37 protein-coding genes and 1 other annotated feature are annotated in these 43,807 nt (G+C 57.3%); of the genes, 11 read left to right on the top strand and 26 right to left on the bottom strand.

Annotated elements, in window-relative coordinates; all coding sequences use genetic code 11:
* From B2W96_RS09105 to ileS, 5 genes are all read left to right on the top strand, one after another.
* Positions 1-919: hypothetical protein (locus tag B2W96_RS09105; RefSeq protein ID WP_293009974.1), on the top strand; the 919-nt coding region annotated here is incomplete at its 5' end.
* A 47-nt stretch (positions 920-966) separates the two neighbouring features.
* The gene (locus B2W96_RS09100) at positions 967-1,614 is read left to right on the top strand and encodes a peptidoglycan recognition family protein (protein ID WP_312159385.1); all 648 of its coding nucleotides are present in this window, start codon (positions 967-969) and stop codon (positions 1,612-1,614) included.
* A 117-nt stretch (positions 1,615-1,731) separates the two neighbouring features.
* Positions 1,732-1,899, top strand: coding sequence for a hypothetical protein (locus B2W96_RS09095; RefSeq protein ID WP_293009972.1), 168 nt, complete (start codon positions 1,732-1,734; stop codon positions 1,897-1,899).
* A 160-nt stretch (positions 1,900-2,059) separates the two neighbouring features.
* Positions 2,060-2,314, top strand: a binding site (T-box leader).
* 46 nt (positions 2,315-2,360) lie between these two features.
* Positions 2,361-2,594 carry a PF20097 family protein gene (locus tag B2W96_RS09090; protein WP_293009971.1) on the top strand — a complete coding sequence of 78 codons (234 nt, stop codon included), beginning with the start codon at positions 2,361-2,363 and terminating at the stop codon, positions 2,592-2,594.
* Between the two features lie 42 nt (positions 2,595-2,636).
* Positions 2,637-5,450, top strand: coding sequence for an isoleucine--tRNA ligase (gene ileS / locus B2W96_RS09085; protein WP_293009970.1), 2,814 nt, complete (start codon positions 2,637-2,639; stop codon positions 5,448-5,450).
* Positions 5,451-5,563: 113 nt separating this feature from the next.
* On the opposite strand, the gene rsmI is transcribed toward ileS, so the two are convergent.
* From rsmI to B2W96_RS09070, 3 genes are all read right to left on the bottom strand, one after another.
* Entirely contained in the window at positions 5,564-6,409 is an 846-nt protein-coding gene (gene rsmI, locus B2W96_RS09080; protein WP_293009969.1) for a 16S rRNA (cytidine(1402)-2'-O)-methyltransferase, read from the bottom strand.
* Positions 6,406-7,149, bottom strand: a complete 744-nt coding sequence (locus B2W96_RS09075; protein WP_293009968.1) for a tRNA1(Val) (adenine(37)-N6)-methyltransferase — start codon at positions 7,147-7,149, stop codon at positions 6,406-6,408. Before B2W96_RS09075 ends, rsmI begins: the two co-directional genes overlap by 4 nt.
* A gap of 129 nt (positions 7,150-7,278) precedes the next feature.
* A complete protein-coding gene (locus B2W96_RS09070) occupies positions 7,279-7,452 on the bottom strand; it encodes a DUF362 domain-containing protein (RefSeq protein WP_293009967.1) in 174 nt (57 codons plus the stop codon).
* A gap of 311 nt (positions 7,453-7,763) precedes the next feature.
* On the opposite strand from B2W96_RS09070, the gene B2W96_RS09065 reads away from it, so the two are divergent.
* The 4 genes from B2W96_RS09065 to B2W96_RS09050 all read left to right on the top strand — a co-directional run bounded on the left by B2W96_RS09065 (position 7,764) and on the right by B2W96_RS09050 (position 12,906).
* Positions 7,764-8,219, top strand: coding sequence for a CtsR family transcriptional regulator (locus B2W96_RS09065; protein ID WP_293009966.1), 456 nt, complete (start codon positions 7,764-7,766; stop codon positions 8,217-8,219).
* A gap of 93 nt (positions 8,220-8,312) precedes the next feature.
* Positions 8,313-8,822 (top strand): UvrB/UvrC motif-containing protein, encoded by a 510-nt coding sequence (locus tag B2W96_RS09060; protein ID WP_293009965.1) that lies wholly within the window; start codon positions 8,313-8,315, stop codon positions 8,820-8,822.
* A 32-nt stretch (positions 8,823-8,854) separates the two neighbouring features.
* The gene (locus B2W96_RS09055; RefSeq protein ID WP_293009964.1) at positions 8,855-11,305 is read left to right on the top strand and encodes an ATP-dependent Clp protease ATP-binding subunit; all 2,451 of its coding nucleotides are present in this window, start codon (positions 8,855-8,857) and stop codon (positions 11,303-11,305) included.
* 125 nt (positions 11,306-11,430) lie between these two features.
* A complete protein-coding gene (locus B2W96_RS09050; protein WP_422661833.1) occupies positions 11,431-12,906 on the top strand; it encodes an IS1182 family transposase in 1,476 nt (491 codons plus the stop codon).
* A gap of 156 nt (positions 12,907-13,062) precedes the next feature.
* Here the strand turns inward: B2W96_RS09050 and B2W96_RS09045 are convergent, their stop codons facing one another.
* Complete coding sequence (locus B2W96_RS09045; RefSeq protein WP_293009962.1) at positions 13,063-14,955, bottom strand: CvpA family protein; 1,893 nt, start codon at positions 14,953-14,955, stop codon at positions 13,063-13,065.
* 285 nt (positions 14,956-15,240) lie between these two features.
* On the opposite strand from B2W96_RS09045, the gene ppdK reads away from it, so the two are divergent.
* Entirely contained in the window at positions 15,241-17,874 is a 2,634-nt protein-coding gene (ppdK, locus tag B2W96_RS09040) for a pyruvate, phosphate dikinase (RefSeq protein ID WP_293009961.1), read from the top strand.
* Positions 17,875-18,107: 233 nt separating this feature from the next.
* On the opposite strand, the gene B2W96_RS09035 is transcribed toward ppdK, so the two are convergent.
* From B2W96_RS09035 to argC, 7 genes are all read right to left on the bottom strand, one after another.
* Positions 18,108-19,895: a methyl-accepting chemotaxis protein gene (locus B2W96_RS09035; RefSeq protein WP_293009960.1), complete on the bottom strand. Its 1,788-nt coding sequence runs from the start codon at positions 19,893-19,895 to the stop codon at positions 18,108-18,110.
* Between the two features lie 524 nt (positions 19,896-20,419).
* On the bottom strand, positions 20,420-21,520 hold the full coding sequence (locus B2W96_RS09030; protein ID WP_293009959.1) for an alanine racemase: 1,101 nt from the start codon (positions 21,518-21,520) through the stop codon (positions 20,420-20,422).
* Between the two features lie 22 nt (positions 21,521-21,542).
* Positions 21,543-22,958, bottom strand: coding sequence for a Na+/H+ antiporter NhaC (gene nhaC / locus B2W96_RS09025; protein ID WP_293009958.1), 1,416 nt, complete (start codon positions 22,956-22,958; stop codon positions 21,543-21,545).
* A gap of 287 nt (positions 22,959-23,245) precedes the next feature.
* Positions 23,246-24,469: an aspartate aminotransferase family protein gene (locus tag B2W96_RS09020; RefSeq protein WP_293009957.1), complete on the bottom strand. Its 1,224-nt coding sequence runs from the start codon at positions 24,467-24,469 to the stop codon at positions 23,246-23,248.
* 40 nt (positions 24,470-24,509) lie between these two features.
* Entirely contained in the window at positions 24,510-25,382 is an 873-nt protein-coding gene (gene argB / locus B2W96_RS09015) for an acetylglutamate kinase (protein ID WP_293009956.1), read from the bottom strand.
* Positions 25,383-25,393: 11 nt separating this feature from the next.
* A complete protein-coding gene (argJ, locus tag B2W96_RS09010; RefSeq protein WP_293009955.1) occupies positions 25,394-26,614 on the bottom strand; it encodes a bifunctional glutamate N-acetyltransferase/amino-acid acetyltransferase ArgJ in 1,221 nt (406 codons plus the stop codon).
* 45 nt (positions 26,615-26,659) lie between these two features.
* Positions 26,660-27,733: an N-acetyl-gamma-glutamyl-phosphate reductase gene (argC, locus tag B2W96_RS09005; RefSeq protein ID WP_293009954.1), complete on the bottom strand. Its 1,074-nt coding sequence runs from the start codon at positions 27,731-27,733 to the stop codon at positions 26,660-26,662.
* A gap of 180 nt (positions 27,734-27,913) precedes the next feature.
* Here argC and B2W96_RS09000 point away from each other — a divergent pair, with 180 nt between their 5' ends.
* Complete coding sequence (locus B2W96_RS09000) at positions 27,914-28,807, top strand: LysR family transcriptional regulator (RefSeq protein ID WP_293009953.1); 894 nt, start codon at positions 27,914-27,916, stop codon at positions 28,805-28,807.
* A gap of 142 nt (positions 28,808-28,949) precedes the next feature.
* Here the strand turns inward: B2W96_RS09000 and B2W96_RS08995 are convergent, their stop codons facing one another.
* The 15 genes from B2W96_RS08995 to B2W96_RS08925 form a co-directional block, all read right to left on the bottom strand.
* Entirely contained in the window at positions 28,950-29,621 is a 672-nt protein-coding gene (locus B2W96_RS08995) for a YoaK family protein (RefSeq protein WP_293009952.1), read from the bottom strand.
* 367 nt (positions 29,622-29,988) lie between these two features.
* Entirely contained in the window at positions 29,989-31,800 is a 1,812-nt protein-coding gene (gene lepA / locus B2W96_RS08990; protein WP_293009951.1) for a translation elongation factor 4, read from the bottom strand.
* 48 nt (positions 31,801-31,848) lie between these two features.
* The gene (locus tag B2W96_RS08985) at positions 31,849-32,889 is read right to left on the bottom strand and encodes a hypothetical protein (RefSeq protein ID WP_293009950.1); all 1,041 of its coding nucleotides are present in this window, start codon (positions 32,887-32,889) and stop codon (positions 31,849-31,851) included.
* A 10-nt stretch (positions 32,890-32,899) separates the two neighbouring features.
* Positions 32,900-34,339 (bottom strand): MBOAT family O-acyltransferase, encoded by a 1,440-nt coding sequence (locus B2W96_RS08980; RefSeq protein WP_293009949.1) that lies wholly within the window; start codon positions 34,337-34,339, stop codon positions 32,900-32,902.
* Positions 34,340-34,343: 4 nt separating this feature from the next.
* Positions 34,344-35,021, bottom strand: a complete 678-nt coding sequence (locus tag B2W96_RS08975; RefSeq protein ID WP_293009948.1) for a helix-turn-helix domain-containing protein — start codon at positions 35,019-35,021, stop codon at positions 34,344-34,346.
* Positions 35,022-35,232: 211 nt separating this feature from the next.
* Positions 35,233-36,117 carry an HAD family hydrolase gene (locus tag B2W96_RS08970; protein WP_293009947.1) on the bottom strand — a complete coding sequence of 295 codons (885 nt, stop codon included), beginning with the start codon at positions 36,115-36,117 and terminating at the stop codon, positions 35,233-35,235.
* Positions 36,118-36,295: 178 nt separating this feature from the next.
* Positions 36,296-37,111 (bottom strand): DivIVA domain-containing protein, encoded by an 816-nt coding sequence (locus B2W96_RS08965; protein WP_293009946.1) that lies wholly within the window; start codon positions 37,109-37,111, stop codon positions 36,296-36,298.
* 75 nt (positions 37,112-37,186) lie between these two features.
* Positions 37,187-37,627, bottom strand: coding sequence for a cell division protein SepF (locus B2W96_RS08960; protein ID WP_293009945.1), 441 nt, complete (start codon positions 37,625-37,627; stop codon positions 37,187-37,189).
* Positions 37,624-38,340, bottom strand: a complete 717-nt coding sequence (locus B2W96_RS08955; RefSeq protein ID WP_293009944.1) for a YggS family pyridoxal phosphate-dependent enzyme — start codon at positions 38,338-38,340, stop codon at positions 37,624-37,626. Before B2W96_RS08955 ends, B2W96_RS08960 begins: the two co-directional genes overlap by 4 nt.
* A gap of 16 nt (positions 38,341-38,356) precedes the next feature.
* Positions 38,357-39,658 (bottom strand): HlyD family efflux transporter periplasmic adaptor subunit, encoded by a 1,302-nt coding sequence (locus tag B2W96_RS08950; protein ID WP_293009943.1) that lies wholly within the window; start codon positions 39,656-39,658, stop codon positions 38,357-38,359.
* A 51-nt stretch (positions 39,659-39,709) separates the two neighbouring features.
* Positions 39,710-39,934 carry an RNA chaperone Hfq gene (hfq, locus tag B2W96_RS08945; RefSeq protein WP_293009942.1) on the bottom strand — a complete coding sequence of 75 codons (225 nt, stop codon included), beginning with the start codon at positions 39,932-39,934 and terminating at the stop codon, positions 39,710-39,712.
* Positions 39,935-39,993: 59 nt separating this feature from the next.
* Positions 39,994-40,938 (bottom strand): tRNA (adenosine(37)-N6)-dimethylallyltransferase MiaA, encoded by a 945-nt coding sequence (gene miaA / locus B2W96_RS08940; RefSeq protein ID WP_293009941.1) that lies wholly within the window; start codon positions 40,936-40,938, stop codon positions 39,994-39,996.
* Between the two features lies 1 nt (position 40,939).
* The gene (locus B2W96_RS08935; RefSeq protein WP_293009940.1) at positions 40,940-41,119 is read right to left on the bottom strand and encodes a DUF6440 family protein; all 180 of its coding nucleotides are present in this window, start codon (positions 41,117-41,119) and stop codon (positions 40,940-40,942) included.
* Positions 41,120-41,137: 18 nt separating this feature from the next.
* Positions 41,138-43,219: a DNA mismatch repair endonuclease MutL gene (gene mutL, locus B2W96_RS08930; RefSeq protein WP_293009939.1), complete on the bottom strand. Its 2,082-nt coding sequence runs from the start codon at positions 43,217-43,219 to the stop codon at positions 41,138-41,140.
* Positions 43,220-43,244: 25 nt separating this feature from the next.
* On the bottom strand, positions 43,245-43,807 hold a 563-nt coding region (locus tag B2W96_RS08925), incomplete at its 5' end, for a CPBP family intramembrane glutamic endopeptidase (RefSeq protein ID WP_293009938.1).

The following is a 43,807-nucleotide window of genomic DNA, read 5'->3' as shown; positions in this document are numbered from 1 at the left end:
CGCGCTGCCGATCTACATGGAGCAGCTGTTCGATGCGTTCGGCATCGACAGTGAAGACCACTCGGAAAACGCCCTGGTGCTGCGCCCCAGCGAAAAGATGCTGGACGCCAGCTTCCCGCTGGGCGACGACGAGGCCGTGACCATCACCTACGACCGCGAACAGGCGCTAGCCCGCGAAGACATGCAATTCCTCACCTGGGAACATCCCATGGTGCAGGGCGGCATGGACCTGGTGCTGTCCGGATCCATGGGCAACACCGCGGTGGCGCTGATCAAGAACAAGGCGCTCAAGCCGGGCACCGTGCTCCTCGAACTGTTGTTCGTCAGCGAGGTGGTGGCGCCGCGCGCCCTGCAGCTGAGCCGCTTCCTGCCGCCGCTGGCGCTGCGCTGCCTGCTCGACGGCAACGGCAACGACCTGGCGGCCAAGGTGGCCTTCGACACGCTCAACGATCAGCTGGAAAGCGTGCCACGCGCCAGCGCCAACAAGTTCGTCCAGGCCCAGCGCGACGTGCTGGCCACGCAGATCGCCGCCGCCGAGGCCAAGATCAAGCCGCGCCATGTCGAACGCGTCGCCGAAGCCCAGCGCAAGCTCAAGGCCGGGCTGGACGAAGAGCTTGCCCGACTGGTGGCCCTGCAGGCCGTCAACCCGAGCGTGCGTGACAGCGAAATCGAAGCGCTGCGCCAGCAACGCGAGGACGGTCTGGCGGCACTGGAAAAGGCCGGCGTGGATATAGACGACCTGACTACGTATCAGAAATACTATGACGAGGACTACGAGAAGGACGTGTACTACGAAAACCAGTACCCCGAGGAAATTCAGGCAAATCCGGTGCCGGATGAATTAGTGCCGGAGATTGCATCCGGAGATGCGGCCATCATCGGCGGAGCCGACGGACCCACCGCGGTTTACGTTGGCTAAGGCGCGGAGGCGGAAAGCGCATGGCTTACAGAGAAAAAAGAAGGCGCATGAATCCACGGTTTTTTGCGCTGTGCCTGGCGGCGGTCCTTGTGATCGCCGCCGCTGGCGTTTGGATTTGGGGAAAGATTCATGCCGGTGTTTTGGCGGAGACGGTGGTGCTGCCGGACTATGTGACGCAGGAATTTTTGACGGTGAATCCATGGTCCCGCTCCGGCACGGAGCTGGAGCAGGTGAAGGGAATTGTCATCCATTACGTGGGCAATCCCGGCACCTCGGCGGAAGCCAACCGCAGCTATTTTGAGGGCCTTGAGGACGGCCATCTGGAGATTTACGCCAGCGCCCACTTTATCGTGGGTCTGGAGGGAGAGGTGCTCCAGTGCATTCCCATGACGGAGTGGGCCTACGCCTCCAATACCCGCAATGAGGACACCCTCTCCATCGAGGTCTGCCATCCCGACGAGACAGGGGAATTTCTCCCCGTGACCTATGACCGGGTGGCGGAGCTGACGGCGTTTTTGTGCGACGCGTTTGGCCTGACCTCCAAGGACGTTTTACGCCATTACGACGTATCGGGAAAGAACTGCCCCAAGTATTACGTGGAAAACGAGGATGCGTGGCAGACCTTTTTGACACAGGTGGACCGGGGCATTGGGTTGCTGGAAAAAGAAAGAGCACAAAAAGAGGCGCAAAGCTGAAACTTTTTGCCTCTGGGAACCGTCATATCAATCAAGAAGACGGCGGATAGGGAACTCCGCCTTGAAATTGTGTGCGGGGCGGCGGAAGCCGCAGATAAGAAGAAGGGAGCTTTCCGAATGGAAGCCACAAGAAATGCCGGACTCTGGCGCGTATGGGTAGACACCGTGAACCGTATTGTCTCCTTCCACGAGGCGGAGGGCTTTCGGCCCATTGAGTTTCGCAGCCGGGAAATGTTTTTGTCCTGCGTGGACGAGTACACGGGGAAGCATTACCGATACCAGTGATAAAGGAACACTTTGCGTTCCTGTTTGCCGGGGGCTTGCTGTCTGTGAATTGCAGGCGGCAGGCCCTTTGGCTTTGCATTCGGGAAAGCCGGACCGCCTTCCGGGGAATTTCCGACTTGACAAATCGGCGGCGGCGGGTATAATAGTCTTGAAAATCGAATAGTTGGCGTGGATAAGGACGAGTAAGACCCAGCCTTTGCACAGAGAGCGGCCCATTTTGGTGGAAGGGCTGCCGACAGGCGGGACCTGAAAATCACCTTGGAGCCTCCTGCTGAAAGACGACGCGAGTAAGTTAGGACGTGTGACGGCGTTACCCGTCGGCCTGTGAATGCAGGCTGTGAGCGGCTTTTTCCCGCAAGAGGAGAAGCAACGAGAGTGGTACCGCAGAAGTATTTTAAACGCTTCTGTCTCTTTAGGAGACAGGGCGTTTTTTATTTTGTCTGAAAGGGGATCCTAAAGTAATGAACTGTCCAAAGTGCGGCCGAGAGATGGAATCCGGAATCATGTATACCCAGAAATACGGTTACTGGACACAGCAGGAGAAGCTGCCGGTTTTTCGCGCGCCCGAAGACAGGGTGCTGCTCAGAGCGCCGGGGGATGATTCCGCGGGTGGATTCGATATTATTCCGTTTCATGATTTCCCCGGAACGATGCTGTGCCGCGCCTGTAAGATTGCCGTTTTTGAATACAACTGATTGTTGAATATTTTTGATTAATTATAATTAGGAGGAATTTCCATGGACTATAACAAGACCATCAATCTGCCCAAGACCGACTTCCCCATGCGGGCGGGGCTGCCCAAGCGAGAGCCGGAGATGCTCAAGCGCTGGGAGGATATGGACCTCTACAACGCGCTTTTGAAAAAGAACGAGGGAAAGCCTTTGTTCAACCTTCACGACGGCCCTCCGTTTTCCAATGGCGACCTGCATATGGGCCACGCCCTGAACAAGTCCATCAAGGACTTTATCACCCGGTCTTATGCCATGCGGGGCTATTATACTCCCTATATCCCTGGCTGGGATAACCATGGCATGCCCATCGAATCTGCCATTATTAAGAAGAATAAGCTGGACCGCAAATCTATGAGCGTGCCGGAGTTCCGCTCCGCTTGCCACGATTTTGCCCAGCACTATATCGACGTGCAGATGGACGGCTTCAAACGCATGGGCGTTATCGGCGATTGGGAGCATCCCTATAAGACCATGGACCCCGGCTTTGAAGCCGAAGAAGTCAAGGTTTTTGGTGAGATGTACAAAAATGGCCACATTTACAAGGGCCTCAAGCCCGTGTACTGGTGCCCTCACGACGAGACGGCTTTGGCCGAGGCGGAGATTGAGTATCAGGACGACCCCTGCACCACCGTGTATGTGAAGTTCCCCATGCTTGATGACGGCGGGAAGCTTGGCAAGTTCGACCACAGCAAGCTCTTTTTCGTCATCTGGACCACCACCATCTGGACCCTGCCGGGGAACCTTGCCATCGCCCTGCACCCCGAGGAGAGCTATGCTCTGGCGAAGGCCCCCAACGGCGAGGTGTATATCATGGCCGAGGCGCTGGCGGAAAAGGTTATGAAGCTTGGCGGCTTTGAAGAGTACGAAATCGTGGAGACGCACCCCGGCGCGTTTTTTGAGAATATGCTGGCGAAGCATCCCTTCCTTGACAAAACCAGCCGCCTGTTGCTGGCGGACTATGTTACTATGGATTCCGGCACCGGCTGCGTCCACACCGCCCCCGGCTTTGGCGCGGACGACTATGATACCTGTCGCCGGTACGGCATGGACATGGTGGTGCCCGTGGACGATCAGGGCCGCCACACCGACTATGCCGGAAAGTACGCCGGGATGAAGACCGAGGAATCCAACTCCGTGATTCTGGCGGATATGAAGGAGAGCGGCGCGCTGTTTGCCCGGGAGGATATCGTGCACAGCTATCCCCACTGCTGGCGCTGCAAGGGAGCCATTATTTTCCGCGCCACGCCCCAGTGGTTCTGCTCGGTGGACTCTTTCAAAGAGGAGGCCTGCGACGCCTGCGACGATGTACGCTGGGTACCCGCGTGGGGCAAGGAGCGCATGAAGTCCATGATCCGGGAGCGCAACGACTGGTGCATTTCCCGCCAGCGCAAGTGGGGCCTGCCCATTCCCGTGGTATACTGCAAGGACTGCGGAAAGCCTGTCGTCACCGACGCGTCCATTGACGCCATCTCCAAGCTCTTTGCGGCAGAGGGATCCAACGTCTGGTTTGCCAAGGAGGCGGAGGACATTCTGCCTCATGACTTTGCCTGTCCGCACTGCGGCGCCAAATCCGGATTCACCAAGGAAGAGGACACACTGGACGGCTGGTTTGATTCCGGTTCCACCCACTATGCCTCCATGAAAAAAGATCAGGGCTTCTGGCCTGCCACCGTCTATATGGAGGGATTGGATCAATACCGCGGCTGGTTCCAGTCCTCCGTGCTGACCGCCGTGGGCGCTTTTGGCAAGGGCGCGCCGTTTAAAGAGTGTGTCACCCATGGCTGGACCGTGGATGAGCAGGGAAAGGCCATGCACAAGTCGGCTGGCAACGGCATGGACCCCGCAGAGATTTTCGAGCAGTACGGCGCGGACCTGCTGCGCCTGTGGGCGGCTTCCGCGGACTATCACTCCGATGTGAGCGGCTCGGACAGAATCTTCAAGCAGCTCAGCCAAAACTATCTGAAATTTCGCAACACTGCCCGGTATTGCCTTGGTAATCTGGATGGGTTTAATCCCGATGATCTGGTCCCTGCTGATCAGATGGAGGAACTGGATCGCTGGGCCGTTACCCGGCTCAACGCGCTGACCGAAAAATGCCTCAAAGCCTATGACGACTATGAATTTTTTGTTGTAACCCACGCCGTCAATGACTTCTGCGTGCTGGAGCTGTCCAACTTCTATCTGGATATCATCAAAGACCGGTTGTACTGCGAGGAAGAGGAAGGCAAGCGCCGCCGCAGCGCCCAGACCGCTCTGTTCCTGATTCTGGACACCATGACGAAACTGATGGCTCCGGTTTTGGTCTTTACCTGCGATGAAATTTGGCAGGCCATGACCCACAGGTCTGGAGATGACGGGCGCAACGTGCTGCTCAACGAAATGAACGGGTCTTTTGCGGACTATGCGCTGGGCGAAAAGGCCATGGAGCGCTGGGAGACGATTGTCCGCCTGCGGGACGACGTGAACGCGGTTTTGGAAACCGCCCGTGCCGACAAAAAAATTGGCAAGGCACTGGAGGCCCGCGTCTCTCTCCACGCGGACGACGACGCGGCGGCGCAGGCGCTGATGGCAACTGTGGGCGTGAGTCTTGCAGAGGTGTTCATCGTCTCGGATTGCAATATCACCACAGCGGAGCCTTCCGCCGAAGCCACCGTGGGCAAGGGGACCAACTTCCCGGGTCTCACCGTGGAGGTGGGCAGGGCTGCCGGCGCCAAGTGCGAGCGGTGCTGGATGCAGTCTGCTAAGGTGGGGGAGAACCCCGACCATCCCACGCTCTGCCCCCGCTGCGCGGACGTGGTTTCCAAGCTACCCCGGTTTTAAGACGAATAAGAGCTTATAAAATGCCGCGCCGGAGGAAATTCCTCCGGCGCGGCATTTTGTATTCTACTTATGTGAAATGCTGAAGCAGAAATTTTGGAAGCGGGTCTGCTTCTTTAAAGCTCCTCTGCTTCGGCGGCCACGGCGGCACTGTACAGCTCATTCCGGGAAAGGCCCGTAGCCTCAGCCACCTGCCGCACCGCATCCTTCATCCGCAGGCCCCGGCTTTTCAGCTCCAGCACCTGGCGGACGCCCTCCTCGGGCGTAATTTCCGCCTCCGCCGGAGGGGCCGCCCCCTCCAGCACGAGAACATATTCTCCACGGGGGCTGTTTTCCTGATAGTAAGCCACGGCTTCTCCCAGCGTGCAGCGCATCGTCTCCTCATGGAGCTTGGTCAGCTCCCGGCAGAGGGCAATTTTTCGCTCCGGGCCAAAAAAGGCACACAGGTCGTCCAGCGTGGTGCGCAGCTTGTGGGGCGCTTCGTGAAACAGCATGGTGCGGCGTTCATTTTGCAGGGAAGAAAGGTGCTCGCGCCGCTCCTTTTTGTTGGTGGAGAGAAAGCCCTCGAAGGTAAATCGCCCGGTGGGCAGACCGCTCACCGCCAGCGCGTTCACCGCCGCGCAGCAGCCGGGAATGGCCAAAATCTCCACGCCCTGCTCCGCGCAAAGGCGCACCAGTTCCTCGCCCGGGTCGGAGACGGCGGGCGTGCCCGCGTCCGTCACCAAAGCGCAGCTTTCTCCCGCCAGCAGGCGGTTTAAAATAGACTGCCCGGCGGAAACGTGGCTGTGGGCGTGATAGCTCACCATCGGGCGCTTGATTTTAAAGTGGTTCAGCAGCTTCACGGAGACGCGGGTGTCCTCGGCGGCAATAAAGTCCACCGTTCTCAGTGTCTCCACCGCCCGGGGGGAAAAGTCGCCCAGATTCCCGATGGGCGTGGCGACCAGATACAGCGTTCCGCTCATGGCATGTTCTCCTTTTGTTCAGGTGTTCGGAAATAGGCGGCGGCATATGCCGCCGAGGGTCCGCCGGATGCATCCGTCAGGCACAAAGGCGGCTCGATGGAAAGCCCGGGCTTTCCGCCCCGGCGGGCCTCCACCAACAAAAGAGACGGTGCGGCTTCCGGACGGGGTTCTACCATCCGCAGTCGCTTTGGCTCCAGTCCGTTTTCCCGCAGGGCGCAGAAAATATCACACAGCCGCTCCGGGCGGTGGACCAGACAAAAAGCACCGCCCCAGCGCAGCAGATACGCTGCCGCGCGGCATAAATCCGAAAGGGAGCAGTCCGTCTCGCTGCGGGCCGTCCGCCTTGAAGGGACCGGAGCGGCTGCGCCGCTTCCGTCCAAAAAATAGGGGGGATTAGAGACGCACAGATCGAAGCCCCCGGCGGGCAAAAGCTCCCGAATTTGACGCAAATCGCCTCGCAGGGCCCGCAGACGGTCCCCAAGGTCGTTTTCTGCCGCCGCCATGTCGGAGAGCGCAGCGGCGTGGGGCTGAATTTCAACGCCGGTAATTTGCAGCTCCCGCTGTCGCTGAAGGAGGAGCAGACCCAAAAGCCCCGTTCCGCTACCAAGATCGCAGACCCGCAGACCGGGACGCAGCGGGGGAAAACTCCCCAGCAAAAAACTGTCGGTGCCGGGCTTGTGGGCGCGCTCGTCCCAGCAAAAGCGCAGGCCCCCGGGGCACAGGCTGTCCCATTGCTCCATGGTGTGCGCCCCCTTTCCGACTGATGTGCTTCTATTATACGGCAAAGTACCGCCCCGCGCAAGAGATGCCCTTCCGGGCATAATAAAAGCACCGCAGAAAACCTGCGGCGCTTTTATGTACGAATCTGGTTATTCGCCGGGAACGATGGCGCTGCTAGGGCAGGTATCGCTGCAAGCACCGCAGTCCAGGCAAGCGCCGGCATCGATCACATAGGAATCATCACCCTGGCTGATAGCACCGGCGGGGCAAACATCCGCGCAGGAGCCGCAGCTTACGCAGGCAGAAGTAATCTTGTAAGCCATGGAAAAGCACCTCCATAAAATTAGTAAATTTATTGTAGCACACGTTAAAAAAAAAGCAAGCGTTTCTGTGAAAAATATATTGGAAATTTAGGCAGTTTGTCGTGTATAACCGCGTTTTTTGTAACTTTTGAGAGAGATTGGGTGGTGTTCACAATTTCTTTTCAATTTGGTCAAAGAAAGTCAAAAAATACCCCTTGACATTTCTGATGACGGTGCTATACTACGTATCAAACAAAGGTTAAAGAAAGTCAAAGTCAAACCTGATACAAGGCGTTATGAGTGAATTAACATAAGAGAAAGAGGCGGTCTAAGTGGGCATCTCCGATTTGATTGCCAGCTTCCTGCAAGAAAGCCTGAACGAGGCCGACGGCGGAGTGCTGGAGGTGCAGAGAAGCGATTTGGCTCAGCGGTTTAACTGCGTGCCAAGCCAGATTAACTACGTAATGAGCACCCGTTTTTCCCCTGAGCACGGTTATATCGTGGAAAGCCGCCGGGGGGGCAACGGATATATCCGGATTACCCGGGTGCGCATGGACCGGCAGATGCTGCTGATGCATGTGATTAACTCCGTGGGCGATCGGCTGGATTTCCCCTCGGCAAGAGCGATTTTGAGCAACTTGGTGTCTTCCGGTGCGCTGGAGGACAGCGTGGGGGAAACGCTGCTGACCTGTATGGACGACCGGGCGCTGGGGGCTGTGCCCCGAGAGCTGCGTGATTCCGTCCGGGCGGAAATGATGAAGCAGGTTTTGATTCATCAGGTGGAGTGATTTTCCCTGTCCACGTGCCGGGAAGACAAGACCGCGCGCGGTACAAACTGTTTTGGATAATGATTTTTATATAGACTTGAGGAGGAAACAATTATGAAATGCGAACATTGTGGAAAGAATGAAATCAACTTCGTTTATGAGAGCAACGTGAACGGACATGTGGAGAAAGCCCATCTTTGCAGCGAGTGCGCCGAAAAGCTGGGCTATACTCAGGCCGTGGCCGCGCATAACCGCAGAATGATGCAGGACTTTTTCGGCGGTGGCCTGCTGAACAGCTTTTTCAGCCCCCAGACCTCTCTGCTGGGACCGTCCCTTTTCGGAGAGGATATTTTTGACGATTTCTTTCGCCAGATGCCCGCGCTGGGCGCGGCTCCCGCACAGCAGCAGGAGGTCCGGGAAAAACCCTTGGTGGAGGAGAAGGAGCAGGCATATTTTGCGAAAATGCGTCAGTTAAATGCCCTGCGTCTGGAGCAGAGAGCTGCCGTGCTGCGGGAGGACTTTGAAAAAGCCGCGCAAATACGGGATCAGATTCACGAGCTGGATCAGGAAAAGCCGCAGCAGCAGGCACCTGCCAAGGATCAGGCGCCGCCCAAGGCGGAATAACAAGGACGTTCCTTTGAAAGGGGAGAAAAACAATGAATGAGACAAGATTCAGCCCCAGAGCCGAAGAGGCCCTGCGGCTGGGACAGGAGGCGGCAGGAGAGCTGGGCCACGGCTACGTAGGGACCGAGCATCTTCTGCTGGGCCTTTTAAGAGAACCCAACGGCACAGCTCACGGCGTGCTGGAAACCGCCGGACTGACCGACGGCATGATTGTGGAAATTATTAAAAAGAGCGTCGGGGCGGGGCTGCCTGGCGGCAACCCCGCGCAGGGATTGACTCCCCGCGCCAAGCGGGTGGTGGAGCTGGCCGTGGAGGATGCAGCCAGAGGCGGCTATAACTTCGTGGGTACTGCCCATTTGTTGGCGGGCCTTCTGCGGGAAGGAAACAACATGGCGGTGCGCATCCTGCGAACCGCCGGGTTAGACGCAAAGCAACTTTATACCGCCCTGATGCAGAAAATGAACGAGGCTCCACGGGCGCAGGGCCGGGAAGGGACCCGGCCTACCGGAGGCGTTCGGGATGACAGTCAGGACAAAACCCTGCGAGAGTTTACCCGGGACCTGACCGCAAACGCCCGGGCCGGCAAGCTGGACCCGGTGATCGGCCGGGACGCGGAGATTCAAAGAGTCATTCAAATCCTGTCCCGCCGGACCAAGAACAACCCCGTCCTGATCGGCGAGCCGGGCGTTGGCAAAACTGCCATCGCCGAGGGGCTGGCCCGGAAAATCGCGCTGGGTGACGTACCCGACGAACTGCTGGATAAGCGGGTCCTTTCGCTGGACCTCTCCGGCATGGTGGCTGGGACCAAGTACCGGGGCGAGTTTGAAGAGCGCATCAAAAAGGCGCTGGATGAGGTGAAGCGAGACGGAGACGTGATTCTCTTTATCGACGAGCTGCACACCATCGTGGGCGCGGGCAGCGCCGAGGGTGCGGTGGACGCGGCCAACATTATCAAGCCTGCGCTGGGCCGTGGCGAAATCCGCTGCCTTGGTGCCACCACGCTGAACGAGTACCGTCAGTATATTGAAAAGGACGCGGCTTTGGAGCGGCGGTTCCAGCCCGTTCAGGTGGGCGAGCCGACGCAGGAGGCCAGCCTTGAAATTCTCAAGGGTCTGCGCAAGCGGTATGAGCAGCACCACAAGCTGAAAATCACCGACGAGGCCCTCTCCGCCGCGGTGGAGCTGTCCTCCCGGTATATCAACGACCGATTCCTGCCCGACAAAGCCATCGACCTGATGGACGAGGCATCCTCTAGGGTACGGATGGAGGAGGAAGAGCCTTCCGAAGAGTTGAAGAGTCTGGAGGAGAAAATCGCGGCCCTGCAAAAGGACAAAACCGCCGCCGTGGCGGCGCAGGACTATGAAAAGGCCGCCCAGCTCCGAGATATCGAAAAAGATTATCAGGAGCAGGCAGAGCTGGAGCGGGACAAACGCCGCCGGAACAATTCCTCTCACCGTCCCGTGCGGGCGGAAGACGTAGCCGCCGTGGTGGCGGAGTGGACGGGAATCCCCGTCACCCGCCTGACAGAGGACGAGGGCGCCCGACTGCTGCGGATGGAGGACGAACTTCATCAGCGGGTGGTGGGTCAAAGCGAGGCCGTGGCGGCTGTGGCAAGAGCCATCCGCCGGAGCCGGGTGGGGTTAAAGGATCCCAAGCGGCCCATCGGGTCCTTCCTGTTCCTCGGCCCCACGGGCGTGGGTAAAACCGAGCTGAGCAAGGCTCTGGCAGAGTCCATGTTCGGCGACGAGAAGGCCATGATCCGCATTGATATGTCCGAGTATATGGAGCGGCACACCGTCTCCCGCCTGATTGGCTCTCCCCCCGGCTATGTGGGCCACGAGGAGGGCGGACAACTGACGGAAAAGGTTCGCAGAAAGCCCTATTCCGTGGTGCTGTTCGACGAGATTGAAAAGGCCCACGAGGACGTGTGGAACATCTTGCTGCAAATCCTTGAAGACGGTCGCATCACTGATTCTCAGGGCCGCACCGTGGACTTCAAAAACACCGTCATCGTCATGACCAGCAATGTGGGCGCGTCCAGCATTACCTCCGCCGGAAACCGGCTGGGCTTTGACAGCGGCGCGGCTGTGAAAGATGAAGCAGGAGCCTATGAAAAAGGCCGCGAGCTGGTGCTGGATGAGCTGCGGCGCACCTTCCGTCCCGAGTTTTTGAACCGGATTGACGACATCATTGTCTTCCGCCGTCTGACGCAGGAAGACATCACCGAAATTGCCCGTCGGATGCTGAAGGCCACCGAAAAGCGCATGTCCGCCATGGGTGTGAAGCTGGAGGCCGACGATGCGGCGGTGGAGGCCCTTGCCAAGGAAGGGTTTGACCCCAAATATGGCGCGCGGCCTCTTCGCCGGGCCATTCAAAGCAAGGTGGAGGACGCCGTGGCGGAGCAATTGCTCAGCGGGGGACTGAAATCCGGCGACACGGCTCACCTCAGCTATACGGATGAAAAGCTCTGCGTGCACAAGTAATATCTCGACCTGCAAAAAGCGGTGGACAGTCATATGACCGTCCACCGCCCAGTCTGTCGAAAAAGCCTAGCAAGAGCTGGGCTTTTTCATTTATATCTGATAAAATAGTACTTGGGTGATGTGGAATGTTGCAACGAGGAAAATTAGATCGCGGCGTGCTAGAAATGGTAGATACGGAAAGTCTGGTACCGCAGAATCATCTGCTGCGGAAAATTGACGCGGCAGTAAACTGGGAACGGGTGTACGAGATGGTGGAGCCGCTCTACAGCGAGGATAACGGTCGACCCAGTGTAGACCCGGTTGTTCTGGTGAAGACCGTGCTCATCCAGCACCTGTATGGGCTGCCCTCTCTGCGCAGAACAGCGGAGGAGGTTTATTTAAACACGGCCTACCGCTGGTTTCTGGGCTACACGCTTCAGGAGGGGACGCCCCACTTTTCCACAGTGAGCTACAATTTCCGTCACCGCTTTACAGAGGAAACAGTCAATCAAATCTTTGCGTGGATTTTGGAGGAAGTCGCGGACGCGGGCTATCTCTCGCCTCAAGCGGTATTCATCGACGGAACCCACATTAAAGCCAGCGCCAACACGAAAAAGCAGGTCAAGGCAGTCATTCCGGTAGCATCCAAACGCTATGCGCAGGAACTGATGGAAGAGGTGAACGCTGACCGGGAAGCCCACGGCAAGGCGCCGTTTGAGGATGATGAAGAACCACCCGTGCCGCCGAAAAAGCGCCGGGACAACACCTCCAAAAAGAAGCTGGCTCGCCGGAAAAAGGAAAAGAAAACCCGCACAGTGACAAAGAGTGTAACAGACCCGGACTGCGGGCTGTTTGTGAAGGGAGAGCACGAGCGTAAGTTTGCCTATGAAGCCCACACCGCCTGCGACAAGAACGGTTTCATTCTGGAAACCGTGGTCACGGCGGGAAACGTCCATGACAGCGTGGCTTTTGATGATGTATATGACAAAGTGACAGCGTCCTTTCCCGATATTGAGACTGTCGTCGCTGACTCCGCCTATAAGACGCCCCACATCTGCAAGAAGGTTTTTAAGGATTCCCGCGTACTATCCACAGCCTACAAGCGCCCCATGACCATGAAAGGCGGCCATGCGTGGTGGAAGTATGTTTATGATGAATACTATGACTGCATCATCTGCCCGGAATACCATCCCCTACGCTACGCCACGACAAACCGGGAAGGCTATCGGGAATACAAAAGCGACCCCAAAATCTGCGCCACTTGCCCCACCCGACAGATGTGTACCCACTCCAAAGATTGCGTCAAGACGGTGCAGCGGCACATTTGGAAGGATTACGAAGAGCTGGCGGACGATGCCCGTTACACACCGGAATATCGGGAGCTGTACGCGCGGCGCAAAGAAACCATAGAACGGGTCTTTGCTGACGCCAAGGAAAAACACGCTATGCGTTATGCGCAGTGCCGAGGCCTCACTCAGGTAACCAACTGGGTGAAGCTTAAATTTGCTTCCATGAATCTCAAAAAGCTGGCCAAATGGAAGTGGAGGACTTCTTTGTTCCGCTTCCCATACGCCCTTTTCTGGCTTGAATATAGCCAGAACCCGGTTTATGCTGCCGCGTAAACCGGGTTCTTCGACAGACTGAGCGGTGGACAGTCATATGACCGTCCACCGCCTTTTTCCGCACAGCACAATTATAATTGATGCGCTTGATTGTCTGAAATTTCAGATAGAAACCTTTGCGCCCACGTTTGATCGTCCCGCGAAGGGTTAAAGAACTCAAGCAACCTCAGCGGGGGCCTGCGCGTCGTCGGCGGGCGTCTGCTCCGTCTGCGTTCCGTCGGGTTCCGAAACGTCCGTCTGGGCGGGCGGCAAAACCGACTCCGCCGTTTTGCCCTCTGCCGTCACGCTGCCCGCGGTGAGGATGCTGCCCTCGCTGCCTGCGGTATAGGTGACACGCACCCGGTCGCCCACGTTGAGAATCACCGCCAGAGGATTTTTTGCCGCGCTGACGGCGTAGAACGTGTCCGCTCCCTCCAGACGCAGGAAGTAATAGCTGTTTCCGTCCATCACCGCCGAGCGGATTTCTGCCAAAACGCCCGAAATTTCCTGCTGATCGGAGGGGACCACCTCCGCCTGATCGTTGTCAATCAGCTTGTTGTCCGCCAAAGCGGTGCGGTAGTTGATTTCGCACTCCGCCAACGTGGACCCGGTGGCCACAATCTGATACTGCTGGACGTTGACCATGGCATACATCTTCACCAGACCATCCGCGCCCTTCAGCGCCATGAAATAGGTGGGCTGTTCGGCAATGTTCAACAGCAGGGGGAAGGTGGCCTGATAGTTCATCTGCTGGACCTTACTCTGGGCGGAGCCTTGGGCGGAATACTCCGTTGCCCCCGCGATGGAGTAAAAATGCGTCTCCTTGGTCCGTTGATTGCACAGCAAAAAGCCGATAATAGACTCGTCAGAAGTGACGGAGGTGACGCCTGTGTACATATACACGTCGTCTCCGATGGCAATATAGTTATAGCCTTCGGTGGTCTGGGTCACGTTGCGCTGGCCGAAAATGGAGTTGAAAAAGCCGCTGTGATAGCTGCCGTAATAGTCATACTGCTGCATCACCAGATTGCTGTTGTATACCCGGTCCACCCAAGTGGGGACATCCTCGTAATACGTGCTTTCGCCGGTGATGGCGTTGGTGAGCACCGCGCCATGAATATCCATGCCGCCAAACAGGCCGATGGTTTTCACGATGCGGGCGCTGACCCAATAGGGAACGCCTTCCTCATCAATCTCAAACACCGGCGTGTCAAACATCATGGTGGGGAACTGAAACCGCAGATGCCGGTTAAGATTGCGGCCAAAGTGCTCTGCCACGGTGTATTTCATACCCTCGGGAAGCCGGATTACATCCGCGTCCTGCGTCACCATGTCAATGATGATATAGGCCGGAAGACCCTGCGCCCGGTTGGTAAACCACTTGATAACATCGCCGTAAGCCAGAGAGGTGACCCGGACAGGGCGGCCCCGGTAGTTAATCTGGGTATAGGTGCTGAGAATCTCGAACTGGGAAACCATGTCCGCCAGTTCGCCCAGCTTCCGGTTGCCCAGCAGGGCGGCGGAGTCCGCGTCCAGCATGGGAATCTGATCATAGGAGATCTCATCCACATCCTGGGCAAAGTCCCCCGTCTCAATCGGAAGCAGCTCGCTGTAACTCTTGGCGCGAATGACCACCCAGCCCGCAAGCGAGCCCACCGCCGTCACAATAATCATTGCCAATGCCAGAGAAAAGGGAATTGTGCACTGCTTTTTTACAAAATGGAAGTAACCCTTCGCTCCGTCGCCCTGAAAGCCGGAGGTGAGCACCGCGCAGCCGCAGTATACCGCGCACAGCAGGAATAGAAACACATAAAACTCCTGGCTTTGGAAATTCAGCGCAGGCAGATTTACATAAAAATAAGCCAAGCCCACCGCCAGCGTCACCAGCAGATTGAGCAGCACACGGGTAAACCGGTTGCCAACGGACTTGCGGGGCTTGCGCTCCTTTTTGGGCCGCCGGGTAAATGGCGGGGGAGTGGCTCCGTTTCCGCCGCTTTGAGGTCCCCCAAAGCCCCCGGAGCCGCTGGGATCAAAGCCGTTTCCGGGTGTAAAATTGATGTGAAAAGGCATATTTAGTTAGCCCTCCTCGTAATTTTTACCTATTTTACAGTTGCTTGTATTATATGTCAAATATGTGAATAAATCAACTCGCTCCGTTTTTAGGCCTGAAATTCATGCGCGTTGTAGAAATTGTACAAAATTTCTCTTACAATTTTTGCTCTCCGTAGTTCGTCTGATTGAATTGTGACTTGTCTTTTCCTTCATATCCCTATATAATGATTCTATTCAATTCTTGAGGCAATCGTTTACTGGCTTTCCCTGCCGCAGGGCAATTCTAAGACGGAGGAAAAACACATGGCAAAAAAATATGTCTACAAATTTTCCGAGGGAAATAAGGAAATGCGCGAGCTGCTGGGCGGCAAGGGCGCAAACCTGGCCGAGATGACTCTGGCCGGGATGCCCGTCCCTCAGGGCTTCACCATCACAACCGAGGCCTGCACCCAGTATTATACCGACGGTCGCCAGATCAGCGCCGGCATTCAGGCGGAGATTGAGGAGAATATGACCTGGCTGGAGGGGGAAAACGGCAAGAAGTTCGGTGACCCCAGCGACCCGCTGCTGGTTTCCGTCCGCTCCGGCGCACGGGCCTCCATGCCCGGCATGATGGACACCATCCTGAATCTGGGCCTGAACGATGTGGCCGTGGAGGGCTTTGCCAAGAAGACCGGCAATCCCCGCTTTGCCTATGACTCCTATCGCCGGTTCATTCAGATGTTCTCTGACGTGGTGATGGAGCTGAGCAAGAAGCGCTTTGAGGAAATCATCGACGAGATGAAGGCCAAAAAGGGCGTGGAAAACGATCTCGATCTGGACGCCGAGGATATGAAGGCGCTGACCGTCAAATTCAAGGAGTTTTACAAGAAGGAAAAGGGCGAGGACTTTCCGCAGGATCCCAAGGTTCAGTTGATGGAGTCCGTGAAGGCCGTGTTCCGGTCCTGGGACAATCCCCGGGCCAACTTCTATCGCCGGATGAACGAGATTCCCTACGACTGGGGCACCGCCGTCAACGTGCAGTCCATGGTCTTCGGCAACACCGGAAATAATTCCGGCACCGGCGTGGCCTTCACCCGTAACCCCGCCACCGGCGAAAAGGCCCTATTTGGCGAGTATCTCATCAACGCCCAGGGCGAGGATGTGGTGGCCGGCGTGCGTACGCCCTCTCCCATCAGCAAGCTGAAGGACGAGATGCCCGAGGTTTACGAGGAGTTTGCCCAGATTGCCAACAAGCTGGAGGCGCATTACCGCGATATGCAGGATATGGAGTTTACCATTCAGGACCGCAAGCTCTATATGCTTCAGACCCGCAACGGCAAGCGCACCGCCGCCGCCGCCCTGAAGGTGGCTGTGGATCTGGTGGACGAGGGCATGATTACCGAGAAGGAAGCCGTTTTGCGCGTGGACCCCAAGCAGTTGGACGCGCTGCTGCACCCCCAGTTCGACCCTGAGGCCCTGAAAAAGGCTGCCGTCATCGGCAAGGGTTTGGCCGCGTCTCCGGGCGCTGCCTGTGGCCGCGTGGTCTTCACCGCGGAGGACGCCAAGGAGTGGTCCGACCGGGGCGAAAAGGTGATTCTGGTCCGGCTGGAGACTTCTCCCGAGGATATCGAGGGCATGCAGGTTGCGCAGGGCATCCTCACCGTCCGGGGCGGCATGACCTCTCACGCCGCCGTGGTGGCCCGTGGCATGGGCACCTGCTGCGTGTCCGGCTGCGGCGAAATCGTGGTGAGCTATGAGAAAAAGCAGTTTGAGCTGGGCGGAAAGACCTATTCCGAGGGGACCTGGATTTCCCTGGACGGCTCTACCGGCAATATCTACGGCGAGGCCGTGGGCACCATCCCCGCCGACCCCAACTCCGGCTATTTTGGCCGCCTGATGGGCTGGGCCGACGAGTACCGCCAGATGGGCGTCTACACCAACGCCGATACGCCCAGAGACGCCGCCCAGGGCCGCGGCTTCGGCGCTGAGGGCATTGGCCTTTGCCGCACCGAGCACATGTTCTTCGAGGGTGCGCGCATCAAGGCCATGCGAGAAATGATCGTGGCTGAGACGGAAGAGGAGCGCCGCAAGGCTCTCGACAAGCTCCTGCCCTATCAGCAGAGCGACTTTGAGGGCATTTATGAAGCCATGGAGGGCTGCCCCGTTATCATCCGCTTCCTGGACCCCCCTCTGCACGAGTTTCTGCCCACGAAGGAGTCCGACATTCAGGAAATTGCAGGCGAGCTGGGCATCACTGTGGAGAAGCTGAAAAACGTCATTGAGAGTCTCCATGAGTTTAACCCCATGATGGGTCATCGCGGCTGCCGTCTGGCCGTTTCCTATCCGGAAATTGCCGAGATGCAGACCACCGCGGTGATCAACGCCGCCATCGCCGTCACCAAGAAGGGCGTGTACAGCATTACCCCCAACATCATGATTCCCCTGATCGGCGAGGTGAAGGAGCTGAAGTACGTCCGCGAAATCGTGGTGGCTGTGGCCGACAGGCTCATCAAGGAGTCCGGCGTCGACATGAAGTATGAGGTGGGCACCATGATTGAGATTCCCCGTGCTGCCCTCACCGCCGACGAGGTTGCCAAGGAGGCTGACTTCTTCTCCTTCGGCACCAACGACCTGACTCAGATGACCTTTGGCTTCAGCCGTGACGACGCGGGCAAGTTCCTGAATGCCTATTACGAGAAGAAGATTTACGAGTCCGACCCCTTCGCCCATCTGGATCAGACGGGCGTGGGCAAGCTGGTGGAGATGGCTGTGAAGCTGGGCCGCCAGACCCGCTCCGATCTGCACCTTGGCATCTGCGGCGAGCACGGTGGTGACCCCACCTCCGTGGAGTTCTGCCACAAGGTGGGTCTGGACTATGTGTCCTGCTCTCCCTTCCGTGTGCCCATCGCCCGTCTTGCCGCCGCGCAGGCCGCCATTAAGAATCCGCGGAAATAAGGATTTCCCTGATTTGAAGGCGTTATAATAAGACAAAAGCGCCCCCTGATTTCAATAGAAATCAAGGGGCGCTTTTATAGCTTCGCAATGCCGGAAAGAGCTGTGCTTGAATGGAACCAACGCTGCGGTGCGCCGCAACAGACGCGTCCATCCGCCTCCGAGCAGCGCTGTGGAAAGCTATGAATATTCATGGGAATGCGCCACTATCGGTGGCGCATTCCCATGGACTGTGTTTAATATTTTTCCCGGCCTGCGGTAAGCGCCGCCCGGGATTCCGGAATAGCCTCGACCAACTCCGCGCCTGTCTCCGGGTCTTTGGAGGGGAGCCGCACGGTGCTGTCATAATCCTCCAGCTTGAATTTTGCGATTTCATGCTGCAAAGCCTGTGCCTGCGCGGCCAGTTCCTCGCTGGAGGCGGAGCTTTCCTCGGCAGTTGCGGCATTTGTCTGAACGACGGTGGAAACTTGCGTCAGGCCCTCGCTGACCTGCTCGATAGAAGCAGCCTGCTCAGAAGAAGCGGCTTCGATTTCCTGCATTGCCTGCACGACCATACCGGCTTTTCCAGAAACGTCGGCCAGACGCGCAAGGGTATCCGCCGCCAGCTTTTCACCCTCCGCAACTGTGGAAACGGACTTTTCAATCAGCTCGGCGGTTTGCTGCGCGGCCTCGGCGGACTTGGCTGCGAGGTTTCGAACCTCATCGGCGACAACGGCAAAGCCCTTGCCGGCGCTTCCGGCACGGGCGGCCTCGACAGCGGCGTTCAGGGAAAGAATATTTGTCTGGAACGCGATGTCCTCCACCAGCTTTGTAATCTTTGAAATTTGCTGAGAAGAGTCGCCGATCTCTTTCATGACGATGTTAAGACGCTGCATATACTCGTTGCTGACTGCCGTGCTCTCACCGACCTGATTTACATACTCAGAGGCCTTTTTCACGCTGAGCGCATTGCTTTCGGCCAACTGAGAGACGCTGGTGATGGAGGAGTTCAGCTCTTCCACGGTTGCAGCCTGCTCGGTTGTTCCCGCTGCCAGAGCCTGCGCCCCGCTGGAAACCTGTCCCGCGCCTGTGTCAACCTGGTTTGAAGCCTCGTTAATAGCGGAGAGCACGTTGTTGAGCGCTGAAGCGGTTGCTACAAGGCCATGCTTAATGGGCTTGAAATCACCTTCGTAGTCCAAGTCAACCCGTATTCTCATATCTCCGCCTGCGAGAAGCTCCAGCTTGGCCCCGATGTCCTGTATGTAAGACAGTATCTTTTCATTTGCGGTTCGGATGCTGTCAGCCATACGGCCCAGCTCGTCCTTGCTCTTATAAGTAATCTGAGCGCGCATATTGCCTTTTTCGATTTCTTTGTATACGCCCTCGATCTCCCTAATGGGCCTTGCAATCGAGCGGGTAATCATAATGGTGATGATGATACAGAAAAATAATGAGAAAAGTGCGGATCCCGCAAGAACAGCCAGCGAGATTGCTCTTGTCCGCGCGGCTTGCACGTTAAGTTCGCTCATGCGGGTGTTGATGGTTTCCGCAACCTCGTTCACAACATCCCCAACTTGTGAGGCATTGGGAATATACTCGTCAATCAATAGCTGTTTGCCCTGTTCCAGCGAATCGGCAGTACCGCGCTTTGCATAAGAAAGCAGGACTTGCTGATAGGTCGCATTTTGTTCCATAATTTCATCAAGACTCTTTAGGGTTTCCTCACTTGCACCGGAAGCCGCCCTAAAATCCACCAGCACTTCGTCAAGCCCGACCTGCTCGGAAGTAATCTTATCTATATATTTCTGCTGCTGCGATGCGTCGTCAGTCAGAAACACCAGAGCCATGTACCGTTGCAGGGAGATGTTATACCTGCGCAAAGTCCAGACATTTACGGTGTTTGGAAGAGCGTCGTCTTGATATCGAGTAATCTGCGAATACAGTGTATTCAGACTAAATAAGGAAATAACGGTTGAAATAATCAGCAGAGCAAAAACGGTCCCAAACCCAATGGTTAGCTTTCTGGAAATTTTTAAATTTCTCATAATATATCCTCCCACACTCAATGTTGCTATGTTTTTTGTGCCTGAAATGTCAATTTCTCTTTGTGTTTTGCGCCAAAACGGTCTTTTGTCAGCGTGTCTCCGAAAAAGCAAAAACGCGCATTTCAACAAACTAAGAACAGCAGAAATGTACGTAATTTGTCTTTATTAAAAAAGCCAGAGTGTCTGGCAATGCATTTCGAGACAAGGCCGCAGGCGATTATATTGCCTTAATTTAAAAGGTTACAAAAATGCTATAATATTCAAAAAATCAAACAAAATGTATCATATTCCTTTGGAGACGAATTGTCAATACACCTATATCAGTGGGTTTCACCAAAAGGAGATCAAATTCAATGATAAATATTGCGGTTTTAGTGAATAACGCATTAAACAAATAGCGGAAAAATTTTGACCTGCATAAATTGCAATTTTATCTCGGCAGATAACCCGATTCTGCAAAAAACGAGCAGGGCCTCCGCTTGCGGAGGCCCTGCCGGTACGTTTAAGGGAGATGGCTGCGGAGTTTAACGCGGTTCTCCGCCCCGATAGGTAATTTCCACGCTGTTCGTGTTGGTCAGATACACCAGGGAGGGGTAGGCCACGTCAAATTCCAACACGTCGCCCACCTGAATTTGATCCTTTACAGCCTCCACATCCAAAATGGTGTGGTCGGAGGAAGCCCCCAGAATTTCCACACCGGGAAGCCGGGGCCTAATGTCGGCAAAATCGCCGTAATCCACTCGGCCAAGAGCCACCAGCGCTCGCCGCCGGATGCCCCGGTCTTCGTAGCTTGCAATTTTGCCGAAGGCGTCCACCGTCAGCTCTCCCACAGGGAAGCTGGGCTTGTCCCGGCATTCTACAACCTCCGCCTTGAGGGTAAATACGTCCTTGTGGGTAAAGTCCGGGCTGCATCCGTAAATTTGCCCGGTGAGGACAATTTCGCCCAGACGGAGCAGGTTCATGCGGCAGGGCATGGTCCCGTTCAGAACCATGTACATGGAGGTGGACGCGCCGCCGCTGATATACTCCAGAGGGCGGCCAATGGCCTTTTCCACGTCTGCCGCCAGAGAAACCAGCCCCTGCATGTTCCTTGTGTTGGGCTTCACAGAGCCATAGCAGCTCAGGTTGACGCCCACGCCAATCAGGCGGAGATTTTTGAGGCTGCTTTCGATTTCCAAAGCCGCGTCCACCACTTCCTCCGCGTCCCAAAAGCCCTCCCGCAAATCACCAAGGTCAATCATCAAAAGAACCTGATGAATTTTACCTTGCCGTTTTGCAGCGGCGTTCATGGCGCGGATGACGGTAAGATCACTTTGCAGGCTTGCGTCGCTCAATGCCACCGCGTCCTCCGCCTCGGAGAGCATAGGAACGCGAATCAGCATTAGCTGCGCCTCAATCCCGGCGGCGCGCATGGAGCGGAGCTGATCGATGCGGGAGGTGGCCACGAATCGCACGCCGCTGCGGGCGAACACCCGCGCCACCTCCGGAAGCGCCGTTGCGCCCTTGACAACGCCGGCAACCTCCACACAGGAATCCTGGCAGCGCTCAATGAGCGCTGCCAGATTCTCCTGCAATTTATCCAAATCAATCTCCAATTTGGGATAACGAGTTTGGTTTGCAGACATACATTTGCTTCCTGTCTTTTAATTATTTGGCTACCGGCGCCGCACCCTTCTTCTTACTTGCCAGGCGCACACCGTCCGCATCAGCCACGGTCAGGCCCATAAAGGCCATCACAATCACGACGATGGGCATCAGCCAGTTAAACACGGCGTAAGGTGCATACTGGGCGGTGGTAATGCCCAGCGTGCTGACGATAAACACGCCGCAGGTGTTCCAGGGGATCAGGGCGGAGGTAACGGTGCCTGCGCCCTCCAAGGCGTTGGACAGAGTCTTGGGATGCAGGCCCATCTTGCGGTATTCCTCGGCGTACATCCGGCCGGGAACCACGATGGAGATGTACTGCTCGGGCATGGTGGCGTTGGAAATTACGCAGGTGGCCTCGGTAAGCGTGACCAGCGTGGCGGGTGTTCTGGCAAGTGCCTTCAGCTTGTTCACGATGACCTCAAGCTGATGCGTATACTCCATAATTCCGCCAAACATCATGGCGATGATGGTCATGGAGACGGAGAACATCATGTTCATAAGGCCGCCGCTGGAAAGCAGGCTGTCAATAGACTCCACGCCGGTGTTGCATTCATAGCCGCCCATGCCGCAGGAGAAAAGGGTGCCCAGCGTGCAGTCCGGCTGGAAGATCAGGCCGCACAGAGCGCCGGAGAGAATGCCGAGAGTGATGCCGGGAATAGCCGGAATCTTGCAGGCCACCGCCACAATAACGATAACGGGAGGCAGCAGCAGAATCGGATTGACGTTAAACAGGCCGCTCAGCGCGTCAGAGAGGACCTGCACCTGACTCAGGTCGGCCTCGCCGCCGTGATACTGAGTGAAGCCCAAAACGCCGTATACCACCAGACACACAGCGTAGACCACGGCGGTGGGAAGAATCATAAATCTGACGTGGGTCATCACGTCGGTTCCGGCCATAGCGGGGGCCAGGTTCGTGGTGTCGGACAGGGGGGACATCTTGTCGCCAAAGTATGCGCCGGAAATAACCGCGCCGGCAGTCATGCCGGGGTTCATGCCAAGGCCCATGCCAATGCCCATCAGAGCCACGCCCATGGTGCCCATGGTGCCCCAGGAGGTGCCGGTGGCCAGAGAGGTGACAGAGCAAATCAGCAGCGCTGCGATAAAGAAGATGCTGGGCTTGAGAACCTTCAGGCCGTAGTAAATCATGGAGGGAACAACGCCCGAGTCAATCCACACGCCGATCAGAATGCCGATAATTGTGAGAATAATGATAGACTGCAATGCTTTGTAAATGCCGTCCATCATGGACTTTTCAATGTCCTCCCACTTGTAACCGAGATACAGCGCCATTAGTGCGGCGCCGATCACGCCGATAAACATGGGAACGTGGGGGTCTACTCCGTAGACAACGATGCCGATTGCCAGCATGACCACCAGGAACAGCATGGTCAGCAGGGCCTCCCACAGTTTTGGCATTCTGGGTTCCTTTACCTTGTTTTCTCCACTCATCGTTTTACCAACCTTTCTTCACTTTTCATTCCGATTTCCGTTGATCGCCAATGTATTCGTTCAGAGGTGTGCTTTTACGGTAATTTGGTGAGTCCTTCTCTTCGATAAAATAACCGACATTTCGCAGTTATGCCGCCCTTTTCTCTCCGAAAACCACTCATGCAGGGGTTCGGGCGCTAACGGGCCGGACTTGCCCTCTTCCCCGCGCCGTGAATGCGGCCCGCGGAGAAAAGGGGCTGCCGGGAAGGGCTTTATTACCAGCCCAGCTTGGTCATGGCGTCGTCCACGGCCTTAATCACAATGTCAATCTCCGCCTCGGTGACAATCAGGGGAGGCACGAAACGCAGCACGTTACCGTTGGTGTTGTTGATCAGCACCTTGCTGTCCTTGAAACATAGGTCCACCACCGGCTGTCCGGAGGGCTGATTCAGCTCGATGCCGTCAATCAGGCCGAGGCCCCGGATTTCCTTCACGGCGGAGGGGTGCTTTGCGGCGATCACGTCCCGCATCTGCTGGCGGAAGTATTCGCCCACCTTGGCGCAGTGGTCGATCACGCCCTCGTTGAGCATCACGTCCAGCGTGGTGGCAGCCAGCGCGCAGGCCAAGGGGCCTCCGGCGAACGTGGAGCCGTGGGTGCCGGGGGTGAGAGTCTGGGTGGCCTCGCCACGGGCGCACACCGCGCCGATGGGAACGCCGGAGCCCAGCGCCTTTGCCATGGAGCAGGTATCAGGCTCCACGCCGTAGTTCTGATGGGCAAACAGCTTGCCGGTGCGACCGGAGCCAACCTGCACCTCGTCAAACATCAACAAGATGCCCTTCTCGTCGCACAGGTCCCGCAGGCCCTGCAAAAACTCCTGAGAAGCGGGACGAACGCCGCCCTCGCCCTGCACAGGCTCGGTGAGGATGCCGCAGACATACTCGTCCATCAAATCCTTTACGGAGTTCAGATTGTTGAACTCGGCATAGCGGAAGCCGGTGGGCAGGGGCTCGAAGAAGCGATGGACGGCATACTGGCCGGTGGCGGTGGCGGTGGCCAGTGTGCGGCCGTGGAAGGAGTTCTTCATGGTGATAACCACGAAGCGCTCGGGATGGCCGTGGTCCTTGGCGAACTTGCGGGCCAGCTTGATCTGGCCCTCATTGGCCTCTGCGCCGGAGTTGGCGAACAGAACCTTATCAAAGCAACTGTTTTCAACAATCAGCTTGGCGGTCTGCACGGCAGGCTCGTTGTAAAAATAGTTGGAGCAGTGCAGAATCGTCTCCGCCCGCTCCCGCAGGCACTTGGCAATGGCAGGATGGCAGTGGCCCAGACCGTTGACGGCGATGCCACCCACAAAGTCCAGATACTTGTTGCCGTCCTTGTCGAAGACATAGGCGCCCTCGCCCCGCTCCATGGAGATGGGCATACGGACATGGTTTCCGTACAGATACTTGTCACCGGCCTCGATGACCTCCGCGTTGGTTTTGTAGAGCTCAATCATGGTGGTTCCCTCCTTGTAGTTATCTGAAATATTGTTTTGGTTATTTAATGCCGAGGCTGGGCCGCTCCGTCCCCACGGTGGTGCCGATGCCCTCGTCGGTAAAAGCTTCGTACAGGATACTGTGGGGTTTGCGCCCGTCAATGATGTGCACGCTGCCAACGCCCTCTTCGATGGCCTGCACACAGCAGTCCACCTTGGGAATCATGCCGCCCGCGATGGTCCCCCGGTCCTTGAGCATCTGAATGTCCCCGGTGTTGAGATAGCTGATGACATCCCGCAGCTTGATGTCGTTGCAAAGGCCCTCAATGTCCGTCAGCAGCACCAGCTTTTCCGCACCCAGCGCGCTGGCAAGCTTGCCTGCGGCGGTATCGCCGTTGATGTTGTAGGTGTGGCCCTGTCCGTCGGTCCCCACAGGGGCAACCACGGGGATAAAGCCTGCGTCCAGCATGGCGAGAATGGAGGTGGGGTCCACGTAATCAATGTCGCCCACGAAGCCCAGCTCCTCGCTGCGCTTGTGGCAGTGATAGATGTCCCCGCTGACGCCGGACAGGCCCACGGCCTTGCCGCCAAGCTTGTTAATAAAGCCCACCAGTTCGGTGTTTACCTGCCCCACCAGCACCATTTCCACCACCCGCATAATGTCCTCGGAGGTGTAGCGCAGGCCGCCGATAAACTCCACGGGAATATTCAGCGTTTCCAGCATCTTGTTGATGCCGGGACCGCCGCCATGACTCAGCACAGGCTTTAGGCCCAAGAGCTTTAGCATCACCACGTCATGCAGCACGGCGTCCTTCAGCTCTTCGTTGATCATGGCGTTGCCGCCGTATTTGATAACGACGATTTTACCGGCATACTTTTGCAGGTAGGACATCGCCTCCATCAAAGTTTCCACCTTGCTTGCGATGTTGGTCATATGTACCCTCCTTAAGAGCGATAGTCGCCGTTGATCTTCACATAGTCATAGGTCAGATCGCAGCCCCAGGCCTTGGCCTGCCCGTCGCCCTGATAGAAACGGACGATGATGGTGATATCATGCTCGGTGAGGATTTCCGTGGCCTTTTCCTCGCTAAAATCGGTGCCGAAGCCGTCCTTCATCACCTGTACTTCGCCGGCGGCGCTCTTAATGATGCAGTCCGCCCGGGTGGGGTCCACATCCGCGCCGGAATAGCCCGCGGCGGCCATAATGCGGCCCCAGTTGGCGTCCCGCCCAAAGACAGCGGCCTTGAACAGCATGGAACCCGCGATGGACTTAGCTACCAGCCGCGCGTCATGCTCGGTGGGCAGGCCATAGGACTCCACCTCGATGAGGTGGGTGGCGCCCTCTCCGTCAGAGGCGATGCGCCGGGCGATGTCGATGCAGATGTACTCAATCAGGCCCGCCAGAGCCGCCTTGTCCTCTTCCGTTTTGATTTCCACGCCCGAGGCTCCGTTGGCCAGCAGGAAGATGGAGTCGTTGGTGGAGGTGTCTCCGTCCACCGTGCACATATTGAAGCTCTTGTCCACCGCGGCGGAAAGCATTTTCTGCAAATCCGCGGAGTCGGCCTTGGCATCGGTGGTGACATAGGCCAGCATGGTGGCCATATTGGGATGGATCATGCCGGAGCCCTTTGCCATGGCGCCAATGCGGATGGTTCCGCCGGAAAGAGTGAGCTCATAGGCGGATTCCTTACGCATGGTGTCGGTTGTCATGATGGCCCAGGCGGCCTCTGTCCCCTTGTCGGCGGACATGTTAGGCACCACGCGGCGCACGCCGTCCAGCACCTTATCCACCGGCAGACGCTGCCCGATAACGCCGGTGGAGCAGACAAACACCTCGTCCTCGCCAAGACCCAGAAGCTTTTCCGTCTCTGTCTCCACCAGCTTTGCGTCCAGGATGCCCTGCTCGCCGGTGGCGGCGTTGGCATTGCCGCTGTTGATGACGATGGCGCGGGCCTTTCCCTTTTTAAGAATCTCCCGGCCCAAAATCACCGGGGCGGCGCAGAACTTGTTGGTGGTGAAGCAGGCGGCGCAGGCGCAGGGCTGCTCGGAATACAAAACCGCTACGTCGGGCTTTTCCTTTTTGCGGCTTTTAATCCCCGCGTAAACAGCTCCGGCTGTAAAGCCCTTGGGAGCGGTAACTCCACCCTGAATCACTTGATATGCCATATGCATGACTCCTCTCTGAATATGAATGGGAAGCAAACCTGAAAATTATGGATACATGGGCGGGACCAGAAGGCCGGTGGTTTCCGGCAGGCCCATAATGAGGTTCATGTTCTGAATGGCCTGGCCCGCCGCGCCCTTACCGATGTTGTCGATTACGGAGCTGACGATCAGACGATGGGTCCGCGCGTCATACACGGGAGTCATGGCGCACAGGTTTGTGCCGTAAACCCACTTGGTCTGCACGGGCTGGCTGGCAGGGAAGACCATGACAAAAGGCTCGTCCTTGTAAAACTCGGAATACATCTGATAGAGCTCGTCGTTGGTATAGTCCCGGTCCAGCGTGGCATAAATGGTGACCTCGATGCCGCGGACCTGAGGCAGGAGGTGGGGCTGGAAGTTAATGTACTGCCAGGTTTCCGGTTTCATGGTATCCCGGCCGGTAATGTAGGCGATGTTCTGCTCAATTTCGGGGGTGTGGCGGTGGGATGCGGCCAGACTGTACGCGCAGAAGTTATTCTCCGCCTCGGTGAGCAGCTTGTTCAGCCCCGGTCGGCGGCCCGCGCCGGTGTAGCCGCTCTTGGCGTCGATTACAATGGTGTTTTCCACGATGTGGCCTGCCTTCAGCATGGGCTGGAGACCCAAAGTGGAGGCGGTGGGATAGCAGCCGGGGTTCGCAATCAGGTTTTTGCCCTTTGCCAGATCGCGCATCACTTCGGGAATGCAGTAAACAGCCTCCCGGGTCATTTCGGGGTCGGGATGCTCGGCGCTGTACCACTTGTTCCAGACCTCGGCGTCCCGGAAGCGGATATCCGCGCCGATGTCGATGAGTTTCTTGCCCTCACCCAGAACAATTCTGGCGAACTGAACCACCTCGCCGGAGGGGACGACAATGAACACAACGTCGCTCGCCCGGGCAGTAAGACGTACATTTTCCTCCGTCAGCTCCATGATGTCCTTGTCGTAAAAGCCGCGCAGAGCGGGATGAGACTCCTGAATTTTGCTGCCCACCCCAAAGGTATCCAGCACGTTGATAAGCTCCGCCTCGGGATGATTGACCATCATCCTAAGCAGCTCCCCACAGACATATCCCGTGGCGCCGATGAACGAATAGCGAACCATGACACTTCCTCCTTTTTATCTTGCCAAAGCCGAAAAACGGCTTTTGTTTGGGAATTGACACAGCTAACTGTTGAAATCCCCTAGCATCTATTGTATAGTTTAATGAAGAAATAAGAAAGCGAATTATTTTTTTACATAACATTCTAATTTGGAATGCAAAAGGGAGTTGAAAATTTTTCCATGAGCATTCGGAAATACATTGCCTATCTGCGGACGATTGAAACCGGCAGCATCACGCAGGCGGCAAACGATCTGGGCTACACCCAGTCCGCCGTGAGCAAAATGATTGCGGATTTAGAGGATTTGTGGCAGGTGACGCTGCTGACCCGCAATCGCTCCGGCATAGAGATTACCTCGGAGGGGCGGAATCTTTTGCCGAAGCTTCAGGAAATCGTCAGAAATTACAGGGATTTGAATTTTGCGGTTTCTGAACTCCATGGGGTTCACTCCGGGCTTTTGCGGGTGGGCTGCTTTACAAGCCTGTCCACCAGTGTGCTGCCATCGGTTTTGCGTCTGTTTCATGAAAAATATCCCAATATTCAGATACAGCTTTTCACGGGAGAATACTGCAATATTACCGACTGGCTGCGCCGTGGCATGATCGACTGCGGCTTTCTGGCCATGCCCGCCGCCGGTGAATTTGAAACCACCTATCTCTTTCAGGATTCGCTGGTGGCCATTTTACCGCCGGAGCATCCCATGGTCAACGAGCCCTGCTTTCCCGTCAGCCGCCTGCCGGAGGAGAGCTTTGTAAACCTCAAGGAGGTGCAGGACTATGAAATCACCCGCTTTTTGGACCATCTCAGGGCCTCTCCCAAAACCATCTATGAGGTGACCAGCGACTTTGCCCTGCTGTCCATGGTGGAGTGCGGTCTGGGCATGAGCATTGTGCATGATTTGATTTTGCGGCCCAACCGTTACAACATTGTTCGCCTGCCCATGGATATCACTCAGTTTCGGGAGGTGGGCATCGCCCTCAAGCGGGATGTCACGCCCTCGGCCGTCACATCTCTGTTTTTAGAGCACGTAGTATATTGCATGAAAAAATCGGCCTTTCTCGAGGGAATGAATTAAAGAGAAAAAGTGGCGGAATGCGGGAAGACCCGCTTCCCGCCATTTTTTAAGAAATTCTTTCTCCCGAAGGCGCAGAGGTTCGCCCACACTGCCGTGTTTGGAAAGCCCGATTTCTCCCGCACAGGGCGGACAAGGTTTGAACCTACTCTTTTTCCCGCAGAATCATTGCCACAAAAGCCGCTGCCTGAAAACCCACGGCTCCGAGCACCGTCTGCTGGGGAAACAGGGCGGACAGCGCGGTCCCTATCGCTGCTCCAACAATAAAAAAGCTGATGACGGCATAGTAATACGCCCCTTTTTTCAGCAGCACCTTGTCACGATGCAGAGCGCCCGCATACAGCGCCTCTGTCCCGCTGCGCAGGTTGCCGGTGCACATAGTGGTGGCAAAGGCGTGGCCCTGCACCTTGCGGAACGCCTCCACCTGCATGGCACATACAAACGCAACCAGCGCGTTTACCGCCCCGTCGGCATCTCCCAGAGGAATAAAGGAAACCAGAATCAGCACCGCCATCTCCGCTCCCAGAGTAAAATGCCGCCAGTGGAAGCGACCAACTTTGTAAAAGCGACGGCTTTTTATCATCTCCGCGGCCAGCACGCCCAGTGCAAAGGCAAAGATCGGAACCAGATACGACAGCGCCGCCCCCCACTCCCGCCGAGCCAGACGAATACCAAGCAAAACGATGTTTCCCGTTTCGGCATTGGCGAAGACACCGCCTCGGCAGAGATAGGTATATGCGTCCAGCACGCCGCCGGACACTGCCAGCAGCGCCGCCACGAGAAAGCTCTCTGAGGGCTGACGCCTTTCTTTTTTCAAATGCAGATCTCCCCTCAAGTCCAAATCGACGACTCGCCAAAACACCAGATATATTTAATCCTGTAGTGTTTGGCTGCTCTTTGTGAGTTTACTTTTATTTACAATTTATATTATCCGCCATTTTGCAGCTTCCGTCAATATCCCATATAGAAATATTCAAATACATATGCATAATTTTTTTGTGAAAAAATGCAATAAAATTTAAGTATTTCTAAAAATTCCTCTAATTACAAACAATTTGCTTATTATTTGTTTTTGAAAAAAATTAAATAATTATAATTCATGATATATTATTTAGGATTTGTGAATTTTATTTCATGTAAGCAATGCCCGAGCCCCAACAGGGCCCGGGCATTGCTCATAAAAATTATTCGTCCCCGTCCAGCTTGAGAACAGCCAGAAATGCCTCCGTGGGGACCTGAACGGTACCCAGAGAGCGCATTTTCTTTTTGCCCTCCTTCTGCTTTTCAAGCAGCTTTTTCTTTCGGGTGATGTCGCCGCCGTAGCACTTGGCAAGTACGTCCTTGCGCATGGCCTTCACCGTCTCCCGGGCGATGACCCGGCCGCCGATGGCCGCCTGAATGGGAATTTCAAAAAGCTGGCGGGGAATGTTGTCCTTCAGCTTTTCACACAGCCGCCGTGCCCGGGGATAGGCCTTGTCCCGGTGGGCGATGAAGGACAAAGCGTCCACATGATCGCCGTTGAGCAGCAGATCCACCTTCACAAGGTCGCTGGGCCGATAACCCGAAAGCTCGTAGTCCAGCGAGGCATAGCCCTTGGTGTTGGCTTTCAGGGTGTCAAAAAAGTCGTAGATAATCTCGTTGAGGGGCATCTGATAATGCAGCTCCACCAGATTCGTGTCCAGATACTGCATGTCCTTGAACTCTCCCCGCCGGTTCTGGCACATAGGCATGATGTTGCCCACATACTCGTTGGGGCTGATAATGGACACCTTCACATAAGGCTCCTGCGCGTCCAAAATGGCGGCGGGGTCGGGGTAGTTATGAGGATTGTCCACGGTAAGCTCCGTCCCGTCGGTTTTCGTCACGTGGTAGATAACGGAGGGAAGGGTAGTCACCAAATTCAGGTCAAATTCCCGTTCCAGCCGCTCCTGAATCACCTCCATATGCAGCATTCCCAAAAAGCCGCACCGGAAGCCAAAGCCCAGCGCCGCAGAAGACTCCGGCTCAAAGGAAAGAGACGCATCGTTCAGTTTGAGCTTGTCAAGGGCGTCCCGCAGGTCGGGGTACTCAGACCCGTCCTCAGTGTAGATGCCGCAGTAAACCATGGCCTGCGCGGGGCGATAGCCGGGAAGCGGCTCTGACGCCGGGCGCTCTGCGCCTGTCACCGTGTCGCCCACCCGGGTGTCCTTCACATTTTTGATGCTGGCGGTGAAATAACCCACCTCGCCGGCCTCCAGCACGTCGCAGGGCTCCAGCCCCAGCGGCAGAAGATGGCCGCACTCCACGATGCCGTACACCGCGCCGGAGGCCATCATTTTTACCTGCATCCCCGGGCGGAGGGTTCCGTCCATTACCCGCAGATAGACCACCACGCCCCGGTACGCGTCATACTGGCTGTCAAAAATCAAAGCCTTCAGAGGCGCAGCCCGGTCCCCCTTGGGAGCAGGGACGTGCTTCACCACGTCCTCCAGTACCGCATCGATGTTGATGCCCATTTTCGCCGAAATCTCCGGCGCGTCCATGGCGGGCAGGCCGATGATGTCCTCCACCTCCTGCTTCGCCTTCTTTGGGTCGGCGGCGGGCAGGTCAATTTTGTTGAACACCGGCAGAATTTCCAGATTGTGCTCCATGGCAAGATAGGTATTGGCAAGGGTCTGCGCCTCCACGCCCTGCGTGGAGTCCACCACCAGAACGGCTCCCTCGCAGGCGGCAAGAGAACGGGAAACCTCGTAGTTGAAGTCCACATGGCCCGGGGTATCGATGAGGTTCAGCTCGTAAACCTCGCCGTCCTGTGCCTTGTAGTTCAGCTTTACGGCCCGGGCCTTAATGGTGATGCCCCGCTCCCGCTCCAAATCCATGTTGTCCAGAAGCTGGCTGGACATTTCACGGGCGGAGACGGCCTCGCATTTTTCAAGCAGCCGGTCGGCCAGCGTGGATTTGCCGTGGTCGATGTGGGCGATGATGGAAAAGTTGCGGATATGAGACTGATCGGTCATATATGGAAAGCCTCCTTGGCGCCTGCCCCACAGGGGGTGCGGCGCGATTTACGCGAAAATTTTTTCGTAGTCGTAGTTTACCACAAAGGCGTGGAGCGCGTCCAGCCTATCACGGTAATTCTCCTCTGTCAGACGGTATTCGTCCCCGGGCATGGCCTGAGACATGGCATAGGTCACCCGGCCCGCCACATGGATGTGGTCGGCGTAGTTTTCCAGATCGCAGATGGTGTCCGTGTCGGTCAAAAAGCACTGAAGGTCTGCGTTTTTATAAGGCAGCAGCGTCTCCGCCGTGCGGCGCAGCAGGGAAAACACCGCGTCGGTTTCACCCAGACGCTGCATTTTGTCCCAATAGAGGATGCTGTACGGTGAGAGAAAAAAGACAAACTCCGTGTCGGGATGGGCCTCCAGCCAGCTTGTCACCACCGTCAGATTTTCGTCGCAGTCTTTTAAAAATGCGTCAGCCGAGAGGGGCTTGTCCGCAATTTCCGGTCGCTCATAACTGCCAAGGGCCAGCTCCCGGCTGAAATACATGGTTCCGTCCCACAGGAACGCGTCCTGCAAGGGAAGGGTGTGCCCCTGCGCCTTTTCTCCCGCGGCGTAAACGGCGCGAAGCAGTACATCCTTGCTGAAAAGGTACTCCGTGTCATTCCACGGCTTGTCGTCATAGAGATAATCTGGAAGCTGGTCCGGCGCGTCAGACGCGGGGCGGGCCAGAATGTTTGGGTCCAAACCAAAAATCACCCGTTTCACGTCCTGACGTGTATAGGCGTAGTCCAGAGCCTGGGTAAACTCGTGAAACCCTCCGTTGGGAAAAGTCACCTTCACGGTGGAGGTGTCGTAAAACACGTCGAACCAGAAGGGGCGGTAATTGGCGGCAAGGGAAGTGCCCATCAGCACCGTTTCATAGCTTTGGCTTCGCAAAAGGCCCGCCGCCTGATACCGCTCGTCAAACCAAACCTCCCCCTCCGGGTCCGGGGCGTGGTAGTGGAAAAAGGGGTCCACCGCCCGTACCGTTCCGGCGCAGAGAAACAAAATGAACATAAAGCCTGCCAAAAGCCCCACAGCCCAGCGCTTTTTTCTGTTTTTCACAGCGCCCTCCTCAAAAATTCGCATAGATAAACGTGGACACCCCCGAAAACGACAGCACGGCCCACGCCAAAAGGATGCAGCAAACCGCACCCCGCAGGAAGGTTGGTCGGAAGGTTTCCATTCGACGGATGGTGTTTCCCGGCTTCAGCGCAGCAAGCAGTGCGATGAAAAATACTGCTGCCAGCAGTAGCTTGCCCGCGTTTGAGCCAAGCCCCAGCGCGGAAAGGGCGGTTGTCTCCGAGGGGAGCAGGTTTTCCGTCAGGAAGGGAGGGATGCCCCCATGGATGGAAAAAGCGCTTCGCAAAACGGATGCCGCCGCCGAAAAAGACGGGGCGCGGAAAAACACCCACGCCAGATTCACAAATAAAAACGTTCCCACCCAACGCAAAGCCTTTGGCAGGCGGGTAAGCCGCGCCCCGCCGACCCGCTCTATGACCTGCGCAAGACCGTGAAGCAGGCCCCAGACGAGGAATGTCCAGCCTGCCCCGTGCCAGAACCCGCTGACAAGAAACACCAGCAGAATGTTGCCATAGGTCCGCATTTCACCTCGGCGGCTGCCTCCCAGAGGAAAGTACAGGCACTCCCGCAAAAATGTGGTCAGCGTGATGTGCCACCGTTTCCAAAACTCTCCCACACTCAAGGAGCGATAGGGCGAGTCGAAATTTATGGGAAGACGCAGGCCAAGCAGCCGGGCCGCTCCTGCGGCAATGTCGCAGTAGCCGGAAAAGTCAAAATACAGTTGCAGGGTATAGCCCAAGATGACAAGCCACGCCCCCGGGGCGGTCAGTCCGTCCAAATGCGCGTAGCCGCCGTTGACCACCGCGCCCAGAGAATCCGCCAGCAGGACCTTTTTCGCCATGCCGAAGGAAATGGCGTACAGTCCCGCCGCCCGGTCGTCCCAGTCGGGACGAAGAAATTTTTCGCCCCGAAGCTGGGGGAAAAACCCACTGGGGCGCAAAATGGGGCCGGAGGACACGGTGGGGAAGAACAGGGAGAACAGCGCAAATTCGTTCTGCCGCAGTCCGCTCAACTCCGTCGGCAAAAATTCCCCGGCGGCGACTTCCTTTAAAAACCATAGCTGCTGAAAGGTAAAAAAGCTCAGGCCCAAGGGTGCCCAGCCCGGAGAGACGGTTCCGCCTGTGAAAAACCCCAGATACTTAAAGCCCAGCAGCACCGCGATGTGCCACGCCGCCGCGATGGCTAGTACCCACTTGCGCGGTGTTTCCCGCCTGGAGTGGAAAGCCCGCGCGGCGGTAAAGGTCACAAAGCTTCCAAAAACCAGCACGGCAAGGCCGAGCATGGCGTGGGGCCCCAGCCCCCACAGGTAGAATATCACGGAAAAAAGCGTTAACAGCGCGATTCCCGCCGACCTGCTTTTTTTCGCAGCCAGAGGGCAAAGAACCGCCGTCAGGGCCAGCAATAGCAGAAAAGACAGAGATTGAAAGCCCATTTTCTCACTCTTTCACAAGGGCCGCAACCCTTGCGTCCGCACTGTGAAGCACCTGCGTGATACACTGGCCGCTGCCGGGATAGCTTTTGCTCAGCGTCTCCCCTGTGGTGTCAGGAAAATCGGTCTTTTGGGACCGCAGGGTTTCCAGTGAGCGGACGTACCGCGTCTCCGCCAGCTTCATTCCGGCGGCAGGCAGGCCCATGGACACCAGCTCCGACGGAGCGGAGAACATGGACTCGTTGCCGCCCCCGGCCCGGTGCAAGCGGCGGAAGAGAATGTAGACGGCGCCACCCAGCATCTGTGCAGCTTCGTTCACCGCGTCTTTGTCGTTGAGCCTGCCCAGAAGATCAAACAAAACGCTCACCGCTCCGCCGATCAGCTTAGATTGGAGGGTGGCAAGAACGCTTCCCCGCAGAATGTTTCCCTGATCCGCCATGCTGACAAGATCGTCCTCCGTCAGCGCGCCTCCCTCCCGAGTAAGCGTCCGGCCTAGCAAAAAGTCCGCCGACACATGGTAGTATTCACAGGCCCGCACCACAAACGCAAGGCCCGGCTCCCGTGCCCCGTTTTCATAGTGGCTCAAAAGAGCCTGAGAAATGCCCAGCTCTCCCGCAGCCGACCGCTGGGAAACGCCCCGCTCCTGCCGTAAAAGGGACAGGGTTCTTGAAAATTCCGTGTTCATTGTTTCTCTCTCCTTCGCACTGATCCGCCGCCGAATCATCTTCTCTTTAAAATCAAACTGCACTTAACCCGGAGGTGTCGCCATTTTTGACGGGGGGAATGCAAGGCAGCCTCCCATAGCCCGCGCCCGCGTTCCGCGAAAATGCAGGCACAAAATTACACGCTGTATAGTTTAACAGAAACTATACAGCGTGTAAAGAGAATTCTTGCATTTAAAACAGACAGGCCTGCTCCGGCAGCTCGCACCGCCCGATAGAGCGGAGCTGCTGGGTGTTTTCCTCCGTCAATTGCTCGGTGATTGCCATGCGCCGCAGGATGTTTTTCACAGTCTCCTCCAGCGCCGTTCCGGGGGAGTAGTCTGCCGGAAAAATGAAGTCCACCCGGCCCTTGGCCAGTAAATCCTCCACCCCCGTCCGGTTGGACGCCTGATACACGGCGATGGCCTGACCGCCGTAGGCCCGCATCATCTTCATGCAAGGCACATCGGAAAGGCCGTCCCCCACATAGATCATATTTGTAAAAGGGACGCGCTTGCCGTCGTCGGGCATGGAGGCGTTGAGATCCCGGTCGTTGGACACGTCCAGCACGCCCTTGTTGATCCGATAGACAAACTGGGTCTTGGCGGTGAAATTCACCGCCAGCTTGGGCCAGACCGGGCGGCCCTGCTCGTCGTAATAAAACTCGCTGGCGTAAATCTCCTTGAACGCCCCGCTAATGGGGCTGCCCTCGATAATTTCCCGCAGGCCGGAGGAGATAACATAGTGCTCCACCTGCACGCCCTGCTCCTCGCCAAAGGCGTTCACCCGGGAAAACCAGTCCTCCACGCCGGGAAACAGGACAATGCTGCGACCTTTTTCCACCAGCTCCGCCCGGGTAAAGGGCAGGTTTTTCCGGCCTGCCTCCCGCAGCATGGTGTACATATAGGCAAGAATCCCGTCCATGCGGTTTTCATGTCCAAACCTGTTGGCCTGTTCCCAGAATTCCGCCGGGGCCATTCCAAGACTTGGGATAAAGGCATAGTCCTGCATATCGGTGGTGCACAGGGTTTTGTCAAAGTCATAAAGAAACGCCGCAATGGGTCTGGTTTCCCGCTGCATAAGAGTCCTTCCTTTCCCGAATGAAGCCCACAAAAAGGCAAAACCGTCCCAAACCGGCAGGCAGCTCCTAAAAGCCCTCTCGGTCTGAACGGCTTTGTGCGCTCCATCGTGCCCGTGGCCCGAAAAGCCTAAGCCCCGCCGAACGCATCGTCCGGCGGAACTCTCTGCTTCCAGCGGCTTATTCGGACCGGTTGTAGTTCCGTCCGAACTTCAATTCGTCCAGCTCAATTTTTTTGGTTGGCTCCTCCGACATGGGAATAAACGGGTTCCCCTCGGGATAGGGAAATTCGTCGCCCTTTTCCGCTTCTGTCGGGGCAGGCTGCTCCACGCGGTCCGGTGTGCGCTCCGGCGCAGGCCGGGCCGGCTCTTCGGGCTGCGTCGGCTCGGCTTGGGCGGGAATCGTCTGAACGGGCACGGATTCCCCGGCAAACTCCTCCGCCGGAATTTCTGTGGGGGCGGGTTCCTCCTGCCGGAAGGAGCCCATAATGCTGGCTTCGATTTCTCCGGTGGGAATTTCCGGCGCGGACGGAGCTGGTGCGCTCACCTCCGCCTGAGGGAGCTGCTCTAAAAACTGAAGCTGCTGGCGGCACAGGCCGCGCACCCGCTCTGAAAAGGCCGCCAGTTCCCGCTGACCGAGACGCAGGCGCTCCTGCATCTCCTCCGCCTCGCGGCGCAAAGCTCCAATTTTCTCCTGTGCGTGAATTTCCCCGTCCCGCAGCATTTGGTCACGCTTTGCCTCCGCCTCCCGGACGATGGAGTCGGCCATCTTCTGGGCGGTGAGCAGGGTGGCTCGCATGGAGTCCTCCGTGGCGCGGTAATCCTCCACCTTTTCGACCAATACCTTCATTTTTGCCTTCAATGCCGCGTTTTCCTTGTACAGCGCGGTGTAATCGTCGGTCACCTCGTCCAGAAATTCGTCCACCATGGCCATGTTGTAGCCGCCCATCACGGCCTTTGCAAACGCATGGCCGGAAACCTCCTGCGGTGTCAGCAATGCAATAACCCCCTCCGCGTCCGCGGGGACGCCGGTTTCATAGATTTTTCTCCCGGGCTCCCCGGGCAGACAGACTTAGAAATAAAGGCCGTTGTTCTCCAACTCGTCAATCAGGTCTCCCTGAATGTCCACATGATAGGGTGTGATGATGTACGTATTGGCGGCCACCTTTTTGATCTTGCCCTCGCCGGCGTAGGCCACGCCGGACAAAAAGTCGATCAGCCGCCGGGCCACGTCCTTATTGGTGGATTCCAGATTGAGAACCACGGTGCGCTTGTCCTTCAGATGGTCCGCAATTTCCGAGGCGTTTTCAAACCGCTCCGGCTTCACCAGAACCACCTTCAACTGCGTTGTGGCGTGAATGTTGACGACCTTGTTGTGGCGCTCCTCCCCGCGGGAAGACTTGCGCTCTTCAAAGGCGCTCTCTCTGCGAGACGGTCCGTCAAAATCGTCAAAGTCCTCGTCCTCATCCTCGTAGGGATGGGTCCATTTTTTCAGTTCATCCAAAAGGCTCATAAAGTTCCCTCCTGATTTGCGGCGGGGTACGCCCGGTGGCCAAAAATGGCCGTTCCCACGCGGATCATGGTGGCTCCGGCGCGGATGGCGTCGGGATAGTCCCCGCTCATCCCCATCGACAAGATATCGAGTGTATTATCATATAGTTTTTGATTTATGTCAACATAAAGCCTGCCGACTTTTTCAAAATTTGCAAGATTTTCCCCCGGCTTTGTCTCGATGGGGGGTACCGTCATCAGTCCCCTCAGCCGGACATGGGCCAGTTCCATCGCCTTCTGGGCAGCGGTGGAAATGGATGCGGAGTCGTAGCCGCTTTTGGCTTCTTCGCCGCCCACGTTTACCTCCAGAAGAATGTCCTGCACAATTCCCAGTTTTTCCGCCTGCTTTTCAATCTCCTCCAGCAGCGTGTCGGAGCCCACAGACTGAATCAGCGCCGCCTTTCCCACCACCTGGCGCACCTTATTGCGCTGCAAATGGCCGATGAAGTGGAGCGGCGCGCCGTCATAGGCGTTTTCAGCCAGCTTAGTCGTCATCTCCTGCACCCGGTTTTCTCCCAGCGCGTCGATTCCGGCGGCGATGGCCTCCCGGCAGGCGGCGGCGTCATTCATTTTACTGGCCCCGACCAGCGTAATCTCCGCCGGATCACGGCCTGCGGCTTTGGCCGCCGCTGCGATTTCGGCGCGCACCCGCGCGACATTTTCTCCAATCGACATAAAAGCCTTCCTTTCTCTAGCCCGCGTAATTGACCACCGCGCCGTGCTCCAGCCCCTCGGCGGAAAGAATCACCTCGTCGCCGGGGCGTAGGGCAGTCTTGCCAACCCCTTCCGCACGGACTACGGCGTAATCGTCATCTCCCGACCACAGCACGGTCACAGGCTTAAAGCAGGCCTCCACGCCTACAATACAGTAAACACCGGCTTCCCCATTTTCGTTCACCCGGATGGCCTGCTGGGGAATCCGGATGCCCGAGTAGGAGGAGAGTATCACGTCGGCAGACTGGCGGCGAAGCAGCGTAAGCTGCGCCAAATAGGAGCGCCCGCGGAATACCACGGCCACCCGCCCGTTTTCCGCTTCGCTGACGGACTGGACGGTGACGCTCAAATCCCGGTCCACGCCCTTGGCAAACCGCAGGGTCTGCGTGGCGCCGGGAACAAGGGCCTTTGCGTCGGAAGCGGAAAAAGCACCTGCGAAGTACCACGTCTCTCCCATCACCAGCTTTCCAACGTCGCCGGTAGTCTCGGAGGGCTGTAGGCTGCCAAGGGTAGAGGGGGTCAGGGCGTCAAGCGTATCGGGCGTCAAAACCGTCTCATAGCCATCCACCACTGCGGAATACAGCCCTGCCTTTGGGGCCGTCACCGTCCGAGAGGAGCCGGCGGACTGTGCCTTCAGCGTGGTAAGCTGGCTTTTTAGCTCCGCCGTCTGGGCTTTCAGCTCTTCGGCATCCGTATAGGTGTAATCACGGCGCAGTACCAGTGCTTCTAGCTCCGCCACGCTGCCGGTGGCCGTGTCCAGCCGGTCTGCGGCCACAGCCCGGCGCATGGTTACAAGCGTTTCCGCGATCTGGCTGTCCAGTTGAAGGGCCGCTTCGCTGGCAGAGGCCGCCTCCGACGCGTAGTTTAACTGGTCCAGACGGGTCTGGAGCTTGTCAATCTCCGTCTGCCGGTCCAAGGATGCCTGGTCGGAATAAATCTGCGCCACCTTTCCGCCTGCGGCTACCCGCTCGCCCTCCCACCGGGTCAGCCGCAGCAGTCCGCCCCCTGAGTCCGGCAGTACCAGCTCGTCTCGCACCAGAAAGCCAGTGACGGAGAGGGTGTCCTCCACCTGATAGGAATAGGCCACAGCGGTAATCAGCGGGTCGGCATAGGCCTGATAGACCTTGACTCCAAAGTAGGTCAAAACAGCCAAAAAAATCAAGGCAGTTAAGGCTTTGGTGCCCAGCGCTCCGCCCTTTCTCCCGGCGGTGTTTCCATGGGCCGCTTCCTCCTCCGTGCTTCTGACGGATTCGATTTTCGGAGCGTTGTGTTTTTTCATAGGTACCTTCTTTGTCTTTTGGGCGGGACGCGCCATCTTTACTTCGCCCGGTTATTCCTCATTCAGGTCCACCGTCCGCACGGGGGCGATGGTGGAGATGGCGTGCTTGTAAATCACTTGCTGCTTGCCCTCGGAATCCAGAACCACCACGAAGGAGTCGAACCCTGTGATGATCCCCCGCATCTGAAAGCCGTTCATCAAAAACAGCGTGACGGGGACCCGATCCCGACGGGCCTTGGTGAGAAAAATGTCCTGCAAGTTTGATTTGTTCTGCATATGTATCCGCTCCTTTTCTTTTTTTCAAGCGGACCGAGCTTTCTCTGCCCGCCTTGGACCTAGAATAAGCCCTCCTCGGAGAGGATTTCAGTCGAAATCTGCATGGCGCGGACAAAATCTCTGGTTTTTTCCCATTCAATCCAGCGGACGGACGGGTCCCGCCGCAGCCAGGTAAGCTGGCGCTTAGCGTATTGCCGGGAGCGGAGCTTCACTTCCTCGACGGCCTCGCCCTCGGTTTTTTCCCCGGCCAGAACCCCGGCGAACTCTTTATAGCCGATGGCCTGCATAGAGGTGGCGCTGCGGGGAAGGCCACGGCTTAAAAGCGCGCGAACCTCGTCTAAAAGCCCTGCTTCCACCATGGCGTCCACCCGGCGGTCAATCAGTGCCTTCATGTCGGCCCGGTCGGCAAACCGCAACCCGATTTTCACCGCGTCAAATCTGGGAGGCATTGCCCGCTCGGCGGCGTTGTGAGCCGAGATGGTCTGTCCCGTCTCGTGGAAGACCTCCAATGCGCGGAGAATGCGCTTTTCGTCGGCGGGATGAAGCTTTTCGGCGGAAACGGGGTCCACGCGGCGCAGTTCCTCTAATAGGGGACCGATGCCGTCCTGCTCCAGTCGGGCTTCCAACGCCGCCCGGACAACGCCGCCCGCCATGCCGGGGGCAAAGCCGTGGCCCCGCAGCAGCGCGTCCAGCCACAACCCGGTGCCGCCCACCAAAACAGGACGTTTCCCCCGGGCCAGAATATCTTCCACCACCGATGTGGCGGCAGAGACGTACCGGGCGGCGGACCAGCTCTCTTCCGGGTCCGCCACGGCCAGCAGGTGGTGGGGGATTCCCTCCGTCTCCTCCGGCGTGGGGGCGGCGGTGCCGATGGTCATGCCCCGGTAAATTTGCATAGAGTCACAGGAGATGACCTCTCCGTTGTATGTTTGGGCCAGCAGGATACCCAGCTTCGTTTTTCCGCAGGCGGTGGGGCCCACCACGCAGATGAGCTTTTCCGCCATATCAGTCCTCCGGGCTCAGCGGGGTGACGATGGGGGTTCCGTTGGCATTCAAAAGAGGGGTCAGCCCGGCGGCGGAGCCGCTGAAGTGGAAGAAATAGTTTACGCCTGTCTCCCGGTCCACCCAGATTTCACTGCCGTTAAGCGTTCCCTCTCGCTCTATTTTTACAAATCGATTTGCCATACGATGGCTCCTTTCTTTTTATGCCCGTTTAAACATTTTTTCAAGCTCATACTTGGTCATCCGCGCCTTCACGGGCCGCCCGTGGGGGCAGTATTGAACCTCGCCGGACTGCACCTTGTCCACCAGCGCCCGCAGCTCACTTTCGTCGCTGTCCCAGCCTGCCTTGATGGCGGCCTTACAGGCGATGGTGTGCAGCAGGTTCTGCCGCTTTTCCGTGGGACTGCGCCCGGCGCGCAGATTTTCAGCCAGTTCCTCCAGCGTGGCGGGAATGTCCGCCGCGTCCAGATCCGCCGGGACCTCCCGCACCAAAACCGCCCCGTCTCCAAAGTCCTCACAGGCAAGGCCCAAAGATTCCAGCAGAGGAAGGTTTTCCAGCAGCAGCGCGCAGTCCTCGCGGGACAGCTCCGCCGCAACAGGGCGCAGCAGAGTCTGACGCATAGGCGGCTGCTGGGATGCCATCAGGCGGTCGAAGTTGACCCGCTCGTGGGCGGCGTGCTTGTCGATCAGCCACACGTTCTGGTGTTCGTCCTCGCAGACAATATAGGTTTTTAAAACCTCGCCCGCGATGCGCCAGGGGGCCTCCGGCCCGTCCTGTGTCATCCGCTCTCCCGGCAGGGGCAAAGTCTCCTGCTCCATGGGAATGGCGGGGACAAAGGGTTTTTTGTCCGTTTCCTGCGGCCCTGCGGGCGTGGAATCGGTAGGCTGCTGGGGAAAATACGCGCCTTCGGCAACGCGTGCAGACGTCTCTGTTTGAGGGTCCACCGTTCGGCCTTCCTCGTTCAAAGTCGCGTCAGAGACTTTCGCGTTTGCAGAAAAGCCGCCGGAAACGGGAACGGAAAGCTCAACCGGATGAGAGGGCGCGTATGCAAACGATTCCCGGGCGCTGTCCGCCACACGGACGGAGGAGGGCCGCTCGGTGTTCCACCCGGTAAAAGCGGGGGATTTTTCTTCCGGGATTTGCGCCCGGTCCGCAACTCGCCACTGGGTTCCGGCGTTGCCGCTTCCGGAAAGGGCGCTGTGGCGAAAGGCTTTCGCGTCCATGGTCTGGTAAAAATCCCCCCGGGGATTCACCACCGTCTCCGGTGCGGGAGCTGTCGCCTGCGGCAGTCCGTCCGCGGCCAGACTGTCCAGCACGGTGTGGTACACCGCGTCGAACACCTCTCGATCCCTTGAAAATTTCACGGTGGTTTTGGCAGGGTGGACGTTCACGTCCACCTCCGTCACCGGCAGGTCAATTCGCAGCACGCAGCCGGGGAATTTCCCCTTCATCAGTTGATTGCGGTATCCCTCCTCCAGCGCGGCGGTGAGAAGCTGGGACTTGATAAACCGACCGTTGACAAAAAACGTCTGCATAGAGCGGGAGCCACGGCCCAAAAGGGGCTTTGTCACAAAGCCGGAGACGGATACATCGCCGCCCCGGCCCTCTACGGGTGTGAGCGTGCGGGCAAATTCCCGGCCAAGGGCGGCGTAAATGGCGGAGCCCGCCTTTCCGTCGCCGGGGGTGTGAAGGGCTTCGGTCCCATCCTTGATAAAGCGGAAGGAAATCTCGGGATGGCTCAGGGCCAGATGCTGCATCAGGCCGTTTACCGCCGCGGTTTCCGCGCTGTCCTTTTTCATAAATTTCAGCCGCGCGGGGGTGTTAAAAAACAAATCCCGGACGGCGATGGTGGTCCCCTCCGGGACCCCCGCGTCCCGCACCGATTCCGCAATGCCGCCCTCCAAACGGAGGGATGCGCCGATTTCGCCCCGGCGGCAGGAGGAAATCTCCACCCGACTCACGGAAGCAATGGCCGCCAGTGCTTCGCCCCGAAAACCCAGCGTGCCCACGCCCGCCAAATCCTCTGCGGCGCGGAGTTTGCTGGTGGCGTGGCGCAAAAATGCGGTGGGAAGTTCGTCCCGGGCGATTCCGCAGCCATCGTCCGTCACGCGGATCAGGCGCATTCCACCATTTTGCAGCTCCACCGTTATGGCGGAGGCACCCGCGTCCACGGCATTTTCCACCAGCTCCTTCACCACGCTGGCGGGACGCTCCACCACCTCGCCGGCGGCAATCAGGTCTGCCACATGGGGGTCCAGTTGTTGAATGTGGGGAATTGTCATAGCAAAACCTTTCTAATTTGTCCGCTTACAGCCGCGAAACCAGCACGCTCAGCGCGTTGGCCAGCCCGTGCAGCGCCACGGAGGTCCACAGGGTTCCCGAATGGTCATAGGCCCAGGCAAGCACCGCGCCGGGCACAAGATATTGCAGCATCAGCCAGAAATAGGTCACGTCCTGATTTCCCCAGGCATACTGCCACACATGTAAAAACGCAAATAACACACAGCTTACAAGATAGGCCACCGTGCGGCTGCGGCTGCGCAAGCCGCCGAAGACAAGGCCGCGGAAGAGAAATTCCTCCACAAACGGGGCGAGAAACAGCACAATGAGCAGTGTGCTCAGGGGTGCGGTGTCAATCCGGGCGGAAATGCTGACATCGTTCAGATTGGTCTGATTGTTTATCAGCGCATGGGTCAGGCGATAGACAAGCTCGTTCAGCCCGTACAGCGCCACAAGGCCCATGCCGAGGGTTTTCGCGGCCAGTGCCGCATTGTCCGTCAGTGTCCGGGTGGAGCGGCCCAGAAGACCGTGGAAAATCATCGCCGTGACGGCAAAGAGCACGTAATAATAAATGGCGCTTTGCATTCCGG

It is taken from the genome of Oscillibacter sp. UBA6647 (assembly GCA_002455655.1).
GTDB lineage: Bacteria > Bacillota > Clostridia > Oscillospirales > Oscillospiraceae > Oscillibacter.
This window is presented reverse-complemented; position numbering and strand designations above follow the sequence as displayed.

Excerpts from the sequence above, each read along its gene's own strand:
- B2W96_RS08960 (WP_293009945.1), bottom strand. The coding sequence starts at position 37,627 with ATGAGCCTTTTGGATGAACTGAAAAAATGGACCCATCCCTACGAGGAT.
- B2W96_RS09020 (WP_293009957.1), bottom strand. The coding sequence starts at position 24,469 with ATGATTGAGCTCTACAAAACCAACGCGGAGGTCATCGAGGCCGGTGAC.
- B2W96_RS08950 (WP_293009943.1), bottom strand. The coding sequence starts at position 39,658 with ATGAAAAAACACAACGCTCCGAAAATCGAATCCGTCAGAAGCACGGAG.
- B2W96_RS09050 (WP_422661833.1), top strand. The coding sequence starts at position 11,431 with ATGTTGCAACGAGGAAAATTAGATCGCGGCGTGCTAGAAATGGTAGAT.
- B2W96_RS09070 (WP_293009967.1), bottom strand. The coding sequence starts at position 7,452 with ATGGCTTACAAGATTACTTCTGCCTGCGTAAGCTGCGGCTCCTGCGCG.
- B2W96_RS09055 (WP_293009964.1), top strand. The coding sequence starts at position 8,855 with ATGAATGAGACAAGATTCAGCCCCAGAGCCGAAGAGGCCCTGCGGCTG.
- B2W96_RS08955 (WP_293009944.1), bottom strand. The coding sequence starts at position 38,340 with ATGTCGATTGGAGAAAATGTCGCGCGGGTGCGCGCCGAAATCGCAGCG.
- nhaC (WP_293009958.1), bottom strand. The coding sequence starts at position 22,958 with ATGCCAAAACTGTGGGAGGCCCTGCTGACCATGCTGTTCCTGGTGGTC.
- B2W96_RS09090 (WP_293009971.1), top strand. The coding sequence starts at position 2,361 with ATGAACTGTCCAAAGTGCGGCCGAGAGATGGAATCCGGAATCATGTAT.
- argB (WP_293009956.1), bottom strand. The coding sequence starts at position 25,382 with ATGACCAACATCGCAAGCAAGGTGGAAACTTTGATGGAGGCGATGTCC.
- lepA (WP_293009951.1), bottom strand. The coding sequence starts at position 31,800 with ATGACCGATCAGTCTCATATCCGCAACTTTTCCATCATCGCCCACATC.
- argJ (WP_293009955.1), bottom strand. The coding sequence starts at position 26,614 with ATGGCATATCAAGTGATTCAGGGTGGAGTTACCGCTCCCAAGGGCTTT.
- B2W96_RS08980 (WP_293009949.1), bottom strand. The coding sequence starts at position 34,339 with ATGGGCTTTCAATCTCTGTCTTTTCTGCTATTGCTGGCCCTGACGGCG.
- B2W96_RS09030 (WP_293009959.1), bottom strand. The coding sequence starts at position 21,520 with ATGTCTGCAAACCAAACTCGTTATCCCAAATTGGAGATTGATTTGGAT.
- rsmI (WP_293009969.1), bottom strand. The coding sequence starts at position 6,409 with ATGAGCGGAACGCTGTATCTGGTCGCCACGCCCATCGGGAATCTGGGC.
- B2W96_RS09035 (WP_293009960.1), bottom strand. The coding sequence starts at position 19,895 with ATGAGAAATTTAAAAATTTCCAGAAAGCTAACCATTGGGTTTGGGACC.
- B2W96_RS08970 (WP_293009947.1), bottom strand. The coding sequence starts at position 36,117 with ATGCAGCGGGAAACCAGACCCATTGCGGCGTTTCTTTATGACTTTGAC.
- B2W96_RS08935 (WP_293009940.1), bottom strand. The coding sequence starts at position 41,119 with ATGGCAAATCGATTTGTAAAAATAGAGCGAGAGGGAACGCTTAACGGC.
- miaA (WP_293009941.1), bottom strand. The coding sequence starts at position 40,938 with ATGGCGGAAAAGCTCATCTGCGTGGTGGGCCCCACCGCCTGCGGAAAA.
- mutL (WP_293009939.1), bottom strand. The coding sequence starts at position 43,219 with ATGACAATTCCCCACATTCAACAACTGGACCCCCATGTGGCAGACCTG.
- B2W96_RS09100 (WP_312159385.1), top strand. The coding sequence starts at position 967 with ATGAATCCACGGTTTTTTGCGCTGTGCCTGGCGGCGGTCCTTGTGATC.
- B2W96_RS09045 (WP_293009962.1), bottom strand. The coding sequence starts at position 14,955 with ATGCCTTTTCACATCAATTTTACACCCGGAAACGGCTTTGATCCCAGC.
- hfq (WP_293009942.1), bottom strand. The coding sequence starts at position 39,934 with ATGCAGAACAAATCAAACTTGCAGGACATTTTTCTCACCAAGGCCCGT.
- B2W96_RS09000 (WP_293009953.1), top strand. The coding sequence starts at position 27,914 with ATGAGCATTCGGAAATACATTGCCTATCTGCGGACGATTGAAACCGGC.
- B2W96_RS09060 (WP_293009965.1), top strand. The coding sequence starts at position 8,313 with ATGAAATGCGAACATTGTGGAAAGAATGAAATCAACTTCGTTTATGAG.
- B2W96_RS09075 (WP_293009968.1), bottom strand. The coding sequence starts at position 7,149 with ATGGAGCAATGGGACAGCCTGTGCCCCGGGGGCCTGCGCTTTTGCTGG.
- ppdK (WP_293009961.1), top strand. The coding sequence starts at position 15,241 with ATGGCAAAAAAATATGTCTACAAATTTTCCGAGGGAAATAAGGAAATG.
- B2W96_RS09095 (WP_293009972.1), top strand. The coding sequence starts at position 1,732 with ATGGAAGCCACAAGAAATGCCGGACTCTGGCGCGTATGGGTAGACACC.
- argC (WP_293009954.1), bottom strand. The coding sequence starts at position 27,733 with ATGGTTCGCTATTCGTTCATCGGCGCCACGGGATATGTCTGTGGGGAG.
- B2W96_RS08975 (WP_293009948.1), bottom strand. The coding sequence starts at position 35,021 with ATGAACACGGAATTTTCAAGAACCCTGTCCCTTTTACGGCAGGAGCGG.
- ileS (WP_293009970.1), top strand. The coding sequence starts at position 2,637 with ATGGACTATAACAAGACCATCAATCTGCCCAAGACCGACTTCCCCATG.